The sequence below is a fragment of the Advenella sp. FME57 genome (assembly GCF_014897675.1).
GTDB lineage: Bacteria > Pseudomonadota > Gammaproteobacteria > Burkholderiales > Burkholderiaceae_B > Advenella.
The window spans coordinates 1-55382 of record NZ_JABUXU010000003.1; the positions used below are offsets into that span (position 1 = coordinate 1).

Annotated in this window: 57 protein-coding genes and 1 tRNA gene; 34 read left to right on the forward strand and 24 right to left on the reverse strand. The window is 53.6% G+C overall.

From position 1 onward, the window contains the following. Both INT32_RS04630 and gltX read right to left on the reverse strand, forming a co-directional pair. Positions 1-447: histone H1-like repetitive region-containing protein (locus INT32_RS04630; RefSeq protein WP_193087575.1), on the reverse strand; the 447-nt coding region annotated here is incomplete at its 3' end. Positions 448-1199: 752 nt separating this feature from the next. Beyond that, positions 1200-2615 carry a glutamate--tRNA ligase gene (gltX, locus tag INT32_RS04635; protein ID WP_193087576.1) on the reverse strand — a complete coding sequence of 472 codons (1416 nt, stop codon included), beginning with the start codon at positions 2613-2615 and terminating at the stop codon, positions 1200-1202. Positions 2616-2746: 131 nt separating this feature from the next. Here gltX and INT32_RS04640 point away from each other — a divergent pair, with 131 nt between their 5' ends. Further along, positions 2747-5215: a GNAT family N-acetyltransferase gene (locus INT32_RS04640; protein WP_193087577.1), complete on the forward strand. Its 2469-nt coding sequence runs from the start codon at positions 2747-2749 to the stop codon at positions 5213-5215. 273 nt (positions 5216-5488) lie between these two features. Here INT32_RS04640 and INT32_RS04645 read toward each other — a convergent pair whose 3' ends face one another. Both INT32_RS04645 and yjgA read right to left on the reverse strand, forming a co-directional pair. Continuing rightward, positions 5489-6184, reverse strand: coding sequence for an alpha/beta hydrolase (locus INT32_RS04645; RefSeq protein WP_370540172.1), 696 nt, complete (start codon positions 6182-6184; stop codon positions 5489-5491). Then, positions 6181-6720, reverse strand: coding sequence for a ribosome biogenesis factor YjgA (gene yjgA, locus INT32_RS04650; protein ID WP_193087579.1), 540 nt, complete (start codon positions 6718-6720; stop codon positions 6181-6183). The genes INT32_RS04645 and yjgA overlap by 4 nt, the downstream gene beginning before the upstream one ends. Before the next feature lie 64 nt (positions 6721-6784). Here yjgA and pmbA point away from each other — a divergent pair, with 64 nt between their 5' ends. From pmbA to erpA, 7 genes are all read left to right on the forward strand, one after another. Continuing rightward, positions 6785-8152, forward strand: coding sequence for a metalloprotease PmbA (gene pmbA / locus INT32_RS04655; protein WP_226816527.1), 1368 nt, complete (start codon positions 6785-6787; stop codon positions 8150-8152). A 120-nt stretch (positions 8153-8272) separates the two neighbouring features. Further along, positions 8273-9373, forward strand: a complete 1101-nt coding sequence (locus tag INT32_RS04660; protein WP_193087580.1) for a TRAP transporter substrate-binding protein — start codon at positions 8273-8275, stop codon at positions 9371-9373. A 581-nt stretch (positions 9374-9954) separates the two neighbouring features. Further along, positions 9955-10389: a 50S ribosomal protein L13 gene (rplM, locus tag INT32_RS04665; RefSeq protein WP_193087581.1), complete on the forward strand. Its 435-nt coding sequence runs from the start codon at positions 9955-9957 to the stop codon at positions 10387-10389. Positions 10390-10392: 3 nt separating this feature from the next. Then, complete coding sequence (rpsI, locus tag INT32_RS04670) at positions 10393-10785, forward strand: 30S ribosomal protein S9 (protein ID WP_193087582.1); 393 nt, start codon at positions 10393-10395, stop codon at positions 10783-10785. Positions 10786-10887: 102 nt separating this feature from the next. Beyond that, positions 10888-11943, forward strand: coding sequence for an N-acetyl-gamma-glutamyl-phosphate reductase (gene argC / locus INT32_RS04675; protein ID WP_193087583.1), 1056 nt, complete (start codon positions 10888-10890; stop codon positions 11941-11943). A 16-nt stretch (positions 11944-11959) separates the two neighbouring features. Further along, the gene (locus tag INT32_RS04680; RefSeq protein WP_193087584.1) at positions 11960-12670 is read left to right on the forward strand and encodes a DUF6776 family protein; all 711 of its coding nucleotides are present in this window, start codon (positions 11960-11962) and stop codon (positions 12668-12670) included. A 64-nt stretch (positions 12671-12734) separates the two neighbouring features. After that, positions 12735-13103 carry an iron-sulfur cluster insertion protein ErpA gene (gene erpA, locus INT32_RS04685; protein WP_100695285.1) on the forward strand — a complete coding sequence of 123 codons (369 nt, stop codon included), beginning with the start codon at positions 12735-12737 and terminating at the stop codon, positions 13101-13103. Positions 13104-13285: 182 nt separating this feature from the next. Here erpA and INT32_RS04690 read toward each other — a convergent pair whose 3' ends face one another. Further along, positions 13286-14401 carry an anhydro-N-acetylmuramic acid kinase gene (locus tag INT32_RS04690; RefSeq protein ID WP_193087585.1) on the reverse strand — a complete coding sequence of 372 codons (1116 nt, stop codon included), beginning with the start codon at positions 14399-14401 and terminating at the stop codon, positions 13286-13288. Positions 14402-14529: 128 nt separating this feature from the next. Here INT32_RS04690 and tyrS point away from each other — a divergent pair, with 128 nt between their 5' ends. The 7 genes from tyrS (at position 14530) to INT32_RS04725 (ending at position 20402) form a co-directional block, all read left to right on the forward strand. Beyond that, a complete protein-coding gene (tyrS, locus tag INT32_RS04695; protein ID WP_193087586.1) occupies positions 14530-15759 on the forward strand; it encodes a tyrosine--tRNA ligase in 1230 nt (409 codons plus the stop codon). Positions 15760-15912: 153 nt separating this feature from the next. Then, the gene (locus INT32_RS04700; RefSeq protein ID WP_193087587.1) at positions 15913-16542 is read left to right on the forward strand and encodes a YbhB/YbcL family Raf kinase inhibitor-like protein; all 630 of its coding nucleotides are present in this window, start codon (positions 15913-15915) and stop codon (positions 16540-16542) included. A gap of 36 nt (positions 16543-16578) precedes the next feature. Further along, the gene (gene glyA / locus INT32_RS04705) at positions 16579-17823 is read left to right on the forward strand and encodes a serine hydroxymethyltransferase (protein WP_193087588.1); all 1245 of its coding nucleotides are present in this window, start codon (positions 16579-16581) and stop codon (positions 17821-17823) included. Between the two features lie 55 nt (positions 17824-17878). Continuing rightward, positions 17879-18376 carry a transcriptional regulator NrdR gene (gene nrdR / locus INT32_RS04710; RefSeq protein ID WP_193087589.1) on the forward strand — a complete coding sequence of 166 codons (498 nt, stop codon included), beginning with the start codon at positions 17879-17881 and terminating at the stop codon, positions 18374-18376. A 71-nt stretch (positions 18377-18447) separates the two neighbouring features. Then, the gene (gene ribD, locus INT32_RS04715; protein WP_193087590.1) at positions 18448-19584 is read left to right on the forward strand and encodes a bifunctional diaminohydroxyphosphoribosylaminopyrimidine deaminase/5-amino-6-(5-phosphoribosylamino)uracil reductase RibD; all 1137 of its coding nucleotides are present in this window, start codon (positions 18448-18450) and stop codon (positions 19582-19584) included. A gap of 3 nt (positions 19585-19587) precedes the next feature. Further along, complete coding sequence (locus INT32_RS04720; RefSeq protein WP_193087591.1) at positions 19588-20193, forward strand: riboflavin synthase; 606 nt, start codon at positions 19588-19590, stop codon at positions 20191-20193. Positions 20194-20314: 121 nt separating this feature from the next. Next, positions 20315-20402 (forward strand) — tRNA-Ser (locus INT32_RS04725). Positions 20403-21110: 708 nt separating this feature from the next. Here the strand turns inward: INT32_RS04725 and INT32_RS04730 are convergent. After that, positions 21111-21728 carry an FMN-dependent NADH-azoreductase gene (locus tag INT32_RS04730; RefSeq protein ID WP_193087592.1) on the reverse strand — a complete coding sequence of 206 codons (618 nt, stop codon included), beginning with the start codon at positions 21726-21728 and terminating at the stop codon, positions 21111-21113. Positions 21729-21848: 120 nt separating this feature from the next. Here INT32_RS04730 and INT32_RS04735 point away from each other — a divergent pair, with 120 nt between their 5' ends. Next, complete coding sequence (locus INT32_RS04735; RefSeq protein WP_193087593.1) at positions 21849-22742, forward strand: LysR family transcriptional regulator; 894 nt, start codon at positions 21849-21851, stop codon at positions 22740-22742. A gap of 476 nt (positions 22743-23218) precedes the next feature. On the opposite strand, the gene INT32_RS04740 is transcribed toward INT32_RS04735, so the two are convergent. After that, the gene (locus INT32_RS04740; protein WP_193087594.1) at positions 23219-23833 is read right to left on the reverse strand and encodes a TetR/AcrR family transcriptional regulator; all 615 of its coding nucleotides are present in this window, start codon (positions 23831-23833) and stop codon (positions 23219-23221) included. A 26-nt stretch (positions 23834-23859) separates the two neighbouring features. Here INT32_RS04740 and INT32_RS04745 point away from each other — a divergent pair, with 26 nt between their 5' ends. From INT32_RS04745 to INT32_RS04760, 4 genes are read left to right on the forward strand one after another with little or no spacing between them, the layout of a single operon-like run. Continuing rightward, a complete protein-coding gene (locus INT32_RS04745; protein WP_226816529.1) occupies positions 23860-24915 on the forward strand; it encodes a DMT family transporter in 1056 nt (351 codons plus the stop codon). A 12-nt stretch (positions 24916-24927) separates the two neighbouring features. Continuing rightward, a complete protein-coding gene (locus INT32_RS04750; protein ID WP_193087595.1) occupies positions 24928-25632 on the forward strand; it encodes a glutathione S-transferase family protein in 705 nt (234 codons plus the stop codon). Between the two features lie 41 nt (positions 25633-25673). Then, entirely contained in the window at positions 25674-26480 is an 807-nt protein-coding gene (locus tag INT32_RS04755; protein ID WP_193087596.1) for an SDR family oxidoreductase, read from the forward strand. 19 nt (positions 26481-26499) lie between these two features. Beyond that, positions 26500-27186 (forward strand): haloacid dehalogenase type II, encoded by a 687-nt coding sequence (locus INT32_RS04760; protein ID WP_193087597.1) that lies wholly within the window; start codon positions 26500-26502, stop codon positions 27184-27186. Positions 27187-27457: 271 nt separating this feature from the next. Here the strand turns inward: INT32_RS04760 and INT32_RS04765 are convergent, their stop codons facing one another. Next, on the reverse strand, positions 27458-27796 hold the full coding sequence (locus INT32_RS04765) for a cytochrome c (protein ID WP_193087598.1): 339 nt from the start codon (positions 27794-27796) through the stop codon (positions 27458-27460). Between the two features lie 8 nt (positions 27797-27804). Next, positions 27805-29031, reverse strand: a complete 1227-nt coding sequence (locus INT32_RS04770) for a sulfite oxidase (RefSeq protein ID WP_193087599.1) — start codon at positions 29029-29031, stop codon at positions 27805-27807. Between the two features lie 224 nt (positions 29032-29255). Here INT32_RS04770 and INT32_RS04775 point away from each other — a divergent pair, with 224 nt between their 5' ends. The 3 genes from INT32_RS04775 (at position 29256) to INT32_RS04785 (ending at position 30831) form a co-directional block, all read left to right on the forward strand. Further along, on the forward strand, positions 29256-29465 hold the full coding sequence (locus INT32_RS04775; protein ID WP_193087600.1) for a hypothetical protein: 210 nt from the start codon (positions 29256-29258) through the stop codon (positions 29463-29465). A gap of 39 nt (positions 29466-29504) precedes the next feature. Then, complete coding sequence (locus INT32_RS04780) at positions 29505-29927, forward strand: hypothetical protein (protein WP_193087601.1); 423 nt, start codon at positions 29505-29507, stop codon at positions 29925-29927. Positions 29928-30360: 433 nt separating this feature from the next. Continuing rightward, positions 30361-30831 (forward strand): HIT family protein, encoded by a 471-nt coding sequence (locus tag INT32_RS04785; protein WP_193087602.1) that lies wholly within the window; start codon positions 30361-30363, stop codon positions 30829-30831. An 86-nt stretch (positions 30832-30917) separates the two neighbouring features. On the opposite strand, the gene INT32_RS04790 is transcribed toward INT32_RS04785, so the two are convergent. The 5 genes from INT32_RS04790 to INT32_RS04810 form a co-directional block, all read right to left on the reverse strand. Beyond that, positions 30918-32255 (reverse strand): hypothetical protein, encoded by a 1338-nt coding sequence (locus INT32_RS04790; protein ID WP_193087603.1) that lies wholly within the window; start codon positions 32253-32255, stop codon positions 30918-30920. Between the two features lie 512 nt (positions 32256-32767). Beyond that, the gene (locus tag INT32_RS04795) at positions 32768-34141 is read right to left on the reverse strand and encodes a PepSY domain-containing protein (protein ID WP_226816531.1); all 1374 of its coding nucleotides are present in this window, start codon (positions 34139-34141) and stop codon (positions 32768-32770) included. Between the two features lie 12 nt (positions 34142-34153). Then, on the reverse strand, positions 34154-34630 hold the full coding sequence (locus INT32_RS04800) for a copper chaperone PCu(A)C (protein ID WP_193087604.1): 477 nt from the start codon (positions 34628-34630) through the stop codon (positions 34154-34156). A 17-nt stretch (positions 34631-34647) separates the two neighbouring features. Next, complete coding sequence (locus INT32_RS04805) at positions 34648-35250, reverse strand: SCO family protein (protein ID WP_193087605.1); 603 nt, start codon at positions 35248-35250, stop codon at positions 34648-34650. 166 nt (positions 35251-35416) lie between these two features. Further along, complete coding sequence (locus INT32_RS04810; protein WP_370540173.1) at positions 35417-35845, reverse strand: DUF2946 family protein; 429 nt, start codon at positions 35843-35845, stop codon at positions 35417-35419. A 421-nt stretch (positions 35846-36266) separates the two neighbouring features. Between INT32_RS04810 and INT32_RS04815 the strand changes: the two genes are divergently transcribed. Then, on the forward strand, positions 36267-37655 hold the full coding sequence (locus INT32_RS04815) for an amidohydrolase (protein ID WP_193087607.1): 1389 nt from the start codon (positions 36267-36269) through the stop codon (positions 37653-37655). A gap of 202 nt (positions 37656-37857) precedes the next feature. Then, entirely contained in the window at positions 37858-38493 is a 636-nt protein-coding gene (locus INT32_RS04820) for a Vat family streptogramin A O-acetyltransferase (protein WP_193087608.1), read from the forward strand. 138 nt (positions 38494-38631) lie between these two features. Here INT32_RS04820 and INT32_RS04825 read toward each other — a convergent pair whose 3' ends face one another. The 3 genes from INT32_RS04825 to INT32_RS04835 form a co-directional block, all read right to left on the reverse strand. Beyond that, a complete protein-coding gene (locus INT32_RS04825; protein WP_193087609.1) occupies positions 38632-38844 on the reverse strand; it encodes a hypothetical protein in 213 nt (70 codons plus the stop codon). Between the two features lie 255 nt (positions 38845-39099). After that, entirely contained in the window at positions 39100-39855 is a 756-nt protein-coding gene (locus INT32_RS04830; RefSeq protein ID WP_193087610.1) for an SDR family oxidoreductase, read from the reverse strand. Between the two features lie 126 nt (positions 39856-39981). Next, the gene (locus INT32_RS04835; protein WP_193087611.1) at positions 39982-40899 is read right to left on the reverse strand and encodes a LysR family transcriptional regulator; all 918 of its coding nucleotides are present in this window, start codon (positions 40897-40899) and stop codon (positions 39982-39984) included. 131 nt (positions 40900-41030) lie between these two features. Here INT32_RS04835 and INT32_RS22330 point away from each other — a divergent pair, with 131 nt between their 5' ends. The 3 genes from INT32_RS22330 to INT32_RS04845 all read left to right on the forward strand — a co-directional run bounded on the left by INT32_RS22330 (position 41031) and on the right by INT32_RS04845 (position 43458). After that, entirely contained in the window at positions 41031-41246 is a 216-nt protein-coding gene (locus tag INT32_RS22330) for a hypothetical protein (protein WP_370540174.1), read from the forward strand. 12 nt (positions 41247-41258) lie between these two features. Beyond that, positions 41259-41822: an alpha/beta fold hydrolase gene (locus tag INT32_RS04840; protein ID WP_370540180.1), complete on the forward strand. Its 564-nt coding sequence runs from the start codon at positions 41259-41261 to the stop codon at positions 41820-41822. Positions 41823-42306: 484 nt separating this feature from the next. Beyond that, positions 42307-43458 carry an asparaginase gene (locus tag INT32_RS04845; RefSeq protein WP_226816533.1) on the forward strand — a complete coding sequence of 384 codons (1152 nt, stop codon included), beginning with the start codon at positions 42307-42309 and terminating at the stop codon, positions 43456-43458. A gap of 100 nt (positions 43459-43558) precedes the next feature. Here INT32_RS04845 and INT32_RS04850 read toward each other — a convergent pair whose 3' ends face one another. Together INT32_RS04850 and INT32_RS04855 are read right to left on the reverse strand one after the other, a co-directional pair. Continuing rightward, positions 43559-44407, reverse strand: coding sequence for an SMP-30/gluconolactonase/LRE family protein (locus INT32_RS04850; protein ID WP_193087612.1), 849 nt, complete (start codon positions 44405-44407; stop codon positions 43559-43561). Further along, positions 44407-45270, reverse strand: a complete 864-nt coding sequence (locus INT32_RS04855; protein ID WP_193087613.1) for an SDR family NAD(P)-dependent oxidoreductase — start codon at positions 45268-45270, stop codon at positions 44407-44409. The genes INT32_RS04850 and INT32_RS04855 overlap by 1 nt, the downstream gene beginning before the upstream one ends. A 180-nt stretch (positions 45271-45450) precedes the next feature. Here INT32_RS04855 and INT32_RS04860 point away from each other — a divergent pair, with 180 nt between their 5' ends. Continuing rightward, positions 45451-46311, forward strand: coding sequence for a LysR family transcriptional regulator (locus INT32_RS04860; RefSeq protein WP_226816575.1), 861 nt, complete (start codon positions 45451-45453; stop codon positions 46309-46311). 225 nt (positions 46312-46536) lie between these two features. Then, positions 46537-47217, forward strand: a complete 681-nt coding sequence (locus INT32_RS04865; protein WP_193087615.1) for a class I SAM-dependent methyltransferase — start codon at positions 46537-46539, stop codon at positions 47215-47217. 178 nt (positions 47218-47395) lie between these two features. Here INT32_RS04865 and INT32_RS04870 read toward each other — a convergent pair whose 3' ends face one another. Next, a complete protein-coding gene (locus tag INT32_RS04870; protein ID WP_193087616.1) occupies positions 47396-48001 on the reverse strand; it encodes a hypothetical protein in 606 nt (201 codons plus the stop codon). 59 nt (positions 48002-48060) lie between these two features. After that, a complete protein-coding gene (locus INT32_RS04875; RefSeq protein ID WP_193087617.1) occupies positions 48061-48219 on the reverse strand; it encodes a DUF1328 domain-containing protein in 159 nt (52 codons plus the stop codon). A 955-nt stretch (positions 48220-49174) separates the two neighbouring features. On the opposite strand from INT32_RS04875, the gene INT32_RS04880 reads away from it, so the two are divergent. After that, a complete protein-coding gene (locus tag INT32_RS04880) occupies positions 49175-51022 on the forward strand; it encodes a monovalent cation:proton antiporter-2 (CPA2) family protein (protein ID WP_193087618.1) in 1848 nt (615 codons plus the stop codon). A gap of 403 nt (positions 51023-51425) precedes the next feature. Next, entirely contained in the window at positions 51426-51599 is a 174-nt protein-coding gene (locus INT32_RS04885; RefSeq protein WP_171815123.1) for a hypothetical protein, read from the forward strand. Positions 51600-51831: 232 nt separating this feature from the next. On the opposite strand, the gene INT32_RS04890 is transcribed toward INT32_RS04885, so the two are convergent. Then, positions 51832-52146 (reverse strand): multidrug efflux SMR transporter, encoded by a 315-nt coding sequence (locus INT32_RS04890; RefSeq protein WP_193087619.1) that lies wholly within the window; start codon positions 52144-52146, stop codon positions 51832-51834. 295 nt (positions 52147-52441) lie between these two features. On the opposite strand from INT32_RS04890, the gene INT32_RS22095 reads away from it, so the two are divergent. Together INT32_RS22095 and INT32_RS04900 are read left to right on the forward strand one after the other, a co-directional pair. Beyond that, on the forward strand, positions 52442-52606 hold the full coding sequence (locus INT32_RS22095; protein ID WP_226816535.1) for a hypothetical protein: 165 nt from the start codon (positions 52442-52444) through the stop codon (positions 52604-52606). Beyond that, the gene (locus INT32_RS04900) at positions 52603-52890 is read left to right on the forward strand and encodes a hypothetical protein (protein WP_193087621.1); all 288 of its coding nucleotides are present in this window, start codon (positions 52603-52605) and stop codon (positions 52888-52890) included. Before INT32_RS22095 ends, INT32_RS04900 begins: the two co-directional genes overlap by 4 nt. Positions 52891-53090: 200 nt before the next feature. On the opposite strand, the gene INT32_RS04905 is transcribed toward INT32_RS04900, so the two are convergent. Both INT32_RS04905 and INT32_RS04910 read right to left on the reverse strand, forming a co-directional pair. Continuing rightward, positions 53091-53963 carry a hypothetical protein gene (locus INT32_RS04905; RefSeq protein ID WP_193087622.1) on the reverse strand — a complete coding sequence of 291 codons (873 nt, stop codon included), beginning with the start codon at positions 53961-53963 and terminating at the stop codon, positions 53091-53093. A 128-nt stretch (positions 53964-54091) separates the two neighbouring features. Continuing rightward, the gene (locus tag INT32_RS04910; RefSeq protein WP_193087623.1) at positions 54092-54616 is read right to left on the reverse strand and encodes an N-acetyltransferase; all 525 of its coding nucleotides are present in this window, start codon (positions 54614-54616) and stop codon (positions 54092-54094) included. Positions 54617-55382: the final 766 nt, after the last annotated feature.

Below are 55382 nucleotides of genomic sequence, written 5' to 3' on the forward strand. Positions count from 1 at the left end.
TTTGGCGACGGCTTTTTTAGCAACGGCTTTCTTGGCAGGTGCTTTTTTAGCTACGGCCTTTTTGGCAACGGCTTTCCTGGCTGGCGCTTTTTTAGCTACGGCCTTTTTGGCAACAGCTTTCTTGGCGGGCGCTTTTTTGGCAACTGCTTTTTTGGCAACGGCTTTCCTGGCTGGTGCTTTTTTAGCGACTGTCTTTTTAGCAACGGCTTTCTTGGCAGGTGCTTTTTTAGCTACGACCTTTTTGGCAACAGCTTTCTTGGCTGGTGCTTTTTTGGCAACTGCTTTTTTAGCGACTGCTTTTTTAGCAACGACTTTTTTAGCAACGACTTTTTTGGCAGGTGTTTTCTTCACAACTGCTTTCTTGGCAGGGGCCTTTTTGGCAACTGCTTTCTTGGCTGCAGGTTTGGCTGCAGCTTTCTTTACAGCTTTCTTGGCGGTAGTAGCCATGATATTGCTCCTTAGAAAGGGTCCTAATCACAAATTAAAAATACATCTACGTAGATATAATTCAAGACAAGCAACGAAAGAGCTTGGCTTAACTACCATTTGATATGTTCCCCACGCTGTGTGCGAAACATCTCAAATGGATCTGATGAAATGAATTCAAATTCCATCATAAGCGTAAGGGTAACGCATAACGTCGTATAACGAAAGAATTTCTTATTGATATTATTGGCTTAACTCAATTTATTTAGCTCTCGGGACGGTTGATCAGGTGTTTTGTATTCATCTGAAATTTTCATCTTGCACATGCGTGGTGATTTTTCAAATCGCAAATTTCGATTTCAACTGTGTTCTTGAATCGCAATTGAAAGTGCATGATCAGCTCGTATCGGATGGTGCATTGTCTTCATCCGATTTTTTAAAAATGCAGATAGTGTTTCGCAAAGCCAATGTTTACAACGCTTTGCGCCTCGCGCGTAAATTTCCAGAACGCATTGCGTGCGAACAGGCATTGTGGGCGCGGTATTCATGCTCGCTCAATTGTCCTGCTTCGACCCGGTTTGTGCGACTGTTTTCACGGTTGCCAGACATGGCCTTGGTCAAACAGCAAAAGCGTTTGATTGGTTACCGTGAGAGATTTTGTTAAAAACCAACATTTTCACAACAAGATGCGCGCACAAAAGAAAAAACGCTGCGAATGAAGCAGCGTTTTTTTCTTTCGGCATTACATCAACCTGCCGGATTTGCGGCGATCGTTAAACCTGGTCAAGCCGTTGCAGAACGAGATCGCGACCTAGAATGGCCAGAACCGCATCAATGGCAGGCGTCTGTTTTTGGCCCGTGACGGCAACGCGCAATGGGATACCAAGCTGTGGCATTTTCAAACCGTTGTCGGCCAGAAACTGTTTGACCAGTGCAGCCAGAGCAGGTGCATCCCATGAGTTGAGCGCGGCAGCTGCAGCGGCGAACTTCTTTAGCGTTGCGCGTGCGTCTTCGGTCAGCACGGTAGCGGCAAGTTGTGGGTCAGCCGGCTGATATGGGGCGCAAAAGAGCATCGCGTTATCGGCCAGCTGTTCAAGAGTCTCTGCCCGATCACGGAACAAATTCAAAATGGCTGCCAGATCCAGGCCTGCAGTGGTGCCACCGCGCGCGGCAATGCGCGGCGCAACATGGGCGACCAATGCGTCGTCGGCCAGTTCCCTGATGTAGTGCGCGTTTACCCAATTGAGTTTTTTAGGGTCCCATTGCGCGGCAGACTTGGACAGATTACGAGTGTCGAACCATTGCACGAACTGTTCGCGTGTGAACAGTTCCTGGTCGCCGTGACTCCATCCCAATCGGGCCAGATAGTTGATCATGGCTTCGGGCAAATAGCCCTGTGCATCATATTCCATGACGCTGACTGCGCCGTGGCGCTTGGACAGTTTCTGGCCATCGGGGCCAAGAATCATCGGCAGATGCCCATACTCGGGCACCGTTGCGCCCAGCGCTTTCAGAATATTGATCTGGCGGGGCGTGTTATTGACGTGGTCATCTCCGCGGATCACATGAGTGATTTGCATGTCGTGATCGTCTACCACCACACAGAAGTTGTAGGTCGGCGTGCCATCCGGGCGGGCGATGATCAGATCGTCTAGCTCGGCATTGTCGATTGAAATGGGGCCTTTGAGCATATCGTTCCAGGTCACCGCGCCTTCCTGCGGATTGCGGAACCTGACAACCGGCTTGCGTCCTTCCGGCACGGGTGGCAGAGTTTTGCCAGGCTCAGGTCGCCAGGTGCCGTCATATTTTGGCTTGCGCCCCTGCGCCTTGGCTGTCTCGCGCATATGCTCCACTTCTTGCGGGCTGCTGTAGCAGTAGTAGGCAGTACCTGCTTCCAGCATGGATGCCAGCACCTGCTTATAACGATCGATTCGCTGCATCTGGTAGAAGGGGCCTTCGTCTGCATCCAGTGACAGCCATTTCATGCCGTCCAGAATAGCCTGTACCGCTTCTGGTGTAGAGCGCTGCACGTCGGTATCTTCGACACGCAGAACGAATGTGCCGTTGTGATGGCGGGCAAAGGCCCAGGAAAACAGGGCGGTGCGTGCACCCCCCAGGTGAAGATAACCGGTAGGAGAGGGCGCGAACCGGGTGCGAACTGCTGTCGGGGCAGATTGGGACGTATTCATTGTGATTGCTCGGCAATTGGATAAATCAGAAGAGAGTCAGTTTAAAATGTTATGAATGACCAGAGCAAACGAATCAGCTGTTTATATAAAAAGATCTGGCCCGTTCAAATCATTCAACTCCAAGAGGATGTATGTTGCGTCACCGACTCGCGGCATTTTTTGAACCACGCTCGCTATGTGTCATCGCCGACACCGAGCTTGCCGTTTTCACACAGGTTCCCGCCTACCTGAAGGCAGCTACCGATCTGCTGCCGCTGCCTGAAGACTTGAGTTCGGCGCAGCAGCAACTGCAGCATTGGGAGATGACGCCTGGCCGTGATCTTGCTGTGGTATGTGTCCGGTCCGGACTGTTGGCTGCCGTTTTGCAGCAAATGGCGGTGGCGCCGCCGCGCGCCATTCTGTTGTTGCCTGGCCAGGTGGTTGACCAAGCCCCGCAGGACACCCGTGATTTGATCCAGGATTGGTGCACAGAGCATGGGGTCATGCTGCTGGGGCCGCGCGCCTTCGGCATTTATCGCCCGCATCTGAATCTGAACCTGAGTCTGGCGCAGATGCAGCCGCGCGCAGGCCGGATTGCCGTGATATCACAATCGCGAATGCTGTTGCGTTCGATTATCGACTGGGCCGAAGATGTCAACCTGGGATTGTCTGCTGCCGTATCGCTGGGAGAAGTGACCGATGTCGATCTGCCCGAACTGGTCGAGTATCTGGCAACTGATGCGCGCACCGACAGTATCGCGTTGTACCTGGACAAACTCACCTCGGGCAGGGAGCTGATCAGCGCTTTGCGCGCCGCATCCAGTGTGAAGCCGGTGATTGTATTGCGTGCCGGTCGTGCAGACCCGGAACTGTCCGGCAGCGACGTGGTGCTGGATGCCGCGCTCAGGCGCGCTGGCGCAATTCGCGTGAATTATTTTGTCGAGCTGTTTGCGGCAATCAAGGCCATGTCGTATGCCAGAAGGCCCCGCGGCGGCAAAATTGCCATGCTCGCCAATGGTCGCGCTTCGGCGCAATTGGTGCAGGATGCCATTCCCGCCGACAGTTCCATGTCCATGGCGCCTCTCACGCAGAGTACGGTCAAGTGCCTGAGTGAAATTTTTGGCGTCAGCACGCTAGTCGATAATCCGGTCATTCCGTATGTGCCCCTGACGCCCGAAGCGCTGATCGATGGCTTGCGGTGCCTGATAGCAGATAGCCAGGTCGATGCCGTCATGGTCATTCTGGCGCCAGACGAATTTTGCGATATGCAGCAAGTGGTCAAGGCGTTGGCCGCATTTGCACCTGGCGCACACAAGCCGATCGTGACCTGCCTGCTGGGAGAAGCCAAAATGCGCCCCCTGCGCCGGCTGCTTGATCAGGCGGGCATGCCTGCCTTTCGCACGCCCGAAACGGCGCTCAGTGCCGTTTTGTCGCTCACTTCGTACCACTATAACCAGCAACTGCTGCTGCAAACCCGTTATGTGCATTCTGGGCAGCGGCCGGCTGAACTTGAGCAGGCACGCGCGATTCTGGAGACGGCCAGCAGTGCGACTGCGAGCGAGCTTACCCGTGAACAATGCATTGGGCTGGTCGAATGCTTTCACCCGAACGTACGCTGGGAGCCTGACGAAGAAGATGAGCGATTCAGTACGCTGGATGATGTTCCCTCTGTCATGATCCGCGTTAGTCGCGATCCGATTTTCGGGCCGTGGATCTGGTTCGGAGAGGGCGGGCATATGGTTCGCTTTTCCGCCTCTGATCGGGGCGTGGATCTGCCGCCGCTGAACCTGAATCTGGCTGGCAAACTGATCGAGCGCAGTCGGGTCTGGCGCCAGGAACTGCAGTCTTATGTCGAGCCGCAAATTCTGCGCAGGTTGCAGGGGTTGCTGGAAACCATCAGCGAAATGGTCAGCGAGTTGCCCGCTATTGAGTCAATGGAGTTGGATCCGATCATCCTTGGCTATCGGGACCTGCATGTCCGCGAAATCCGCATCCGGGTGGCCAAGTCGCTGCCTGCGCAGATCCCGCAGAAAACCGGCTTCAGTCATATGGCGATTTATCCCTATCCAACGCACTTGGTGCAGGATCGTGTTTTTGCAGACGGCTCGCCCTGGGTGTTGCGACCCATCCGCCCCGAGGATGCCGATGCGTTGCAGGAGTTCATTCGCGGACTTTCCGAGAAATCACGCTATATGCGTTTTGTGTCCATGATGCGTGAACTCACGCCCAAGATGCTTACGCGCTACACGTATGTGGACTATCATCGTGAACTCGCCCTGGTGGCCACCACGCAAATTCCGAATCCTGCCAACCGCGGCTTACCACAAGAGATCATTATCGGGCTGGCGCATTACCTGCGCAATGCCGATGGTGTGGGTGCGGAATATGCCCTGGTCATCAGCGACCAATGGCAAAAACGCGGTCTCGGAAGCAGCCTGATGCAGGCGCTTATCATGGCTGCCCGCCAGCAGCAACTGAACTATCTCGAAGGCGTGGTGCTCTCGAGCAATCGACCCATGTTGCATCTGATGACTTCTCTGGGTTTCATCAACGAAGAAGATGCGGAAGATCCATCTATGCGCCGGGTCTGGTTGCCGCTGACCATGGCGGAACAGGCCTGACCCCAGCCTGGCCGCATGTTGTTGTGTAGATCTCGATTGCAGATACAAGCGGCAGTCTCGTCGGGCTGTGAACGGGAAGGCCATATATTGCCGGCGCTGGCAATTGACTGCATCAGTCATGACAATTGAAATGACACATGAGTCGGACAATGATGAACCAGAAATAGGGGTGCGCGCCGCTATGTATTACCAAATTGCCGTCAATAAAATTTATTGACGGCAATTTTTTTTCCTGCAGGAAAATGCGCGGCGGCCCGGGGCAGGCAAAAAATATTATTGCGTGATCTTTTGCAGAAATGCCGAGATATCGTTGATCTCATCCAGATTGACCGAGTGCGCCATGGGGTAGGTACGCCATTCGGTATTGCTGTAATTGTTTGCCAGCAGCCACTCGCGTGTTTGCTGGGCAAAGCTGATATCGACGACCGGGTCATAGGTGCCATGCGCGATGAAAATTGGCATGTCAAGATGTGCAGTGTTATGTTCAGCAACGCTTTTGTCCGCCATGGGCAGATAGCCCGACAGGCAGATCAGGCCAGCCAGTTTCTCTTGTGAGCGCAAGCCGGTTTGATAGGCCATCGCGCAGCCTTGGGAGAACCCGGCAAGAATAATGTTTTCAGTGGGCACGCCGCGTTCGTTTTCCCGTCTGATCAGCGCTTCAATGGCAGCCTGGGAAGTGCGCAGACCGGATTCGTCGACATCACGACTGACATTGCTCAGCGCGATGATGTCATACCACGCGCGCATCGGCATTTGGTTGTTAATGGTAACGGGACGCACCGGCGCATTCGGAAACACAAAACGGATGCGCCTGTCGGCGGGCAGGCGCAGTTCGGGAATGACCGGCACAAAATCATTGGCATCGGCGCCCAGCCCATGCATCCAGATGACAGAATGAGTGGGCGCAGCAGTCTTGTCGCTGCCGTGTTCGATTTGCACGCAGTCCAGTAATTGTTCCATTCGATTCATTCCTTGGTCAGCAAAAGCTTGATGGCCTGAAAAAGGGCCCGATAATGTTTGCGCTGTGTTTCGTGCCCGGCTGGAAGTGCTGCGTTCTGCTCGCGTTCGCGGCGTGCGCCGCGAATCAGGGCGCGCAGGGCCTGCGCATCGGCCTGGGGGTAGTCATTCAACAGGCGAGTCAGGGCTTCGTCTTCGTCAATCAAACGATCGCGCAGCGTTTCCATGCGGTGCATGTTTGCGGTCTGTTCACGCGAGCCGTGTTCCCATTCGTCCATTTTTTTTGCAATGGCGGCTGTATCGGCGGTGCGCAGCAGCTTGCCAACATAATGAATCTGCCTGCGCCGGCCTTCGCGCCCAGTGGTTTTTTGCGCCGTGCGAATGGCTTCAAGCGTTTTTTCGTCCAGATCCAGTTGCTTGACTTTTTCCATTGGCAACTCTACCACCTGCTTGCCCAATTCCAGTATGGCAAGCAATTCGCGCTTTACCTGGGATTTGCTGGGACGGTCATAAAGCGGTCCGTCATCGCTCTGATCTGCATTCTGCATACATCGCTGTCAATAAAATGGTTAATATGTCAGTATGATAACCGCCTAATGTGAAGCCGTCATAATGAATTCCCGATTGAATCCGAAAACCTCCATGCCCCATACCCAACCCGACTTTGAAGAACTTGTTCAACTGGCGCTGTCCCATGCCAAAAAACAGGGCGCCAGCGATGCCGCTGCCGAAGTGTCCGAATCAGGCGGTTTGTCTGTGTCGGTGCGCAAGGGCAATATTGAAACCGTTGAAAAAACACAGGACCGCTCGCTGGGCGTGACCGTCTACGCCGGCAACGCGCGTGGGTCGGCGTCGACCTCTGACCTGTCGGCCGCCGCGATCCGCGAAACGGTCCAGGCTGCCTGGAATATCGCCAAGTACACGGCAAACGATGAAGCTGCGGGTCTGCCCGACGAAGCGGATCTGGCTGTCGAGCAGCCCGATCTGGAGTTGCACCGCCCCTGGAGTATTTCATCGGAAGAGGCGGCCGAGCTGGCTATCGAAGCCGAAGCCGCTGCACTGGACTACAGCAAGCAGATTACCAATTCTGAAGGCGCTGGGGTCGATACCTATCAGGGTCGGTTCGTGCTGGCCAACTCGCGCGGGTTTATGGGAGGCTATCCTTACTCCCGCCACGGCATGTCGGTCACGGCTATTGCCGGTAAGGGCAACAATATGCACCGCGACTATTGGTATACCTCTGATCGCTACCCCGAGAGGCTGGCCAAAGGGACTGATATCGGGGTGTATGCCGCGCAGCGGGCCCTGTCGCGACTGTCGGCGCGGCGTATCGGCACCGGCAAATACCCGGTGCTGTTCGAAGCGCCGCTCGCGCTGGGCCTGCTTGGCGCACTGACGCAGGCCATCAGTGGCGGGGCGCTGTATCGCAAATCCACGTTTTTGCTCGATTCGCTGGGTAAGCAGGTCATGGCCGACCATCTGCAGATCAGTGAGAATCCATTCATCAAAGGTGCGCTGGGCAGTTCTGCCTTTGATGATGAAGGCGTCCAGACGCGTGCGCGCCAGTTGCTGACCGACGGCACACTCAATGGCTACCTGCTGTCAACCTATACGGCACGTAAACTGGGCATGCGCACCACCGGTAACGCCGGTGGCTCGCACAACCTGCTGCTGAGCTCTTCGCTGACCCGTCGCACCGATGATCTGCCGGCCATGCTCAAAAAAATGGGCACCGGCATCCTGGTGACCGAGCTGATCGGCCAGGGGGTGAACTATGTCACTGGCGACTATTCCCGGGGCGCTTTCGGCTACTGGGTGGAAAATGGCGAAATCCAGCATGCGATCACCGAATTTACGATTGCCGGCAATCTCAGGGATATATTCCTGAATATTGTCGGTGTCGGCAGCGATGTGATCACACGGGGTTCGAAAACCACAGGTTCGATCCTGATTGATTCAATGGCGATCGCCGGGCAGTAATCCGACCACAGGGAAAGTACTTAATCGGCTGTAACGCGCTATGTAAATGGGCATAGTGCGTGTATATTTAGCGGGTTAAATTTTTTTCCAAGAATAACGAAATACTTCGGAGTAGCCATTATGCAACGTCGTTCCTTCCTCAAAAAAGCAGGCTTGGGCGCTGTGGCCAGCACGGGCGTTATTGCCGTCCCGGTCATTGCCCAGGAAAATCCCGCGGTCAAATGGCGCATGGCGTCCAGCTTTCCTCGCAGCCTGGTCGCGCTGTTCGGTTCCGCTGACCGTTTTACAAAATACGTCAAAGAAGCCACAGACGGCAATTTGCAGATTGATTTGTTTCCAGCAGGCGAAATTGTGCCGGCCTTGCAGGTGTTGGACGCCGTGTCCAATGGCACTATCCAGGCCGGGCACACTTGTGGCTATTACTATTTAGGCAAAAATCCGTCATTTTGTTTCGATACGGCGGTCCCCTTTGGCCTGAATGCCCGTCAGTTGAATGCCTGGATGCTCGAGGGCAACGGCAAAAAACTGATGCGCGATCTGTTTGGCAAGGCCAATATCGTCAACTACCCCCTGGGCAATACCGGCACGCAAATGGGCGGCTGGTTCCGCAAGGAAATTAAGTCTCTGGATGACCTCAAGGGACTGAAAATGCGTACTGCCGGCCTGGCGGGCGAAGTGCTGGCCAAGCTGGGTGTCGTTCCCCAACAAATTGCCGGTGGCGATATCTATCCGTCGCTGGAAAAAGGCACGCTGGATGCCGTTGAATTTGTCGGTCCGCTGGACGATGAAAAACTCGGCTTTAACAAAGTGGCCAAATATTACTACTATCCGGGGTTCTGGGAAGGTGGCGCGCAGGTCTCGGCCTATTTCAACAAAGATGCCTTTGAAAAGCTTCCCAAGCACTATCAGGCGATTCTGGAGTCTACCGTGATTCGGGCTCACACCGAAATGATGGCCATGTACGATTCCATGAACCCGGGCGCATTGCGTCGCCTGATCGCCAATGGCGCCGTGCTCAAGGAGTTCCCGAAAGAAATGATGGACGCTTCTTTCAAGGCCACGGCTGAAATTTACAAGAAATATTCGGATAAGGACGAGACCTTCAAGGCCATCCTGACCGACTACATGGCCTATCGTGACGATTTGATCCCCTGGTTTAACGTCGTCGAAGGCTCCTATACTCGCTACGTCGCGCATGCCATATCGCAGGCGCGCAAGTAAGTTGGTGTCATCGCCCTGCGGCTGTTGCAGGGAGTAAGCAGCAAATCGAGCCATGTTCTCGCTATAAGAGGGCATGGCTTTATTTATGATGCCGGTTCTGTCTTACTTGCCTTGGGTTGCTTGCGCTGGTTGCTCACAAAGGCTATTTTCGGGCTACTTCCAGGGATTGCTTCCAGATACTTTGCTCGGCATCACTTGCGCTGGGGTATTAGGGCGGATTGGCGCAGGGCAGACAAGGGCAAAACGGGCGTCCCTTGGCGACTGTCGCAGCCAGGAGACAAATCCCGAAAAAAACCGGCACGACAGGGCGTCGTTACCTCTATTTCATTGTTTTATTTGAAAAAAAGTTTTTTGCATGTTAATATCACGGGCTTATCTGTGTTTTTGCACTGTCGCAGGGTAATTTACAGTCATTGTATCTTTTGGTGCGTTGCTGCTTATTTCCCTTGTTTATAACGTTCAGGCGAATCAGGTAACCCGTCGGATTACGATCGCCGGCGCCACCTTTATCCGTTTTACGGGTGTTAAACCGTGTGCCCCCGGTAGTGATCCGCTTCAAACTCAAAATTTAGGAATACATCATGAAGACCTTTGTGGCCAAGCCCCATGAAGTCAAACGTGACTGGTATGTTATTGATGCAAAAGGCAAAGTCCTTGGTCGTGTAGCCAGCGAAGTTGCACGCCGTTTGCGCGGTAAACATAAACCGGAATTTACCCCTCACGTTGACACCGGCGATTACATCGTCATTATTAACGCAGCTGATATCGTTGTAACAGGCGCCAAATCGGAAGACAAAAAATACTTCCGTCACTCTGGCTATCCTGGCGGCATCTACGAAACAAACTTTCGGAAAATGCAAGAGCGTTTCCCCGGTCGTGCGATTGAAAAAGCCGTTAAGGGCATGCTGCCAAAAGGCCCCCTGGGTTACGCCATGATCAAGAAGCTCAAGGTGTACGCGGGTGCCGAGCATCCTCATACTGCCCAGCAGCCTAAAACGCTGGAATTCAAAGGATAAATCATGATCGGTAATTGGAATTATGGAACGGGCCGTCGTAAAACGTCAGTTGCCCGTGTGTTTCTGAAAAAAGGTACAGGTAATATTGTTGTCAACGGTAAACCTGTTGACCAGTATTTTGCTCGTGAAACAGGTCGCATGGTTGTTCGCCAGCCCCTGGTGCTCACAGAGATGGTTGAATCTTTTGATTTTCACATCAACGTACACGGTGGCGGCGAAAGCGGCCAGGCTGGTGCGGTGCGTCACGGTATTACCCGTGCGCTCATGGACTATGATGCTACACTCAAGCCCGCGCTGTCAAAAGCCGGCTTTGTAACACGTGACGCCCGTGAAGTTGAACGTAAGAAAGTGGGTTTCCACAAGGCGCGTCGTCGGAAGCAGTTCAGCAAACGCTAATTTGTTTCGCTACATGTCGAAAAGGCCGCTTTTGCGGCCTTTTTCTTTTGGATTCTTTATAATAGTTTTTCTGCGCTTAATCATTCAATGGATACAAACACAATGGCTTCTTCCTCTTCAACTGTCAAAGTTGGTATTGTTGGTGGTACAGGTTACACCGGAGTAGAGCTGTTGCGTCTGCTGTCCGCTCATCCGAATGTCCGGTTGCACGCCATCACCTCGCGCAAAGAGGAAGGCATGCCGGTTTCGGCCATGTTTCCCAATCTGCGTGGTCATGTTGATCTGGCTTTTTCAACGCCTGAAAACGCTGCGTTGACCGAATGTGATGTGGTGTTTTTTGCGACGCCCCACGGTGTGGCCATGGCGCAGGCGCGTGAACTTATGGATGCCGGCGTCAAGGTCATTGATCTGGCTGCAGATTTTCGCCTGCAAGATACGGCTGTATTTGAAAAATGGTACAAAATGCCGCACAGCTGTCCTGATATTCTGAAGCAGAGTGCTTACGGGCTGGTTGAATTGAATCGGGACAATATTACCGGTGCGCAAGTCATTGGCAATCCGGGTTGCTATCCCACTACGGTCATTCTGGGTCTGGCGCCGCTGCTGGAGAAAAAACTGGTGCATACCGGCAATATTATTGCCGATTGCAAATCAGGTGTCTCGGGCGCCGGGCGCAAGGCTGAAGTGAGCACCCTGTTTTCCGAAGCGGGCGACAACTTCAAGGCATACGGCGTAGCCGGACACAGACATCACCCGGAAATTACCGAGCAACTCACTGCGCTGGCAGGCGAAGCGGTCAAACTTACCTTCGTTCCTCATCTGGTTCCCATGATTCGCGGTATGCTGTCCACCATTTATGTCACCATCAAGGATGACGCACTGGATACGGATTTCCAGGCGCTGTACGAGTCTCGCTACGCCAACGAGCGGTTCGTGGACGTGATGCCGGCAGGCAGCCAGCCCGAAACCAGATCGGTACGGGCTTCAAACACCTTGCGAATTGCCGTGAGTCGCCCAGATAATGGCAATCAGCTCATTATCATTGTGGTTCAGGACAATCTGGTCAAGGGTGCCGCTGGTCAGGCCGTACAGAACATGAATCTGCTTTTCGGGCTGCCTGAACAGGCAGGTCTGGGCGGCGTAGCCATTCTTCCCTGATCTGACGGATATGTCCATGATCGCGCGCGGCTTTCTGTTTCTGGTTGGTGTCTCTTTGGGGGGCAGTGCTGCGTATTATTACACGCATAATATGATGCAGCGTGAAATGTTCAGTCAGAGGACCCAGTTGTCCGAGCAATTGTCTCATGCGCTGATGCAGGAGAAAATCAAGCTGACGGAGCTGCAAAGTCGCCTGGATATTTCCGAGACGCAGATGACCATGGATCGGGCGACGATCGCGGAGTACGAAAGTCAGGTCAAAAAATTGCAGGATGACCTGTCGCGCACCTCCGCGCAGCTGTCCTTTTATGATGAGCTGGTGCCGGCCGGCCCTCAGGGCGCGATCAGTGTGCGCGGCTTCGATGCGGTCGTGGAAGGACGCCGTGTCCGCTTCAAGGTGCTGGTGTCCCGGCAGGCCCAGGCCGGTACGGTATTTAAGGGTGAGCTCAAATTTACGGCGACCGGCACCTTAAAGGGTGAGGCGGCCACTGTAGATCTGATTCCGGACACAGTTGAGCACGCCAGTACGGGTTCGGACAGCATTCCAGCCGTTACCGACTTGAAAATACAAGCCCCGGCCCCAATATTAAAGCTGGATTTTGAAACTATTCAGCGAATCCAGGGTCTATTGATGTTTCCAGAGGGCTTTGTGCCCAAAAAAATCACCATGCGCGTACTTGAGGGAAAGACGGTGCGTGCGTCGCGCACCGCCGAACTGTCTCCCTGATATTGCGCCATATGGTAAAATGAATTTCTGCTAACGGTGGCTGTATCCCACCAGGAGTCTAAAAATGAGTACTGTTCTCGAATCTGTCGATCTGCAAGCCCCTCCCACCCCGTTGCTTTTTACCGAAGCGGCAGCCACAAAGGTCAAGGACCTGCTTATCGAAGAAGGCAACCCCGAGCTCAAACTGCGCGTGTTCGTGCAGGGCGGCGGCTGTTCCGGCTTCCAGTATGGCTTCACGTTTGACGAAGTGATAAACGAAGACGATACCACGATCGACAAAAGCGGCGTGCAACTGCTGGTTGATCCAATGAGCTTTCAGTATCTGGTTGGTGCCGAGATCGATTACAAGGAAGATATCGAGGGCTCACAATTTGTGATCCGTAACCCGAACGCGACCACAACCTGCGGCTGCGGCTCTTCGTTTTCGGTTTAAACGCGAATATACGATTGCGCGGTGTTCGCAAGAGGAATGCCTAAAAAATATCCCTTAAAGGCATGGCCAAGAGGAATATCCAAAAGGTGTCTCCTTGCACTGCGCCCGTCAGACAAATCCGGCTCCCTTTTTTTTGGGGCGCCGGATTTTTTATTGGCCTGTCGCCTGGGGTTGGCTCGCGTCTAAGCCGGGTACAGGCAGCCCAGTATGGTTTTTCTGCGGGCGCCGGTCACCGATGGCGTGCCGGCAGAGTGACCGGACAAAAAGGCATGGGCCAGCCAGGCAAAGGCCAGCGCCTCCATAGACTGCGAGGCAATGCCATGGGCATCGCTGGTACTCAGTTGCACGCCGGGCAGGCGGGACTGCAGATCCTCAAGCAGGGCCCGGTTACCGGTTCCGCCTCCGCACACAATCAGTGTCTGGCTGTCGGCGGCATGGCGGCCAATGGCCTGGGCTACGGTTTCTGCCGTAAAGGCCCGCAATGTCGCCTGCACATCCTGCGGCGCAATTGCCTCAAACCCGGCAAGCCGCGTTTGTAGCCAGGTGTGGTTGAAAAGATCGCGCCCTGTGGATTTGGGTGGTGGCAATGCCAGCCAGGGTTCGCCTTCAATGAGGGCGTCAAGAAGGGGTTGGTGCACGGTGCCGCCGGCCGACCACGCGCCGTCCTTGTCGTATGATTCGCCGGTATGGGCCAAACACCACATATCCAGCAACACATTGGCCGGTCCGGTATCAAAGCCGGTCACATCCTGGCTCGAACGCAAGATGCTGATATTTGCAATACCGCCCAGGTTCAGGACCGTTACTGTCTGCTCGCTGGCAAACATCGCCTCGTGAAAGGCCGGCACCAGGGGCGCGCCCTGACCGCCGGCAGCGACATCGCGGCTGCGAAAATCGGCCACGACTGCAATACCGGTGTTTTCTGCCAGACGGGCCGGGGCATTGAGCTGAATGGTGAAACCCAGTTCGGGGCGATGCCTGACGGTTTGTCCGTGAGCGCCAATTGCAGCGATCCGGCTGGCGGGCAGATTCGCCTGCGCCAGCAAATCGTCCACCACCTGGGCATACAAGTCGGCCAATTGGCAACTGGCAAGGCCGGCACGTTCCAGCTCGTTGTTGCCGGCACGATTTAAGTCCAGCAATTGCGCTCTGAGTGCAGTCGGCATGGGTCGCGAGGCAGATGCCACGATTTGCGGACGGTCAGTGCCGGAAAAGGCGGCCAGCACGCCGTCGGCGCCATCGGTGCTGGTGCCGGACATCAAGCCGATCAAATAGCGGGGTTCCTGTGCTTGAGTCATGAGCATCTGCCTGGCCGAAAAGGGTATAATTTAACATTGAAATATGCGCAAAAGGGCGTTTATCGGCTTGGTTTTGTTGCCAATGTCCTTCTTTTACCCATCTGCCCGCGCCCAGGAATCAGAAATTTATGTCAACACCCGAATCACCCCTTAGTCCGGAAGTGGAAAACGACCTGCAAACAGCGCTGCGTGGCTGCGACGAGTTGCTGGTTCAGTCTGAATTTGCCGTCAAGCTGCAAAACAGTCGTAACACAGGTACGCCGCTGCGTATCAAGCTAGGCCTGGATCCCACCGCTCCCGATATTCACTTGGGGCACACCGTGGTGCTCAATAAAATGCGCCAGCTTCAGGATATGGGGCACAACGTTATCTTTCTGATTGGCGACTTCACCTCCATGATCGGCGATCCCAGCGGGCGCAATGCGACCCGTCCGCCTCTCACGCGCGAGCAGATCGAAGTCAACGCCAAAACCTATTATGAGCAGGCCAGCAAGGTGCTGGACCCGTCGCGTACCGAAGTGCGCTACAACTCCGAGTGGTGCGATCCGCTGGGTGCGCGCGGCATGATTCAGCTGGCTTCCCGCTACACGGTTGCCCGGATGATGGAACGCGATGACTTCACCAAGCGCTTCAAGGGCGGTATTCCCATTTCCGTCCATGAATTTCTGTACCCGCTTATGCAGGGCTATGACTCGGTCGCGCTCAAGGCAGATCTGGAGCTGGGCGGAACAGACCAGAAGTTCAATCTGTTGGTGGGGCGTGAGTTGCAAAAGGAATATGGCCAGCCAGCCCAATGTATTCTGACAATGCCTTTGCTCGAAGGCCTGGACGGTGTCGAAAAAATGTCCAAGTCCAAGCATAATTACATCGGTATTACGGAAACGCCCGACTCCATGTTCGGCAAGCTTATGTCCATCTCCGATACATTAATGTGGCGTTATTATGAATTACTTTCATTTAAGTCGCTGCAGGACATTGCTACACTTGCCCAACAGGTCAAAGAGGGCAGAAACCCGCGCGATGTGAAGGTGGAACTGGCGCAGGAAATCATTACGCGTTTTCACTCCGCAGCGCAGGCCAGCAATGCGCTGGCCAACTTCGAGGCGCGTTTTCGCGATGGCGTCATTCCGGAAGAAATGCCCGAAATCAATCTCGGCCCGGGCCCGCTTGGTATTCTGCGGATCCTGAAGGAGGCCGGTCTGGCCAGTTCCGGCACCGAGGCCGGGCGCAATGTACAGCAGGGTGGGGTGCGGGTCGACTCCCAGCGTGTGGAAGACAAGAATCTGCAGCTGGAGGCCGGCACCTATGTGGTCCAGGTAGGCAAACGCAAGTTTGCCCGGGTCACCGTCAGCGCCTGACGCGAAGCCATGTCTGCCCGCCCTGTGAGCGTGGCAGATTGCGGTTTTTTTTCAGGCAACAAAGGAACAGCAGGCAAAATCGTACTCTTGCCTGGTGTTCATCCGCGCCACAAGCGCATTTTGATCTGTTTTTATTGTATTGAAGGGGATGTCATGAAAATCAGCAGCCAGTCATTTGAACACGAAAAAGCAATCGGGCCGGTTAACGCCTTTGCCAAGCCGGATGCGCAGGCGCACATGATTCTGTCGGACAACAAAAACCCACATCTGGCCTGGACCGATGCGCCGGAAGGCACGCGTTCATTCGTTGTCCTGTGCGTAGACAAAGACGTACCCAGCAAGCCCGATGACGTCAATCAGGACGACCGTGAAGTGCCGGCCAGCCTGCCCCGCGTTGATTTCTATCATTGGGCGCTGGTCGATATTCCAGCGAGCATCACCGAGATCGCCGAAGGTGAATTTTCCAATGGTGTGACGCCCAAGGGAAAAAGCGGCCCGCTGGCTGCCAAGGACATGCGCCAGGGCATTAACGACTTTACCAACTGGTTTGCCGGCGATCACGATATGAAAGGCGATTACTTTGGCTATGACGGTCCATGCCCGCCTTTCAATGATGCACTGGTGCACCGCTATTATTTTACGGTCTATGCGCTGGATATCGATACATTGCCATTGACCGGCAGCTTTACCTGCGCCGACGTGGCCGAGGCCATCGCGCCCCATGTGCTGGATCAGGCCACGATCATGGGGCTATATTCGCTGAACCCCAAAGTTTCCTTTTGAATTTTATCCAATTACCCGCTTTATATAGGACACGTTATGTTTGACCGCTCGCTAACTCTTGACAAGGTAGATCCGGAACTCTGGAGTGCCATCGAACAAGAAAATACCCGTCAGGAACAGCACATCGAACTGATTGCTTCTGAAAACTACACCAGCCCGGCAGTTATGCAGGCGCAGGGCACGCAACTGACCAACAAGTACGCGGAAGGCTATCCTGGCAAGCGCTACTACGGTGGCTGCGAATTTGTCGATATCGCTGAAGAGCTGGCCATCGGGCGCCTGAAGGAGTTGTTTAGCGCTGAAGCGGCCAACGTGCAGCCGAACTCCGGTTCACAGGCCAATCAGGGCGTGTACATGGCGGTGCTCAAGCCTGGCGACACCGTGTTGGGCATGAGCCTGGCAGAGGGCGGACACCTTACACATGGCGCATCGGTCAATGCATCGGGCAAGCTGTACAACTTCATCCCTTACGGGCTGGACGAAAACGAAGTGCTCAACTACGATCAGGTTGAGCAACTGGCCAAAGAACACAAGCCCAAAATGATTGTGGCTGGCGCTTCTGCGTACTCCCTGACAATCGATTTTGAGCGCATGGCCAAAATTGCCCATGACAATGGCGCATACCTGATGGTCGACATTGCTCACTACGCAGGCCTGGTTGCCGGTGGGCAGTATCCGAACCCGGTTCCTTATGCCGATTTTGTCACGTCAACTACGCACAAATCCTTGCGTGGCCCGCGCGGCGGCGTAATCATGATGAAGGCAGAGCACGAAAAAATCATCAACTCCGCCATCTTCCCAGGCATTCAGGGTGGCCCGCTCATGCATGTCATCGCCGGCAAGGCCGTGGCATTCAAGGAGGCGCTCAGCCCGGAATTTGCCGACTATGCAAAGCAGGTCGTGGCCAATGCCAAGGTGCTGGCCGACACACTTGTCAAGCGTGGCTTGCGTATTGTTTCCGGCAAGACCGAAAGCCACGTGATGCTGGTGGATCTACGCGCCAAGGGCATTACCGGCAAAGTCGCCGAAGCACGCCTGGGAGATGCGCATATCACCGTCAACAAGAACGCGATTCCGAACGATCCGGAAAAACCGTTCGTGACCAGCGGCATTCGCTTGGGTACGCCGGCCATGACCACCCGTGGTTTTACCGAAGCCGAGGCTGAACTGACTGCAAATCTGATTGCCGATGTGCTGGACAACCCAGACGATGAGGCAAACATTGCTGCTGTTCGTGCTAAAGTAAATGAACTTACAGCGCGCTTTCCGGTTTACAAATAAACCGCGCGTTATCTCAACGCAATAACGTTATTGCACGGCACAGGACTTTAGCAAAATGAAATGCCCGTTTTGTTCACACCACGATACACAGGTTATGGACTCGCGGGTATCCGAAGAAGGCGACACCATTCGTCGCCGTCGCCGCTGTCTTTCCTGTGACCGGCGCTTTACCACATACGAACGTATCGAACTGGCCATGCCTGCCATAGTCAAGCGCAATGGCACCCGGGTCGAGTTTGATCCGGCCAAGCTGCAGGCCAGCCTGCGTCTGGCATTGCGCAAACGCCCGGTCAGTACCGAATTGCTGGAGCGGGCGGTCGCTCGCATCCAGGAATCACTGCTCAATTATCCGGAAAAAGAAGTCTCCACCGATCACATCGGTGAACTGGTCATGAGCGAGCTCAAGCAGCTGGATCAGGTTGCCTACGTACGGTTTGCCTCGGTCTACAAAAGCTTCCAGGACATCGAAGAGTTCGTCAACGCCATCAAGGAAATGCAAAAGCCGGTCAAGCCGCACAATGGTGGTCGCTCGGACGCCGTCGATAATGCCTGAGTGCTTGCGGCATGGCGCAGTGCGCACCGGCTCATGGGCACACTGACCCTTTATCATCGGAACATTGGTTTATGAATGATCAGGATTATATGGATCGGGCGCTGGCGCTGGCACGCAGCGTCATGTTCAGTACCAGCCCCAATCCGCGGGTGGGCTGCGTGATCGTCAACCAGGGCCAGATCCTGGGTGAGGGCGCAACCCAGCCGCCTGGCGGGCCGCACGCCGAGGTGTGCGCCATCCGCAATGCGCAGGCCAAGGGGCATGCGCTGGCGGGATCAACCTTTTACGTCACGCTGGAGCCCTGCAGCCACTATGGCCGCACGCCACCGTGCGTGGACGCGCTGCTTGCGGCAAAACCTGCGCGGGTTGTGATTGCCGCCAGAGATCCGAATCCGCTGGTCAGCGGGGCGGGCATTGGCAAACTGCAGGGCGCCGGCATCACAGTTGAAATTGGCCTGGGACTTGAGCAGGCACTGGAAATCAACCCCGGTTTCGTATCGCGCATGAGCATACAGCGCCCCTGGGTCCGCATGAAAATTGCCAGCACGCTCGATGGCAAGGTCGCCCTGAACAATGGCCGTTCACAATGGATCACCGGCGGCCAGGCGCGCGCCGATGGTCACCACTGGCGCGCCCGTGCCTGCGTTATCCTGACCGGCTCGGGTACGGTGCGCGACGATGATCCGCAGCTTACCGTGCGCGATGTAGCCACGCCCCGCCAACCCATTCGGGCCGTCATTGACAGCCAGTTTGCCATTGACGAAGACGCGAGGTTATTTGACGGCAATCCGGTGTGGGTTTTCGTGACCGAGTACAACGCTGCCAAGGCCGAACGCCTGGCCGCGCGCAACGTACGCGTGATTACGGTAAACGAAAAAAACAAGCATGTGGACTTGAAGGCCGTCATGGCCTGGCTGGGGCAGCAGGACATTAACGAGGTGCATGTGGAAGCCGGACCCGGTCTTAACGGCGCACTGCTGCAGGCCGGGTGCGTGGATGAACTGCTGGTCTACCTGGCCCCCACAATTCTGGGCGATGCCCGCTCGGCGGTTGCGCATACGCCGTTTAATGTGCTGGCCGACGCCTATCGCTTTGCGTTCTTCGATACCGCTGCCTGCGGCAAGGACATGCGCCTGCGAGCCAGGCTGCCCACGCGGTGGAATCAATTACAATTGCAATCGGGCGGCACAAAGCCCGATATGGAGTAAAGAATGTTCACAGGAATTATCAGCGGCGTTGGCCGCATCAGCCAGATCAAACCGGCCGGCAATAGCGCCGATGACGGCGTGCATCTGACTATCGAGGCAAACGACTTTGATCTGTCCGGGATCGGCCTGGGCGACTCGATTGCCGTGCAGGGCGCCTGTATGACTGTCGTGTCGTTGAGCGAAGGCGCTTTCCAGATCGATGTCTCGCGAGAGAGCCTGGACAAAACGACCGGGCTGGACAAGACCGGCGAAGTGAATCTGGAACGCTCACTCAAGCTGGGCGACTCCCTGGACGGCCACCTGGTCTCTGGGCACGTAGATGGCATGGGGCAGGTCACGCGCTTTGAACAAGTGGGCGAGTCGCACGAGTTATGCATTCAAGTACCGACAGCGCTGTCAAAATACCTGGCTTATAAAGGCTCGGTCACAGTCAATGGCGTGAGCCTGACGGTCAATTCGGTCACGGACAACGCCGATGGCTGCGAGATCAGCATCAATATCATCCCGCATACGCTACAGGTGACAACACTCAAGCACCTAAAAAAAGGGCTAAAAGTGAATCTGGAAATCGATATGATTGCGCGTTATGTCGAAAGGATGCTAAAATAGCAGGCTAAATTGAGAACGGGTCATTGTAATAAACGCAATGGTCGCAGTGAGTTCTTGATGACAGGGTCGGTGGCCGAGTGGTTTTTAAGGCGCCCACCTGCAGTAGCAGTTCTAAATAATAGGGTCGGTGGCCGAGTGGCTGAAGGCGCACGCTTGGAAAGCGTGTATACGGTAACGTATCGGGGGTTCGAATCCCCCCCAACCCGCCAGACTTGTATACGTTAAGTAATGTATAAATACGAAATACCCCGTAAATTCAATGATTTGCGGGGTTTTTTATTGCCTGTTTGGTTATGCAGGGGTGTATGCGTATGCTTGAAGATGCTCCCAATTGGGGGTATTGAACGAGCCTGGCCAGTCAAAACCTCCAATATGTCGTTAATGGTCCGAGCTTTGCGACCATTGTGCAGCAGATATCGACCAAGATCCCTGCCTGATTCTGAATTCAAGCGCAGTTGTGATTGGCGCGCAATTACGTATAAAGAATATGAATAGTGGATTACATTCATATTTGAGCGCCGCAGCTTTCTGATAAAGCTGCTCGAAAATAGGCGGTTCCATCTGTATAGTTTAATCAGGCGATGATGGTGGTGTCTGACTCTGCTGAAAATGATGTCCTGCCGAACGCGGTCATGGGCGAGCACAGGGCGAATGTTATGTGGTATTCGATTGTCGAATTTCACAGTTAGTGAAAATGGCATCTCATGATTAGTGAAAATATCCGGATTCTGCATTTGAAGGGAGATATAGGCAAGCATACAAGCTTGCCTATATTTTTTGCCTGTGAAACCAGAAATACTTCCAAACACACCCACGCGAGACACACAGGTGTGTGTTCGCGCCAAAGCCCCGCACGATAGTTGCAGCCAGCTATCCTTGAGACAAATCCATGCGGCTGGCGGTGGGAATTCACAACGCTACTTTGCCGCTGCCTGAACAAGGTCGAGAGTTAATTTCTCCATGAATGATGCCATCGTAAGTTCGCCTAAGTCCACTGCCTTGGCGCCGCCGCCAGCGATGAAAGTGACATCAGTAATGCCAATGACTTTAAGAATTAAACGAAGATAGTGCGTAGCAATGTCGCGATCCTGAAGAAACGCCCCTTCAGTATAAACGCCGCCTGAGGCAATAAGCACTGTTGCCTTTTTATCTGTGACCAGACCATGACCATCAAATCCAAGCGTCTTGCCTTTGCGAACAATTGTATCGATCCATGCCTTCAGTGAGGCCGGAACGTTATAGTTATAAACGGGTGTCGCTATCACAAGATGATCGGCTGCCTGCAATTCATCAATCAGTTTATCGGAGAGCTGTAGCCGTTCTTTCATCTCTGAAGTGTGCTGATCGGCAGGGGTGAAATATGCTTCAAGCCAATGTTCCGTGATGAACTGTAAATCGGTTTTTACCAGATCCCTCTCAATGATTTCACCAGACGGATTTGCGGTTTTCCAGCGCTCCAAAAATGACTGAGTCATGTTACGCGAGATTGAACCTTCTCCTCTGGGACTCGTTTCTACAACTAAAAGTGTGCTCATGCCTGTTTCCCTTGATGTGTGTTACGACACTATATCTCGCAGGGTTTATCACCGGAAGTGATAAAAATATGATAGTTTTAATCATATTTACCGATGGATATACGATGAAAGGGCGGCATTTTGATCGGAAACCTTACACTTGATCAGCTACGCGTACTGGTGGCAATTGTAGAGACAGGGAGTTTCTCTGCAGCTAGTAGAGCGCTATCGCGAGCGCAGTCGTCTATCAGCCAGGCCATTGCATCATTAGAGGCAACCCAGGGTATTTTACTGTTTGATCGAAGTGGTCATCGCCCACGTCTGACTGAGGCAGGCCGTGTACTCGTTGAGCATGCCAGGTTGGTTTTGGCGAGTGCAGGGCGGTTTGCGGCGGTAGCCAAAGGAGCTCGCTCCGGACTTGAGCCTGAGCTGACGATTGCCATTGATCCTTTAGTTCCAACAGCATCATTGATTGAAAGTTTGCGTCTGCTGCGTAAACAATTTCCTGACCTGCCGGTAAGCTTTTCAACAGAAGGGCTGGGTGGTTCACTACGACGATTACGGAATGGAACGGCGGCCACGGGAATTTGTCTGCTGCTTCCCACGGTGCCAGAGGATGTCGTGGCATATCCTTTACTTCGTATAAAAATGTTGCCCGTCGTGGCAACGGGACATCCCTTGGCATTCCTTAAGCGCCCTGTCATGCAAAGTGACTTTGAGGCCCATGTGCAGCTTGTACTTTCAGACCCTGTAGAGCCCCAAAGTGTGGATTATGGTATTTCAAGTGCCAGGCGGTGGCGCTTTATCGACATTGGCCGTCGTATGGATTTTCTGATGGCAGGGTTTGGCTGGTGTCGTATGCCCGAACATATGGTAGCAAGCGAAATTGCCGCGGGACATCTCGCATTAATGCAAATTGTTGATGACCCGACGCCAGAAGAAGGGCTTACGATCTATGCCGCCCATAAGCGCAGCGATGCGCTCGGACCAGCTGGACAGTGGCTGATGACAGAACTGAAGCAACGTTTCGCCTGATAACAATGCTGCTTACCGGCGTTTTAGAGGATTAAGGTACAACGGGTATAACCCCGTGTCTGAAGCGGGGAGGACTCGGCTTTTATACGGCCATGGTCAAATTGTGCTAATTGATGTGTCATATCGTCCACATCAAATTCTGATAGGCTTGGCTCGCGCGCAGCCCGAGTGATGTTCTGTCCAACTGCAAAGAGCTTGCCAAGAAATCTGCACGCAGAAGAGAAAAACCGAATACACGACAGACGCGCGACCGGTACGGCACAATGTGAACGAGGAGTCACACGAAGTGATTCGTAAAGGACGGGACCGAGAGGCGGTTACGGTTGGCAGTGCCAAGTGCATCTACTGCGGCGCTATATGGTTGCGCCTGTCGCTAGCCAAAAATCATGACGCATCATAGGCTTTGGGGGTCTCTCCTTCGTCTCGTAGTGCCTGCCGGGCAGGCCCTACGATTGCAGGCCAATAGTAGAGTTCAATCATCGTTTCGTTTCTCTTGTGGAACTTACGTAAGGGTTAAGAAGCGCTAGCACTGGACGGACCATTCCTTCGAGCAATTCTCGTTCTGGTCTTGTTCTGGCTACGACGCGCAGTCCGACATGAACGCCCAGTAGTAGCCGTCCCAGGTCAGTGGCCGATTGGGTTGTTGTTATCGTTCCGTCTTGCTGGCCGGCTTGGACGCATCGACGAAAGAATGCCTCGATATGTCCGAGAACTTCGGTGACAATTTCCCGGAATTCCGGATCGTGGGGCGCAAGTTCTAATGCGGAATTCACAAGCATGCATCCTTTTCGCTGCCTATCGGCCAGGGATCGTTGAATGATTTCCGAGAAAAAAGCGCTAATTGCTTGTGGTGGAGGTAGCTTGCCCTCAAGCCGGCGCACGCGATCTGCGAAGCTGGTTTCGATGTAATGATTGAGCGCTCTGCGGTATAAGGCTCGTTTGCCGCCGAAAGCGTTATACAAGCTTGCGCCGGTTAACCCCATTTTTTCCGCCAGCTCTCTGGTTGAGGTTGCTTCGTACCCACGTTCCCAAAAACAGTCGATAGCAGCAGCTAGAACTTCAGTTTCATCAAATTCTCTTGGTCGGCCCATAAATTGGTTGCCTATAAATGTGACGCATGTCAGCTATTAATCTAATACTTGACCATTTTAGATCGATCGATTTAGAATGGTCAAGTCTTCAGTTAATGATTTCCCGCCTGTCTAAGAACGCCTCTAACTTCGACGCTCACTTTTTAAATGTTTTGGCAAATGCGAACATGTCCCCCAATTTGACACCGCCTGTACGATGGATCCGTGGCTTGGCCTTTGCTGCTATCTCAGTTTTAATATTTTCCGGATGGTTCGTGGTTACGCGATTTACGGTCACGCATCAGTTGCGCATTTGGGATGTCACAGCGCTGCGCTTTGGGGCTGGGGCGATTCTGCTAGCTCCGGTGCTATTTAAGCAACGACTGTCGGTAGGGGCGTGGCTGGAAGGCCTGCTCTATTCTGTGCTTTGGGGTGCCCCCTTTGTGTTGCTCGTCGCTACGGGTCTGAAGCTCACCACGGCTGCGCAGGCGTCATCAATTGTTCCGGCGCTGATGCCCGTAATGGCTGGTTTGATTAGCTGGCATGTGACAAAACAGCGACCCGCTAGTTCGACGATCTGGAGCTACCTGGCTATATTGATGGGTTTGGTTGCGCTGGTGGCCAGTCGCCTGGAGACGGACGGTGCTATTGATACGCTGGGCTATGGTGCGCTGGTGCTGGCAGCACTCACTTGGGCTGTTTACTCGGTACGCTTTCGTACTAGCGAGCTGTCAGCGCTCCAGTCGGCGGCGCTGATCTGCTTCTGGTCGGCGGTGATCTTCATCCCAGTGTATGTCGGATGGAACCTGTCAAGACTGAACCAAGCGTCCACTAATGAAATCGTGTTCCAGTTTGTTTACCAAGGCGTGTTCATGAGCGGTGTGGCGCTCTTTGCCTATAACCGGGCGGTAGCAGTGCTCGGCTCCGGCGCTGCATCGGCCATGATGGCGTTGGTTCCTGTTTTGGCAACGCTTTTAGCGGTGCCTGTATTGGGTGAAGTGCCGTCCTTGCTTGGGGTTGCGGCAATCTTCATCATTTCGCTGGGCGTTGTTATTGCTGCCAGACGTCCATTCCCTGTTGCCATTCTTAAACGTGCCGAGTAGGAGGCATTACAAATGATTCGTTTCTATTATCATCCGACACCTAATCCAGCCAAAATTTCACTCTTTCTCGAAGAATCTGGGTTGGATTACGAGGTCGTGCCAGTGGATACAAGCAAGGGTCAGCAGCACGATCCTGAGTTTCGCAGAATCAACCCGAACGGCAAGGTCCCTGCGATTGTAGATCTGGATGGGCCGGGCGGTCGACAGGCGACGGTCTTCGATTCTACGGCAATTCTGATATACCTTGCAGAGAAGACGGGGCGATTTCTCGGCCAGGTCCAGGATCGTCCGCAGCTCTTATCATGGCTGCTTTTTCTCGCCAGTGGCCTGGGGCCATTTTCGGGGCAGGCGGTGCACTTTCAGCATGCAGCTCCTGGGGGACTGGACTATGCCGTCAATCGGTACCGCCGCGAAGCCGAGCGTCATTACAAGATTTTGGACGACCATTTGGTTGATCGGGAATTTATCGTTGGCAACGAATACACCATCGCCGATATCTCTGCTTGGGGATGGCTGGATAGAGCGTCCAGGGTGATGAAAGGCACCGAGGATCCGTTGGCCCTTTACCCGAACATCAAACGTTGGTTTCAAGGCGTCGATGCAAGGCCGGCCGTTGCACGCGCGCGGATGGTCGCCTCCGATGTTGCGTTTAAGAAGGTGAATGATGAAGAGACTCAGCGTGCGCTGTTCCCTTCGAATTTCCTACCAGCGGCCTGAACAGTCGTCCATATAAATCGTACTTTGAGGTATAGATAAGCATGAACGTACAGGGAAAGAAAGTTTTGATTACCGGAGGATCGAGCGGTATTGGGCTGGCTACGGCCACCGAGCTTGTCCAAAAAGGCGCCAAGGTCTTTATCGTCGGGCGTCGTGATAAGGTTGTTACGCAGGCGATTGAGCTGCTGCGGGCTGCGGGCGGGCAGGCCGATGGTATTGACGCGGATGTTGGAACCAAGCAGGGGCGGGCCCGAGCCTTGGCGGCTGCCCGAGTCTCGATGAGCGGGGTAGATATTTTAATTAACAGCGCAGGTGGCGTGCGCGCGGGCAGGCTGGAAGACACGCCGGAATGCGATATTGCAAAGATGGTGGAAGTCAATTTATTGGCACCCATTTTGTTGGCGCGTGCGGCAATGCCGGATTTGCGTGCGTCGTGCGACAGCATGATTGTGAATGTGTCCTCGGGCATTGCGCTCGTTGGGGTACCCTTCTATACGACTTACGCGGCGGTCAAAGCGGGGATCTCGCATTTTGGGGAGGCGCTACGTCGGGAGTTGAAAGGTGAGGGCGTGCATGTGCTGACGGTCTACCCCGGCGCTACCGATACGCCGATGATGACGTCGTCGCGAGCGGGTCCCGATCTAGGTTTCGTTCGTGAACCGGCTAGCGCAGTGGCCCAGGCCATTGTCCAGGGTATAGAAGCCAACGCAATGCAGGTAATTCGTGGCGGCGAGGTGCGTGAGGCGATGATTGCACAGAACCGCACAGATCCCCTTGTACTGGACGACAAGTTCACATCGCTCAAGCCTAAGCTTGCCGAAGCGGTAAAGGACCATTTTTCACTCTGACTTTGTAAAGGAGCGTTCCATGGCGGATACCAAAGCTATTGTATTTGATCTTTACGGCACGCTGTACGACGTTCACTCGGTGGCTGGCCAGTGCAATGCATCGTATCCCGGGCAAGGCACGCAAATTAGCGAGATGTGGCGCCAGAAGCAGCTCGAATATACTTGGTTGCGCAGTTTGATGGGACAGTACATTTCGTTCGAGCAGGCGACTCATGATGCGCTCGTCTACACCTGCAATCATTTGAAGCTACATCTCGACGAGACGACTTGTAAGGTGCTGTGCGATGCTTATCTGAACTTGTCGCCGTATCCAGAGGTGCCTGACACACTGCAGCGCTTGAAAGACATGGGGCTGCCGCTGGCTATTCTGTCCAATGGGTCGGCTTTCTCGATTGACAGTGTCGTGAAAAATTCTGGCTTGAAAGAATATTTCTCTCATCTGCTTAGTGTTGAGCGCATTGAAGTATTCAAGCCCGATCCACGCGTTTATACGCTCGCGTGCGAAGTTTTGAGCCTACCGCCGTCCCAGATTCTCTTTGTCTCGTCAAATGCTTGGGATGCCTCGGGTGCACGGCACTTTGGATTTGACGTTTGCTGGGTTAATCGTCGCGACAGCACGTTTGATGAATTGGGCACTTCGCCCTCATATGTGGTTGGTGGGTTGGATGGGGTGCCAGAAATTGTCCGCGAATTTGGCGATTTTTAGGCGGTAACTTCAGACGTAAAAATATAGAAATTACATTATCATATTGGCTAGAATGGTAGTCATACTTCAGTATTGGAATTGTCTAGTATTTGTAATGGTTTTGCATGAAATCTGAATGGCCTTCCCAATCCGTCAGATTTATATATAAAAAACCCCGTTAACTCAACGAGTTACGGGGTTTTTTATAGCCTGTTTTGTCTTTATGGCCTTATAGGCAAGCTTGCAGACAACTCACTCAGATCGATGACCTATTGAGCAAGTCATGAGTTGTCTATTTCCCACCGCCTGTCGCATGTACGACATAGGCCACGATTGCATCCATGGATGTCTCATCCAGGGAGTCGGCATAGGAAGGCATAACGGCCATGCCTTCCTGCAATACCTTCTTAATGCGTGCCGCATCGGGTTTCAGTTCATCAAGATCGGGGCCGATGGTTCCGGCTGAACCCGCGTCTTTCAGGGTGTGGCACACGGCACAGGCGGGCGCGGCATCAGAGATGAATAGGGCTTTTCCCTTCTCCAGCTGAGCATCGGAGTCAGCTGCAAAACTGGCGCCTGCAACGCCCATCCATAAGACAGCCGCTGCGGCTGACAATACAACATGCTTCATTTTTTTCCTTAGGCGACTTTGACCGCCACCATGTGGTCGCGCCAACTGTTGTTGATATAACCGCGATTATTTTCACGGCGTGCCTCGGGCTGAGTATCGCCAGCCTCGTTGGTAGCGCGGCAGGCCAGCTCGTGCGTACCAGCGGCCAGGTCGGCGCTAAAGACGAATTCACGCCAGGCGTACTTGCCCAGGTCAGGCCCGACGAACTCGGCCTTCATCCAATCTTTGCCGCCGTTTACGGAAACTTCGATGGACTTGGCCGCGGTCATCCCGCCCATGGCAATGCCGCTGATCTGGACACGCCCGGCAGCAACGGTTTGCTCCGGGTCGGACGGGGAGTTGATCCAGGACTTGACCGGCAATTCCCAAATGGAATCTTGGCTGGGACTGGGTTTCTCGCCTACCGGCGTCCACCGATAGCTGGTTTGCTGTATTTTGGCCGGCGATTGCTCTTTGGTGAATGCCAGGTGCTTGATGTACTTGATGGAGTTCACGCCGGTATAGCCGGGTACGATGATGCGCAAGGGGCCGCCATGCGCCAGCGGCAGGGCCTCGCCATTGAGCTCCCATGCCAGGATAGCGTCTTCAAGGGCTGAAATTGGCACCGAGCGTTCGATCCGGATGGTGTTGGGATCCAAGCCTTGCGGAATGGCTTCGCCGCCCGTGCTGGTCATGTAGACCATGCCTTCGGCCATGCCCCCAACTGCTTCCAACAGCGCTTTGACCGGCACGCCGGTAAAAATGACGCAGCCAGCGGCGCCCACGGTCCATTGCGTGCCGCTGGGTTTATGTGGAAACCAGGCCCGGCCGTTGCCTGAACACTGCAGGACCATGGGCACAGCCGCCAAGCCCAGGGCTTTGAGCTCAGCCACGGTGAAGCTGCGTGGCTTGGCAACGCCGCTAACCTCAAGCGTCCAGCTGTCAGGCTCTTTCATCATGCTGGCATCGGTTGGCGGCGCTACGTTGTTGCGGACGAACAGGCGATTAGTTGGCGTGATGACGCTGTTTCCAAAGGCCGTTCGCCGGGTTTCTATCGTGTTCGCGCTATGGACGATCATGCTGTCGGCATCTTTCCAATTGGCATACCCGGGCAAAGGTTTGGCGGCCGAGCCGCCCGCGCCGGGGTCCGCTTTGCCGATATCGGCGCGGGCCACGCCAGCCAGTCCCGCCATCGCGGCGATGCTGCCCGTTGATATCAGCATCTGACGACGGCCTGCATTAGTCAGCTTTTCCATTATTGTCTCCCTGATCGGTTTGGTCTATTCTTTATATCTATAAGTCATATATTTATATCTCACATCATATCATAATGAAATAGAGACCGGGCAACCATAAAGTGATGCGCCAAGGCAATGGTGGCATGGCACCTGCCAGGTACTTCAGTGCATTACTGAGCATCCCAGGGTTCTCAAGCGCTTGCGTCAAAGTAGTTGTCTGTGCTTTTGAAGGTGACACGGTCATGTTTGAGCGTGAATTTGCGCCACTATGTGAGGAGAACGGGAGTCTCATTACAGCATTAACAAAAAGATGGCGTTTTTTAAGGGAAAACTCAAAAGATTACGTAAAGGCGCGTTCGAACGATTCCTTGGTTTCTGTTTTGCCACGAATATTTTCAATTGGGCACGAACGTTTACAGGTGTTGCATGGTGACGATGGTATAAAAATTTAAGAGCAGGCTTGATGCCTGGGATTTTAAAAAGGACTACTTATGAATCATAAACTTACAACACTGACGGGCTTGATTTTATGTGCAGGACTGGCCGCATGTTCAACGTCAAATGAAAACGGCAAGGATTTGTCGCAACAAACGGTCGAATATAGCTGCGGCCAAGGCAACACCCAGCCCGTAAGCGTCCAGTACACCTTCCAGGGTGAGGAGCCGCTAGCCGCCAAAGTCGTCTATGCCAACCAGGCCATGGAACTCACACGTGCCACAACCAACAACGCCGACATGGTAGGCAATACATTTCGCGGCAATGGATACACATGGACCACCGACAAATTCACGCGTGAAGATGTAGGTTCGGTCAACGGGAAAATGCTCACCCAGGACGCGCGGCAGGGGGGCATTGGTCAGACTTCCACCGTTGGCAACGTTCTTGTCAAGGATTGCAAGGTCGGAGGCGTCTAATTAGCGTCATTACTTATCGTCATCCGATGTTTTGGGCTACCTGCATCGGATTGCCACCGAACGGAATTACTCTAAGAATTATCACGAGTTACAACGAAGTTTCCCAGCCCTGCGACGGTGGGGTAGCTTGGCGTTGCCGCCGAAACTGCGATGGGCTTATTCTTGCCCATCGCTTGCACGCCTTGCGAATTTAGCAGTGAATCTACCTGGTAGCGGGAGTGCAACCCGCAATGGCTGGTTGGAGGAAAGATAGAGCCGCTGCTGCGGGTAAGTGTGTTCGAGGATTGGATATCGCAAGTTCTCAAGTCATCCCGATGATTGTCCGGCACCCAGCTTTGGAGAGAGTCAGTTTCTTTCGCCAGTTCTTCGATCACGGGCGCTTGGTAGTGCTAAAGTCTCGATTGCTTCTCAAATCGTGATGAAACCTAAACTTATGCCGCCTCACTTAAACTCCGAAGAAGAAACCCCTACGAACTCATGCCTTTTTTGCGCAATTGCCAACAGGAATATTCCTGCGCATATCGTGTACGAAGATCATGAGTTCATGGCTTTCCTGGATATCAGTCCCATACGGCCGGGTCATGTGCAACTTATCCCACGTATGCATTATGCTTATTTTGATGATCTTCCCTCGGATCTTGCTGCCCGCATGATGCAGCTTGGACAGCGGCTTGCCAAGGCCATGAAGTCTATTCACAAGGTAGAACGCGCCGGCTTTGTTTTCACCGGCAGCGATATTGCACATGTACATGCGCATCTTGTGCCTTTAATCGGCCATGCAGACATCACTTCAACGGCATATATTGAGCAAACGGATCTTCGTTTTGTCGACGCGCCGCGGGCTTCCAGGGATGAGCTGATCAGGCAGGCCGAGCTACTGAAGAACGCCTTGGTGGTTCAATAGCATCGTTTTTTTCGGTATGTAAAAAAATCACATGAGCGTGTGGCGCAAGAGCGCGCCTGAACGCGGCGTGGCTGCGGTACTTCGCCTTAGTGTCGAACTTCCAGAACAACAGCTTTTTTGCTCAATTCATCCAGTATTTCATGAATCTTTACCTTGTTTTCTTTATCCAAATTCGCATCCCATTCATCCAGTAAAAAATATTTAATATTTGGATACGTGGTAATTTCCTGCAGCGCCGTTAGCATGCGTTGTCCGGTGGACAAAGGCCCCGTTTCAGCGTTCCATACCAGCTCATTCATGGAAGCAGGAAGGTAGAACGCATCGTTTGCGAAGTGTTTCTTCAAATATAAAAGCAAAGTGGATTTGCCAGAACCGTTTTCTCCTCTTAATGTGAACCGTCCGCAATTTACTTCCGTTAACTGTTTTGCCACTGCTGCATAGCCTGAAATTTCGGCTCCATTGAGCTTAATGGACCTGACTGGCGCATCTGCAATGTGGCCGTCATTTTCTAAATCCCGCACGATATCAAAAAGAAATTGATAGCTGGCCTTAACTGAAGACCAATCCAGTAGTTGATAAATCAAAGTGCCCAGTGAATTGAGTATATGAAATACTCTGGTCAGATTCACTATAATTGCGGCTGCCACCGCAGGGTCCAGCGTGCCGCTAACCAATGTCGAATACACCAAGTACGCTGTTGGCAGCAAAGTAAAGACACCTAATAGTAGATTACCGGTTTGTTGAAGGCTTGTTTGCTTTAACGATTGTTCGTAATATCTATTGCCGGCCTGCGTTACGCGATTGCTCCAGCTATCAAAGTTTTGCACATTCCCTAGGATTGCATTACTCCAGATTTTTGCCAAGCCCGAGCCATAGTCAGAAAAGGTTTCTTCAACTTTTTTTGTTTCACGAGCAATTGGTTTGTGCAGGAATACATTAGAAACGATACTGATGATAACACTCAATAAATAGCCAAAGATCAGCTCGTTGGGCAGAATGATGCCGATGACGATCAGACTTAAGCCACTGTTTAACAGGAAGGTTAGAGACCCTTGTATAAAAGCAATAAATCCACTCAGAATGGGAAATGAGTTGCGGGAAATGACCGATTCGATCGAGTTTCTAAGGTTGATATCGGTATAGATACCCGGCCGGGCAAAGCACTTTTTCCGTACCATTTCAATAAAATGTTGATGAACATGGTTTGACCACTTTTGCATCTGAACAAGGGACAGGCAGCCGGGCAGAAATGGCGTGATCATGCAAAAAAGGTACCAAAACAAGCTTGCGGAAAAAGGCTCGCCGGTTTGATATGCAGTTATTAACTGTGTAAGGAAAAAAGCTGATAATGCAATGAGAGACTGATGTATAACGACCAAGCCTAACGACAAGGCGGCATGTCTATTGAAAAGAATGTTTTTCATAGCATTTCTTAATTCAATCGTTTGATTTTCGATAATTTTTCTTCAGAATTCTGAAGCAGAAAATTGACTCGAGGGCTGATCAGCTCTGTGGAATGACCGTTAGATATTATTGTTTTAACTGAATCAATTGATTTGAGTGCCTGATCTATCAACATACCTGTAGGTGGGAAGATGAGTGTGCGTTGGAAAAGTTACACTTATTATCATAATCAATCCAGGCCTCATATCAAATGAGATTTATTCTCATTTGTGTCAATAAATGTTAAGTTGATTTAATCGCACAACAATAGCGTTGAAAATGACTATCGAACCGTTATTTTCAGCGGCTTCAACCACGGGGTTGCACTTTTTTCCTCGTACTCAAGTTCTGCGGTTAGCGTAGGGCTGCAGCTGCAGACTCTCTTTGGACTCCTGTCATAAAAGCAGGCCGAATGATCCCGGCCAGCTACGTGTCTCCATTAAAGCCCCGGGGCAGCATCTGAGCGATGTTTACCTGCCCCTGGCGCGCACCTTCAAGCGCCGCTACGCAACATAACGGCAGACCGGCTGTTGCCCCGTTTCCAGCGGATGATGTCGAGTACGATGAATGCCAGCAGGCTGACGCCCATCAGGGGCAAGGCATAACCCAACAGGGCAGCGATTACCACTGAAATTGCCTTTAGCGAGGTCGGCAAATGCATCCATGCAGCAACAAGCGTTCTTGCCGGATTGGACCCGGAAGCGACAGGTCTGCGCAGCCACCACATGCGATATCCCAATGCGATCATCACACAAAGCCCGATCCCGAAAGCGATCAGCAACAGCTGGTTGGGCAGGCCGAACAGAATCCCCATATGCGCATCCACACCCCATCGGGTCAGCTTGGCGACCAAAGGAAAGGTGTTAAATTCGGTCCGGTCGACGATACTGAAGTCTTGCGGGTTGACGGCAACGGCATCAACCTGCGTGGGCCAGCGACGATCCACTTCTGTGACCGTCCAGGCTTTACCGGCCTCCTTGGGCGCACGAATTTCTATCATGCTAGAGCGGATCCCGGCTTGTCTGGCGGCAGCAACAACCCGTGGCCAGTCTTGTGTCGACTGTGCTGTGCCCGCCATGGCGGCATGGTGTTCGGCATGAGGATCGGTATGCATGGCGTGTGCGTCCTGGGCTAACGTGGTGTTGACTTGTGGCGTGAGCCACCCCATGTTGGCACGCAATTGGTTGATATTGTCTCCCGCCCAGCGCGACCAGGTCAGGCCGGTCACCGACACAAAGATCAGGCCCACAAACAGCATCAGGCCCAGCGTTGTATGCCAATGGCGATTTTTCAGGAAAGCACTTCCTTTTCTTGGACTCTTGCGGGTGCAGAACCAAAGCAGCAGCCCTCCCAGCGCAGCGACCCACAGCCAGGAGGCAGCCAGCTCGCTGTAGTTCCTGCCCAGATCGCCCAGCAGCAAGGTGCGATGCGCCTTGTCCAGCCATAAGCGAATGGGCAGCACGCCGCTGGTGCCATAGACCATCATGTCACCCTTTATCTGAAGGGTATAGGGATCGACAAAAATGGCTCTGGACTCCGACGCCCCGTAACTGGCGTCGGCAAACTGCACGCGTGTCGTATTGGTGGCCTCGGGCGCGGGCCTGACCGCATAGATATTCGCCTGCCGGCCAACATGGTCCTGTGCAGCTTCAATTTGTTCAGAAAGCGGCCTGGCGGTTCCCTGTGGATTGATATAAAGTGTGTCCGCATAAATGGCATTTTCAAGTTGTGGCGTCAATACATAAAGGGTTCCGGTCAATGCCGCTACGAATATGAAAGGTGCTATAAACAGGCCAACATAAAAATGAATCCTGCGCAGAAAGTTGATCGCCGCCCCCTTGGCGGGTATAGGTGTTAAATGTGACATAAGGATTTGCTCTTATTGGTGATTGTTGCTGGCACCGTCATGCAAGGATCGGGCAGTGGCCTGGATCTGCATGTGCGTACGATTGCCGTCGTTGTCTTCGAAGGTCAGCGTCATGGGGATCATGTTTCCCTCGCTGATCTGCTTTTTTAGGCCGATCAGCATGATGTGATAGCCACCAGACTTGAGGGCGACCGGTTCAGCTGCGGCCAGTGCAAGTTCCGGAATCTGACGCATTTTCATGATGTCGTTTTCCATCGTCATCGTGTGCAGTTCAACATGCTCTGCGACAGGCGAAGCGGCGCTAACCAGCTTGCTGTCTGATTGTGCGGTCAAAAGCATGAAGGCGCCGGTAGTGGTCTGTTGTGGGACGGTGGCGCGTACCCAGGGATCGTCCACCTTTACCTGCGTATAAATTATTTGCGCATAAGAGGCCGATGCGACCATAAACGTTGACAGAAGGGCAGCCATTGTATTGATAAATATCGACATAACATTCTCCGGAATAATTAATCAAGGGCCAATATCTTGCGAATATCCTGCACATACTCCTTATCGGTCTGGGTATGTGACAGGGCGATCCGAAGGCGACCGGCGGTGTCATACAGGTAGCTCAGTGCGGTGTGATCCATGGTGTAAGACGATCCGGTGGGGATTTTTTGATAGTAGACCTTGAATTCTTCGGCGGTCTGCCGGGTCTCTTGCAACGAGCCGTACAGGCCAAGGAACGTGGGGTCGAAGGCGTTCACATAATTGCCAAGCAATTGCGCACTGTCCCTTTCCGGATCCACGGTAATGAACAATACCTGCAGGCGCTGACCGTCCTTGCCCAGCATTTTTTTGACGTTTGCAGCGCGCAATAGCGCGGTTGGGCAAATATCCGGACACTGGGTAAATCCGAAAAATACCAGGACCACCTTATCTCTGAAATCGGACAGCGTATGGCGAGCGCCATCGGTGCCGTCCAGTGAAAAGTCCCGGCCAAATTCGGCGCCGGTCAGGTCGCGCCCATGAATGTTGGTTAATGTCGCGGGGCGAGAGCAGCCGTACAGAATGAGACAGCCGATCAGGACCGTGGTGATAATGCGCAGAAATCTATTGATTGGCGGCATGAGGCCTCCTTCGCGGGAATAGATATGAAGAGCGCGATGAGACCGGCGCACGGACGGCTGCAACAAGGGCAGCCTGCGTGCGAACAGGAATAATAGGCATGAAAAAACCTCGGGAGATGAGAATCACGGGTTGGTGATCGCAGTCATCGCGGTCACCAGTGAAATATCAGCCGAGGTGGGAAGGGGGCGCGCGTGGGCCCAGAGGCGGGCCGAGCGCAGGCAGCGGTGGCAAGGCCCGGTTGTGCTCGACAAATGGTGCCAAACGCTGTTGCCATACGGTGACTGGCACTGCCGGTGAACCCAGGATAGGCAATATGCCCTGGGATATGACCAGGCCAAACGGACATTCCTGGCCGGCGTGGTCCTGGTGAGGGGATTCGTTGGGTTGCTTGGGAATGCTCAGCAGTAGTGTTTCATTGCCGCCATCCGCATTGCAAAGCGTCAGAACGACGGTTCGACCTTTGTCGCCCGACAATACAGGCATATAGCCGCTGGGGATCACCGATCTGCACACGAACGCAAGCATTGCCAGGCACAATAAGAGTTGCCAGACCGAGATGCCTTTGCAGAGGAGATGCTTGCGCACTGCGTACATTATTTTGCGATATCAAAGCATTCGACAAGAATACGGATGCGGGTGTATGAACCGTGGATCATCGCATATTAAGACAAAAAATGGGCGATGTGAAAAGTATTTTTGAAAAAAATGGTGCATCCCGAATGAGCCGGTATCGTGGTTAACTATGTCATATTTCATTTTTTGATAACGGCGCTAAGTTGCAACGTTAAGCAAACTGTATATCAGCCAATAGGTGTCGCACGGGTAGATGTCCTGGAATTTTCAGGACATCACCAATCGCATGCGAAGCGCAACTGTGTCGTCAGCGATCTGTGATAACTGCACAAATAATACGATGATAATAAAACGTTCCGCTCGTTGGGTCCTGGGTGATAATATTCGCACTGACACAATCAAAAAAACATTTTTTTAGTCGCAAATAGAAAGAGGAGAACTCATGAATATACCAGCAACGAAAAAGTGCAAAAAGCTTCGCCTGAGCATTGCCGCCGCATTGTGCCTTGGCACGCCGCTGTTGCCTGGTACGGCCGCCGCCGTGGCCGCCGGCTCGGATGCCCAGAAAGTGGCGCCACCGTCGGCTCTGAGCGCGAAAATAGACAGCAAGGCCAGCGACATTGAAAACAAGTTGATTGCGTGGCGCCGTGATATTCATGAACATCCGGAACTGGGTAATCAGGAAAAACGCACGGCCAAGCTGGTCGCAGACCATTTGCGCAGCCTGGGCATGGATGTCAAAACAGGCGTAGCCGTCACCGGTGTGGTGGGTGTGTTAAAAGGAGGCAAGCCGGGACCGGTGGTTGCCCTGCGCGCCGATATGGATGCCTTGCCTGTGAAGGAGCAGGTTGACGTACCGTTTGCCTCCAAGGCCACCGGCACTTTCCTGGGCAAACCGGTCGAGGTCATGCATGCCTGCGGCCACGATACGCATACGGCCATGCTGATGGCCACTGCCGAAGTATTGGCCAGCATGAAGGATGAGTTGCCGGGCACGGTCAAGTTTATTTTTCAGCCGGCTGAAGAAACCCCCGCAGATTTTGAACCCGATGGCACCAATACCTGGGGCGCCAAACAAATGATTGCCGAAGGCGTGATGGACAATCCCAAAGTGGACGCTGTCTTTGGTCTGCATGTGTCCAGTTCATATGAAGCCGGCAAATTATATTGGCGCAGCGGTCCCGCGATGGCGGCCGCCGATCAGTTCTGGGTTGATGTCAAGGGCAGGCAGACCCACGGAGCGCGGCCCTGGCAGGGCGTGGATCCGATTGTAGTGGGTTCGCAAATTGTCATGGGACTGCAAACCATTATCAGTCGTCAGTCCAATATCGCACTGGAACCGGCAGTCATTACGGTGGGAACGTTTCATGCCGGCAATCGGATGAATATTGTTCCAGAGGACGCTGCCATGACGGGTACGATCCGCACGTATGATGAAGGAATGAAAAAGGACATTCATCAGCGCATTAAGCATACCGCTGAGTCGATTGCCACCAGCGCCAATGCGAGTGCCAAGGTCAAGGTGGTGGAGCTATACAACGCCGTGGTCAATCCTCCCGACTTTACCGAAAAAATGGGACCCACTCTGCGACGGGTAGCTGGCGAGGGCAATTATGACCTGCAGCCAAAATCCAGTGCATCGGAAGATTTCTCGTTTTATCAGCAGAAAGCACCGGGCATGTTTTTCTATCTGGGGGTCACGCCCAAAGGGACGGAACTGAGCAAGGCCGCCCCCAACCACTCACCGCATTTCTATGTAGATGAGTCAGCCATGATTACCGGCGTGCGCGCCATGTCGAATCTGGCCGTGGATTTTCTGAGCATGAAGTGACCTGGGGCGTTGCCCAGGAGCACAAGTGCCAGATTGGGTAGGAGAAAAGGGCAAGAGAAAAGAGCGGGGCGCCTTCTCGAGCAGTGTTCACAAGACGAGCTGAACGTCCAAGGTAAATGCTACCATTCGGAGAAGGCGGGCTTTAAGGTCAATTGTCGGATCGAATGGCCCCTATTTATTATCGTTCAATGATGAGGTAACGATGCACGGACCAGACCCGAAAAACAAACACCCAATGGATGGCTTTGCTCAGGTTTGTTTTATCAAGAATACGGTGAAAAATCCAAATATTATCGTTGGCGACTACACCTACTATGATGATCCGGAGGACTCGGAAAATTTCGAACGCAATGTCCTGTACCACTATCCGTTCATCGGAGATAAGCTGATTATTGGCAAGTTCTGTGCGATCGCACGTGGTGCAAGATTCATCATGAATGGCGCAAATCATAAGCTGTCGGGCATCTCTACGTATCCGTTCCAGATCTTTGGCAAGGGCTGGGAAAGCGTCATGCCGGCACTGGGCGAGCTCCCTTACAAGGGGGATACGGTTATTGGTAACGATGTCTGGATAGGTTATGAGGCGCTGATCATGCCTGGCGTGAAGATCGGCAATGGCGCCATCGTGTCTTCGCGCGCGGTTGTTGTGGCCGATGTACCTGCCTATACAATTGTCGGAGGCAATCCGGCCAAACCGATCCGGCAACGTTATCGGCCCGACGATATTGCGGTGCTGGAGGCCGTCGCCTGGTGGGACTGGCCTGCGGAAAAAATAACACGCAATTTATCGATCATTGCATCGGGCGACATAGAGGCCTTGCGCGCAGGCGCGGTGTAGATCTGGCAACAGACATTTGCCGGACGTAGATTGCCGGAAAAGTAAAGCCTGTCAATGAAAAACACCCCCAAAAATTGGATCAGCGTCCAACTTTATGGGCAGTAGTTTGCAAGCGGATTTCTAAATGCACATCACTGCTTAGCAACGGCCTTGTTTGTCATGTCCAGGAGAACAGGCGCGGCTGCGATGATAGGAACGGTGGCTTTTGTACTTTTTATGATGATTGTACTTGCGCTCGTATTTCGGTCCCTTGTATCGATAACCATCGCGATATCCCGAGTGGCGGTCATGTGCTACGCAGCCCGAGAGAAAGATCATCAGCATCCCGACAACGACAAGCATTTTTTTCATTTGTGATCCCCTGTTGGATTTACTTTGACCACATGATAATAGATGACAAGTGTCATTGTCTGTTGCCGCTTGTAAGGTAAGTTTCAGCTGGGTACAGCAATTGAATCGATTCCATGGCTGGTTTTCTTGGTCGCTAAAAACTTCAAGATGCGTTTAGGCTGCACCACGTCGCACCGTGCCGGCTCGAGTCTCGCCGCGCCGCGTTACGGCGAATCGGGCAGGATTGCGGCGCGGGCCTGAGCTGAACTGCTTTGCTCAAGTGAGTCTGACCGACATGCCGCCGTCAACAATCATCGGGCTGCCGGTCATAAAGCTCGATCTGTCCGAAAGCAGAAACTGGGCTGCCTGAGCTATTTCCTTGGCGCTTGCCATCCGCTTCATGGGATGCAGACTTGCGATGAACGCAAGGGCATCCGGGTTGCCTTCTCCGGCTGCGGGGGTGATCGTGCCACCCGGTAGCAGCGCATTGACACGGATGTCATCTGCGGCATGGTCCGAAGCCAGCGACTGCATCAGCCCGATCAGACCGGCCTTGGATGCAGCATAGGCCCCCATTCCTGGCATGCCACCATTGCTGAAGCCGACAAACGATGACGTGAAGACAATCGAGCCGCCTCCGTTTTTGCTCATGGCAGGTATCTGCGACTTAGCCGCCAGGAAGGCAGCGGTCAGATTGACCGCGATGACATCGTTCCAGTTGCGCATTGTCATGGCCGGCACCGGCCCCATGTCCCCGATGATGCCGGCATTGTTGAACGCGCCATCGAGCCGACCGAATTCGTTGATGGCAAGATCTGCCAGCGCATCGGCATAGCCTTCATCCTTGACGTCGCCAGCCAGATAAACGGCTTTGCCGGTGCCTGCAATTGCCTTTGTCAGAGCGTCCAGTTCTGCACCCCGGCGCGCGCCCAGCACCACATTGGCGCCTTCGGCCACAAACAGGGCGGCTGCTGCTGCACCGATTCCGCTACTTGCTCCGGTGATGATGATTGATTTGTTTTTCAGTTCCATGATGTTCTGCTCCTGTGCTAGTTTGGAACCTGAACTATCTCACGGCAATGCAATGACATGCTATCCGTTTCTTGCACGGAAATTGGTCTGGCATTTCTTGGCCGTGCTGGCGTGCGCACGACAGGTTCAGCGTGGGCTGATTTGATTGCGCAGTATGGCGGGCGCATCGGCCAACAACGTGTCGATGGCGACACGTGTTTTGGCAGGCAGGAACCGGGTCTGCGGCCACACTATATATATTTCAGTTGGCAATAATTGCAGTTTGGGCAAAACCGCGTTCAATTGCCGGGTACGTATGAACTGCAGCAGTTGCCAGTCGGGCAGCCAGGCCAAACCCACGCCGGCGATGGCGGCGTCGGTCAGGGAATGCAAATCGTCCAGTCTTAAGCGAATATCTACCGTGGGGCCTTGCGTGTTGGCAAAAAGCGTCTGCCAGACCAGATCCTGTCCGGCGCGATGATACGCAATGGCGTGATGCCCGTTGAGCGCGGCCACGCTGTCGGGTACGCCGTGGCGGGCCAGATACGCGGGCGAGGCGCACAGTACCTGATGTTGTCGTCCAAGTGGTCGCGCAACCAGGCTGCCGCTGTCGGCCAGGGGACCGATCCGCACGGCAAGATCCAGTCCATCTTCAATCAGATCGGCAACCCGATCACTGTAGATTATCTCGATTCGCAGTTCGGGGTAACGCTCAATCAACGGAGTCAATGTCGGCGTGATGCAGTGTCGGCCAATCAGTTTCGGTGCGCTGACGCGCAACACGCCTTGCGGCTGTAACCGCCCGCTATTGAGTTCGGCATCAGCCGCATCCAGCTCGGCCAGCGCGCGCAGGCAGCGCTCGTAATAGACTTGTCCTTCGGTTGTCAGTTTTTGCTTGCGGCTGGTGCGTTGAAACAGCAATACGCCCAGACGCTGTTCCAGTCTGGCGATGGTTTTGCCTACCGCCGAACGGGTGAGGTTCATGCGCTCGGCAGCCAGCGAGAAGCTGCCGGCTTCGACGGCGCGAACAAAAGTGGTAATGCCGTTCAGACGATCGTTGTTCATGGTCAAGATGGTTTCCTCTCGGGCTACACAGCAGAGAATAAAGGGCGCCCAGCCCGATTCGATAATCTTATACGATTTCTGTGTCGCGCGTAATCCGCAAAATTTACCTCTCTTACCAATAAGGAATCACCATGAACACACTTTCTTTTATTACTGTGGGTGACGGCACCCGCCTTGCGTACCGCTTTGACGGCCAGGCAGATAAGCCAGTATTGATGCTGTCCAATTCTATCGGCACCACGATGGCGATGTGGGATCAACAAATTTCCAGTCTGTCAGAAAGTTTTTATATTTTGCGTTATGACGCGCGCGGGCACGGCGCGTCCGATGCACCGGCCGGTGCCTAGTCGCTGGACCGTCTGGGCCGCGATGTAGTCGAACTGCTGGATGCGTTGCATCTGGGTCGCGTCCACTTTCTGGGGCTGTCACTTGGCGGCTTTGTCGGACAATGGCTGGGGATATACGCGCCGCAACGACTGGAAAAATTGATTCTGGCCAATACGTCTTCTTATCTGGGGCCATCGCCGCAATGGGATGCACGCATCCGACAGTTGCAGAGCTCACCAGATATGGTAGCGGTCGCGCAAGGCTTTCTGGAAAGTTGGTTTTCTGTAGAATTTATAAAGACGCAGCCAGAGACAGTTGAAATATTTCGTGCAATGCTGCTGACCACGCCGCCGCATGGACTGGCCGGCAGTTTTGCCGCAGTGCGTGATACCGATCTGCGCCGTACGGCACCCCTGATCAATTTACCGGTGTTGATTATCGCCGGACAATACGACACGGTGACGGCCTTATCACACAGTGAGGCCCTGGCTGCCTTGTTACCGCAGGCTCAACTCAAGGTGTTTCCTGTGGTGCATCTTTCCAATATTGAGCGACCATCTGAATTTATGCAGTGGGTCAGAGAATTCTTGCGATAGTGATCACGGGGGATGGGTTTGCCAGTCCGCTTTGACGTATCAAGGCATGGCGTTTTCTGGCCGATCGTGGTTTATATGCTGTCTGAAATAAAGCATGGAGAATGACGCGTCCATATAAATAAATAAAACGATTGGCCTCAAAAGCAATAGGGTATTTTGCCGGCATTGCAACTCATTAAGAAGCAGCGGGGAACGTTTCGGTTTATATTTGAAGCCGAACGCACAACTGCAGCAGGACAGCATACCCGGAGAGGGCAAGGGGAAACAGCGGACCACAACAGGAGCAAGGTGATGGCCGCTTCGGTAACGCTTTGACAATCTTCCCTATATGCGCATATTGCATTCGTGACGGTCTGTCAGGAAACCGTCGTATCTGCTGGTTTTTTTCAACGATGCCCGAACGCGATGCGATGGTCCGTCACTTTTGATGTTGTCGATATTTCATACAGTAGTTCGTACAGCAACTATAGGCAAGGAGACACCTATGAATACTCATCCCCGCAACTGGCGGCCATCGGCCCTCATCTCTTGCAAAGCGGCATTGGCAACCGCAGCCATTGTTTTTACCACGTTGCTCGCACCGCTGCCGGTAAACGCGGCCGAGCCCGCAGGCAGCGCGGGCGCTTCCTCGTCGGAGTCAGTTGGCGATAAGCCCCGTATCATTATTCTTGCAACCGGGGGCACCATTTCCGGCGCTGCCGATGCACGGTCGGCCATTGGCTATAATTCGGGCGAAGTATCGGGCCAGCAGTTGGTCCAGGGCGTTCCTGGCATTGAAAAACTGGCAACAGTCAAGTCTGAGCAGATTTCCAATATCGGCTCTCAGGACATGAACGATAAAGTATGGTTTTCGCTAGCCAATCGCATCACGCAGATTTTTGAAGGCAATGAAGCCGACGGCGTGGTCATTACCCACGGCACCGATACGATGGAGGAAACTGCCTTCTTCCTGCACAATGTACTGAATTCGGCAAAACCGGTGGTGCTGGTCGGTTCCATGCGTCCGGGCGGCGCGCTCAGTGCGGATGGGCCGCGCAATCTGTATGAAGCGGTCCAGGTTGCAGCAAGTGCTCAGTCCAAGGCGCGCGGCGTAATGGTCGTGATGAATGATACGATTCACGCACCACGCTGGGTCACCAAAACGAACGTCACCTCGGTCCAGTCATTTCAATCGCTGAATGCAGGTCCGCTTGGCTATGTGGATCCCGCCTCGGTGCGTTTCCTTGGTCCTGCTGGCCAGGCGGCTCAAGCGCCGTATGCCTTGCCCAAGGACGGTCAGTTGCCGCGCGTGCAAATTATTTATGCGCATAGCAATATGGACGCCTCGCAAATTGATCATGCAATAGAGAATAACGCCAAGGGGATTGTGATTGCTGGCGTGGGCGATGGTAATGTGTCCAAACAGGCCATGGAGGCCATGTTGCGGGCAGTGCAAAAGGGCATTGTGGTTGTTCGTGCAACGCGCGTGCCTTCCGGGTTTGTGAATCGCAATGTGGAAGTGGACGATGATAAAAGCGGTTTTGTCGTGGCCTATGACCTGAACCCGCAAAAGGCCCGGGTATTGACCCAGCTTTTGCTCGCCAACGGGGTGAAGGCAGCGGACAAAGTGCAGCAGGCATTTGCTGCTACATACTGACAATAGCGTGCAGGCATATGGTACGACAAGGCGGTACTGTATGCCTGCACGCGATGCGCGTTTATATTACGTTCACCGTTGTGTCGTCCACAAAATTCTGTCAACTTAGTACAGCCTGCTGATAGTCGATTTTCAACAGAGACCCTGAAGCGGGCGCCTGTTCCAACTGTTTCATCGATAAACCAAGTCGAGCCGATGTGACAAACAGCTGCCGATGGCTATCGTCAAAGGCGCAGCTTGTGGGACGCGGCACCGGAAGTGTAATCATCTGAACAATGTCTGCAGCTGGCGATATGCGTGCAATGGCCGCACCGTCAAAGAGCACACTGAGCAAGAACCCTTCGTGGTCAATGGTCAGCCCGTCCGGTTTGCCCTGATCTGGATCAATGGCAACAAACACGCGGCGATCGTTAATTTGGCCTGACGCCGGATCCAGCTGATATGCGTAGATGATTCCGGTGCGGGAGTCGGTGACATAGAGTGTCTTGCTGTCGCCACTAAAGGCGAGTCCGTTGATCAATGTAAAACCTGAATCGATGATGTGCCATACACCATCAGGGTCCAGGCGGTAAAGATATCCGGACCCTTCTTGCAGCGCTTCATCCATCAGGCCCACCCACAATCGTCCGAATGAATCGAGGCGAGCATCGTTTAGGCGGTAGCCTGCCTGAGCATGGGGCGCCGTTGCGATTGTCTGCAACTGGCCGCTTCGGTTTTTTGTCACAACATCGCAGCCGATACCGAAGATCATTTCATTAGTGGCAGTTTCAGTGACAAACCCGATAGGCCCGACCATGATTTGTTTGATATTCTGGCCTGTTGCGGGGGCGAATGTATTGAAAGAAGAACCAAACGTATCGACCCATAGAAGACGCGCTCGGGATCGACTCCAAAAGGGAGATTCTCCAAGTATTGCCTGGCTGTCGTGAGCAATAGAGACGGCATGCATCAACGTGGCTCCCCATTTACAATAGCAATCTTTGACCAATTGGCAGCAACTTCATTCATCGTTGTCGCGTGGATGGCTCGCAAATTCCGGGGATAATCCACGTGTGCAGCCTCCTGAGCCCGCGTGGCATGAAATTGACCGTTCGCTGCCCGCAGTATCCAGCCTGTGTCAGCGCAATGGGGGGACGCAAGGTAGGCCAGACCTGGCGCCACCTCACTGGGGCGCAGTTCATCGGGAGCTGTATTTATTCCCCACATGCGTGTCTTGGCTACCGGAGAAATCGCATTTACCAGAATGCCGTGTTGCTTTCCTTCGCAGGCAAGGACATTGACAAGCCCGACCGCAGCCATCTTGGCTGCCGCGTATGACGTCAGTCCGTTTTGTGCATAGTGCGGGAAAAGCGCCCGGCAAGAGGTTGTAATAACGATGCGCCCATAGTTGGCGGCTTTGAAGATTGGCCATGAGGCCTGAGCGAGCCAGAGCGGCGCCTTGACGGTGACAGCAATCATGCGATCAAAGGAATGTTCCTGTAAGGCTTCGATGTTTTCGTAGCCCACCCATCCTGCATTGTGGACCAGGGCATCCAGCCGCTGGTCAATCTTCAGGGCGCGGGTGATCAGGTCGTGGCAGGCGTCGCGCGAACTGATGGTGCCACAGATTGCCTCAGCCTTTAGTCCTTCCAGGCGAAGTTGTTCGGCTGCCCGTTCGGCCACCTGCGGGTCTTGTCCATCCCCATTGATGTCGGCTCCCAGATCCTGGATCAGGACCTTCGCGCCCAGTTGCCCGATACATCTGGCATAGGCGAGACCGAGTCCCCGACCCGATCCGGTAATCAGTGCCACCTGACCTTCAAAGTTCATCATTCCATCCTTCGCTTTTAACGGTAACTGAGGACACAGTATGGATTTGGATTTTCGATATGACAAATATTTAATATAGGCTTTTACGATATAATATTTATATCGTGAAGCACTTGTGTGTTCCAAGGCCTTCAGAGAGGAAACATGGTCACTGCCAGCAGAATCCGTATTAGTCTGCGAACAATGGAGCAATTTGTTGCGGTCGCAGAAGAGCTCCATTTTCATCGCGCTGCGCAACGACTGAATATGTCGCAGCCTCCCCTTACCGGTGCAATCCGTAAGCTGGAAGAGGATCTTGATGTCATGCTGATTGAACGCAGCAATCGCGTACTTGGTCTGACGCCTGCAGGCAAAGCGTTTCTTGAGCACGCCCGTGAAACACTCTGCCAGGCAGACCTGGCGATCACGACGACGCAGGATGTGGCCGCCGGGCGAACGGGCATTGTGCGTCTGGGCTATGTGGGCAGCTCGCTTTATGGGCGTCTGCCTGATGTCATTCGCCGGTTTCGGGCGCAGCATCCGAACGTTCGACTTGAATTGCGCGAGGCGACCACAGCCTCGCAGGTCACGGCGTTAAGAGAGGGCGCACTGGATGTGAGCGTATTGATTCCACCTCTGGTGAATGCCGACGATATAGCGTTGACACCGTTCGACATTGACCGTCTGTGTCTGGCGATACCGAAAGATCATCCGCTGGGCCAGCGATCTGATCTGACATTGGCCGAATTGGCAGATGAGCCATTCGTTCTTTGGCCCATGAATGAAGGGCGGGGCTTTCATCTGAAAGTGGTTCGGCTGTGTGCGAATGCGGGCTTTGTACCGAGAGTTGCACAGGAAGCCTACGGAATGCATGCCGTGCTCTCGCTGGTGGCCGTCGGTAGTGGTGTTTCTGTGGTTCCTGAAAGCATGAGTGGCTTTCGACAGGATCAAATCAGTTATTGTCCGCTATCGACCAGTGAAGCTCAGTTCACTCTTGCCCTAGGCTACCGTGTATTATCGCCGGTAGCAGAAGGCTTTGTTGTTTCGTGCCGACAAGAAAAATAAAGGCGATACAGGCCAGCATGAGCTGTCGGGCGTTGCGGATATATTGTTTGTACTGCGCAGCTATGGCGCTGTACACTGCAACGATTGATACCACTTTCGGTATAAATAAATTTCATCCGGCAAGAAGACCGGATCCGCATTATTGAACACTGCACATTGCCCGTTTAATGTCGGCAAATCTGATGCTTTAAGTACGGGCGCAGTTAGACAAAAAGGTGATGACAGATGGACGCATTTTCCAAGCCCGATCTCGTTGCAAATTATGCTGACAGAACAGAAAAAATGGTGCCCGGCTTGCGCGACCTTCACACGATGGCTGCGGTTTTGCTGGCAGAGCGTGTGCCGGTTGATGCGCACATTCTTGTGCTGGGTGCCGGCGGAGGTATGGAGATCAGGGCATTTGCGCAACTGCATCCGGACTGGTGCTTTGATGGCGTGGATCCGTCCGAACAGATGCTTGATCTGGCTCGGCAGACCCTTGGGCCACTGGCTTCTCGCGTTACTTTCCATCAAGGCTATATCGAGAGCATTGAACAAGCAGGCTTTGACGCAGCGACATGCTTTTTGACGCTTCATTTTTTGCCGCAAGCGCAGCGACTTAAAACCTTGCAGGCACTATTTTGCAGGCTCAAGCCCGGGGCGCCGCTGGTGGTTGCCCATCACAGTCTGCCGGGTTCTGCGTCCGATAAAGACCGCTGGCTGGATCGCAACGCGGCATTCGCTAAGGCATCAGGTCTGGCAATGCCATCCGGTGGCGCCAGGCAAAGCGCCAGCAGGGACCTGCTGCCGATTCTTTCGGCGGCTCAGGACACGGCATTGTTGCGCGAAGCCGGGTTTGTAGATGTGGACGTATTTTATGCCGGGTTCACTTTCAGGGGCTGGGTCGGTTATAAACCGGTGACGTGATGTCGACTGCGCCATTGATGGAGCATTGGCACGCGTCTATCCCTTGCAGCCAGCGAACACGGCTCAAACGAGCGTCCAAAAGCGCTCAATTGGCGGAACGCCAGTCTCTGGCATGGGGGCTGTTGCTTCGGCCTTATATTTTCAGTAAAGCGGGGCAGGTTTTCTGCCCCCTATCCGGTTACAGATAGCTGTCGCGTTGTTGTTTGGCCCGAGAAGCGCCGATTTCCGTTTCAACCTGCTTGACTTCTTCTGGCGGCGGCAGCACCGCAGGCATGCCAAGGCTATCGATCCACAACTCCCGGCACCAGCCCCTTGTGTGAAACAGATGGTGATCTTCCTGTTGCTCTACCTGGTCGAACACTTCCTTAAAGAAACGCTTGTTGGTCGCGCTCATATTTTCAAGGGCTTTGCCGAACAGTTCCCAGTTGGTGTGATCTTTCGTTTCTGCCAGCACCACGCATTCACATGCCACTAACTGCGCCGCTTCCGGGGTATCGTTTTTCTTGGCCATTTTCATCGCTTTGACGAATGATTCTCCCAGGTGCTTGACCACCTCTCGGCCGGGGCTCATTGTATTTGGATCGAGGTCCAGGTGTTTGGCCACCGATATTGCCAACTCCTGGTGTTTGAGCGTTTCGTCCAGATAACCTTCCCTTTCTTTTTTCAAGTCATCATTCAGCGCACAGGTCAATGCCGTTCGATACACCTGTTCGCCGCCCAGTTCCGTTTCGATCATCTGTAGTACCAACTCGTTCAATTGTTTTTTGTTTACTGTCTGTGCCATGCTGTACTCCTTGCTAATTAGTATGTGTTATTTGCAGTAGCGGTATTTTGCACTATGAGTTATTTGCGACGCCCGAAGAAAAATGAGCCAATGGCAAGGATCAGGAACACGACGAACAAAATCTGCGCGATTGAAGAGGCGCCGGCAGCAATGCCACTAAACCCGAACACGGCTGCAATAATGGCGATAATAAAAAAGACGATTGCGTAATGAAGCATGATGTTTCTCCCTTCCGTTGCAATGCGGTTTTAATAAACACAATTTATCGTATCAACAAAAATGAGCGCCAAACACGCTAGGTTACATTTCCTTAACAAGGGTATGCATGTGACATATCCAGGAAATTTGTGCAGATGCGAGTACGTTGACTGCCATAGCCAGAGGTTGGCCTAAGAATCGTGTCATTTGATCGGGGTTGGAGATACGCATAGTTGAGCGTTCATGCTTAATTACAATCTTGTCGCGCTCAAAACCGGCGGTGGCACGCGTTTTTTACTGCCGTCACGGTCAAATTTCCGGTAGACGCGAAGGTGCGGTTAATGGGTTAGCGCCAAATCATCAAGTGGCAAAAGGGGCTTTGGTGCGCATTCCCATAGCGATCTTGTCGGAAAATAGCCGCATCGCCATCCTTATGCGTCCGGCCAGGTCTGTTGCAAAGTATGCATCCATGGCGGCCCGTTTGCCTGTAATGGTCGATAGCCAGAAATCGTATTTAAATCAAAGCGCTGGCTGCTTTTTTTCTTCTTTCGAATGGGGCTTATTGCAGCTGTGATTGCTGGCGTGGCAGGGCGTCGCCAACGGCGGGATCACTTGCATTTGTTTTGCCTGTAGCAAAAAAACCGGCGCTGCATATGGCGCATTGTCGGTGATACGAATTACACTAGCGCGGTGGTTTACTGGATATTCATCCTGTAGATGTGGGTTGCATCCGCTGGTTCGCTGTGCCCGAACAGGCCGTTGGCCTGACCATTTGATTTTATATCGTCCGTTATTTGTGCCTGATCATTTGTCGCTTGCGGCCGATGCTTCACCCGTCGGCTGCGCAATCGATCTTGCTTGCAGCGCATACAGACCAATTGATCCTCACAACAGAGCATGTGTGGTTACGTCATTGGACCGCCAAGCGCACGCTGCCTGTCCGTTTCTGAATATAGTAAAAAAGATGAGAATAGTATGAGTGCCGAAGCCCATTCAGTCAGTTTGTTGTCGCCAGTTGTGTTGCTTGCTGCCGCGGTGATTGCCGTTCCCATATTCAAGCGCATCGGCCTGGGGTCGGTATTGGGCTATCTGATTGCCGGCCTGGTGATCGGCCCTTTCGGACTGGCTTTTTTTACGGATTCGGCGTCGATTCTGCAGATTGCTGAGCTGGGTATTGTCATGTACCTGTTTGTTATTGGGCTGGAGATGCGGCCATCCCACCTGTGGGGGTTGCGCCGTGAAATATTCGGCCTGGGTACCTTGCAGATTGTCGCCAGCGCTTTGGGCTTGACCGGCGTAGGCCTGTTTTTTGGCTTCACTTGGCAGATCGCCTTTATCTCGGCAGCAGGATTCGTGCTGACCTCCACTGCCATTGTCATGCAGTTGCTGGGTGATCGGGGCGATATTGCCCAGCCCAAGGGTCAGAAAATCGTTGCGATACTGTTATTCGAGGATTTGCTGATCGTGCCGTTATTGGCGATTGTGGCATTTATGGCACCCAACCATATTGTTGAAAGCACCTCTGTCCGGGTGCAAAATATCGGTATCGGGCTGTTTGCGATCGCGGCGTTGATCGGCGCCGGGTACTGGCTGCTCAATCCGCTGTTCAGAGTGCTGGCGGCTGCCCGCGCCAGAGAGGTGATGACAGCGGCGGCTTTGCTGGTCGTCCTGGGCGCAGCCCTGTTGATGCAGGTGAGTGGGTTGTCCATGGCGATGGGGGCATTCCTGGCCGGTGTGCTCTTGTCCGAGTCTACCTTCCGCCATCAGATCGAGGCGGATATCGAACCATTCAGGGGCATTCTGCTGGGCCTGTTTTTCCTGGGCGTGGGGATGTCGCTGGATTTGTCTGTCGTTGTGCAAAATTGGCCATTGGTGCTCGGCGGTGTGCTGGCGCTGATGTTCGTCAAGGCGCTGATGATCTATATTGTGGCGCGTATCACTCGCAGCCCGCATCGCGAGGCGCTGGATCGAGCATTGCTGATGGCCCAGGGCGGCGAATTTGCTTTCGTGCTGTTTGCCGCGGCCGCCGGCGCGCAAGTCATAGACAGCTCGGTCAAATCCAGCCTGTCGGCCATCGTAGTATTGTCCATGGTGCTTACGCCGGTTCTGGGAATTGTGTTTAACCGGTACACCAAATCAGGCAAACTTGAGTCTCTGGACGATGTGAGTATCGCAGACGGGCTGACCGGCAATGTACTGATGATCGGTTTCGGTCGCTTCGGCCAGGTTACCAGCCAATTGCTGCTGGCCCGGGGTGTCGATGTCACGATCATTGATACCGACATAGACATGATCCAGAACGCCGAGAAGTTCGGCTTCAAAATTTATTATGGCGATGGCTCTCGCCTGGATATATTGCATGCTTCGGGAGCGGCACAGGCACAGGCCATTGTCGTTTGCGTGGACAATAAAGAGACGACCAACAGAATTGTTGAGCTGGTAGCCAGTGCGTTTCCGTTAGCCAAGTTGCTGGTGCGCACGTATGATCGCGAGCATTCGCTGCATCTGGTCAAAAAGAATGTGGATTATATGATGCGGGAAACGTTCGAGTCAGCGATGGTATTTGGTGGCGCTATCTTGCAGCAACTGGGGGTCGATGAGGATCAGATCAGCCAAATCAGCCGTGAAATACGCGAGCGTGACAATGAGCGTTTTGAAACGGAGGTAGCCGCCGACGATATCTACGCAGGTGCCGATTTGCAGTATTCGCATGCCCATCCGCGTCCTACCGCGCCGTTGCTTGCGCCCGGCAAAAGTGGCCAGATCCTGAACGACGAAGGGCTGCATGAGGTAACGTCGGCACCAGGGCAGGGTGCGTCATAAACCGGCCAGGACAAGCCCGGCAATCACGGACCGCCGGCAGCACGGAGTTTGGGCTGGCTGGCCAGACCGCTTGTGCAAACGCCTGCGCCGATGCTTGCGTCGAAAGCGCTTTGACCCAGCATGGCGGTGGCGGCAGCGTTATACCCGTTGTGCTGCAAAGGCAATGTCAATGACCATACCAACTGGCAATAGCAGCGTGTAATACCGTCGTTTGTTGCGGATTTGCTGGAGTAACAAGAGAAAAGAGAGATCGATTGGAGTAGAGACAGATTGGGCAGCACTAAAGGCTGGCGGTAAGGCGGGCAGCAGACATTATGTGGGTCCGAGGCCGGTGCAGGTCTGCCGCCGCTGGTTTCTGCGGTATATTTGGCAGGATTTTATATTTTCAAACGGAGCAGTCAGCATGGGCGTAGTCAAATTCAACGAATTTACGCTGAAGATCCGCAATGGCGCTACATTTCAGATCCGCGCCAATACCGGGAGCGAAGCCATCAAAAAGCTGGTTAAAGCGCAAGGCTGCACACCCGACAATATCACGGTGATTGATGTGCGGGAAGTAATCGTTAATCGTAAATAGACAAGGTATACCGTTTTGGGCCATGTAGCGGGCGTGAATGCGGCCCTCGGCGCATACCGCGCGGCCTGACTTCTTATGGCTTTAATGTCGTTCGGGGTCTGGCATGATCCCGATTTTTGGGTAGACGATGGCACAGTCACGGCGATCAAAGAGGCTTGTCGGTTGAGTATTGCCGGCTGACAGACCGGGGCCGCCGGCAGCCCGGCGAACCACGAAAAACATAGTTAAAAAATTACGATGAGAGCTTCATCAGGACCAACCCGCCGACAATAAGCGTGGCTGCAAGAATGCGCATTGCGCTCATGGGTTCGTGCAGAAAGACGATGCCGACCACGAAGGCGCCCACTGCGCCAATGCCGGTCCAGACCGTATAGGCGGTACCCAAGGGAAGCGTGCGCATGGACCAGGACAGCAGCCCGAAACTGAGTACCATTGTGACCAGCGTTACTGATGTGGCGCCAAGGCGCGTGAACCCTTCTGACTGCTTCATGGAAAACGCCCAGACAATTTCCAGCAATCCGGCAATAACTAATAAAAACCAGGCCATTTGGGCCTCCTTTAACAAGAACCGGGCCGTCCCGGATAAGGTCCCCAAATGGGTGAGGTCGTGGCCTCGAAAAAATTATATCGTTTTGTGCAGCAGCCGGCAACCGGGCGACTCGACTGCAGCAGCCAGATGCCAATCAGTTGCTTGTCGCTGAAATAAAGCATGTCAGCCAGATAAGGCAGATCAGTCAGATAAAGCGGGCCAGCACGTAAAGCAGACCAGTCAATAAGCAGATCCGCCAGGCCGGTAGCGGCTAGAGCGAGCCTGCCTGCCATTTGCCCAGGCATAGCCAGTAATGCTGAAAACCTTCACCGAAGGCTGCCCGCAACCGATTGAAAACAGTTTTTTCGAGTATAGGGTGGCTTTGCAAGCGATTGAAAAAACTGGCCGCCTCGGCGGCTTCGCGAACTGTATCCTCGCTATTACACTTGAGATAATTCAAATGTGGAGCTACCTATGAAAAGCATATTTACTTTGCTGCTAGCCGGCCTGTTGGCTTTTCCGGTCATGGCGCTGGCCGATGATGATGACGATGATTATCGTGACCGCTATTACCAGCGGGAATATAAAGAGAAATACCGGGATGGTCCCTGCAAGGTAGAGCGCGAATACAAGAAAAATGGCGACTACGAAGAGAAAAGAAAATGCCGGGGGGGGCGCTACCGGGATAATTATTATTCCGAGGCGCCCGTCGTGCCGGGTGGTGATTTAGGCGGTATTGTTCGCTTGCTGCAAAACCTGTAGGACAGGGGTTGCTGATGACAGGGCTCGTTGCGCCAGACAGCGATTGCCGTATTCCGCTCTATAGCGATTGTGATGCCTGCGCGATACGGTCGGTTAGCCGGCGCAGGATCTGAGGATATGGCCGTCGTTGGCATGCTAGCGCTGGGTTGTTGGCCAGCACACTGCACCTGAACACCGTGCTTGCACGACCAGAGCAAGCCTTAAGCATATTGCGGCTCGGTCCAATGGCCGCTTTGTAATTGCTCGGGTCGGTGTGCAGCGCAAACAATCGCGTTGTCGGGCCAGAATTCACGCATTACCCGCGTTCCCGCAAACACTCCGTACCCACTGCCGCAACGAACGTCGGCTGCGGCAACAATACTTTCACCGGCCATGATCGAACCTTTCGCCGTGATGTTGCCTCCGGCCTGAATGCCCCAATCCGCCTTGATATGCATGCCGCTGCTTATCTCGCCCTTGGCAATGATGCCTTCTGCTGCAGTCAGGTTATTTTCAACTGAAATATCGCCACCGGCGCGCACACTTTTTTTGCAGCCCAGCGCGTCGGCGCAGATAATATCCTGCCCGGCAACAATGATGCCGCCAACCTCAATGAGGTTTGCACAGTCTAGTGACCAACCGGCCCGGACATCTCCATCGCACTGAAACTTGCCGGCGACATCGATACCCCATCCTACACGAACGGACCCTTCCACTACAATCGCGCCGCCACAGCTCAGGTTTCCCTCGACGAATAGATCCCCTTCGATGTGAATATCGCCGCCGACCCGCACGCTGCCACGAACATGCAAGGCGCCTGCTATACGCAATACCGTGTCGCTATGCAAATTTCCCGCAATATCCAGGTCCCTCGCAGCAACGACAGCGTCACTGTCCAGGCTATCGATCGCAAGCTTGTCCCTGACCGAACCGAACTGATCGACAAGCCAGAGCGCATCGGTGACGCGCCCTTCGGCAAGAAGCGTATCGATCAGATATTGGTAGTCGGCGCCCTGCGGGGTATGCTTTAAAAACCAGCGAAAGCCGCTGGAGCAGGGGTGCTTTGACCGTATGGTTTTCTTGCTCAGATCCATTTTTACTCCCATGGATAAATTACTGCAATGAGTCAGTGTGCGCACAGTCGGTTAGCGGCATAGTCATCACACGGTTTCCGGACAGGCTGCGTTGGATATCGCCACCTGTCACGGAAGATTTTTTCTGCTTAAGGCGCGCATAGCTGCAGCCGGACATCCAGGTCGTGGAAGCGGTTGTCGCGCTCTGAAATTTTCAGTGGTTCAATGGTTTCCGGGGTAATCTTGACCACCTCGAATCGCATGCGTCGGCCCAGAGACTTCCATAGGGCATAGGCCGCTCTCGATTGACGAGCGCCACTGACCAGAACGAAGCCATCGGACAGCACTTTGGTGTACAGGGCCGAGGCTATACCGCGTCCCTGATAGGGCGCGGTATAGCGCGAATGCACGCTGCGCACGGTGCCGTGCAGCCGGCGCGATCCTTCGGGAAGAATGTCGAAAACGGAATAACCCACCAGAAGTCCGGTACCGGTGTCAATGGCGTACACGCGCTGTTCGCGGGCGATCTTGCGAACGCGAAACTCCATGTGGGGAAATTGCACATCCATGAGCGGCAGATTGCCCAGCGCATGCCGACCCCGTGTCATCCGTGCCTGCAGATTGGCCATCTCCTGCTCGATTTGCTTATTGCTTACGCTGACGTCGAATCTCATGACATCACTCCTGACTCGGGCGAATGTACCGCTGGTGTAAGAGCCGAGCGGCCGGCCTCAACGACAAGTTGCGCTGATTTGCCAGTCAGCGTGCCTGTGTGTTCAGCGAAAGATTGCGGATAGTCAGCGGTGCGAAGGACATCGTGCTGCTCCGGTCGGGCAAAGTGATTGTGCAATTCCATTTCCACTCCCATGGCCGATTACCCGCAAGATGTTGCGATATATACGGCAGAGAATCGTATTTACAGGACCCTGGCCAGACAGATGTGCTTCTGGGCACCTGTGCTGCAGGTGCATTCATGGGTTTGTCTGGTTTGGGGACGTTTCCGGCTTGTTAGCCGCTACGCCGTGCGAGAGGAATCTGGGACAAGAGTGATGGCCGTGATTTCCTGACGCACGGCCAAGGAAAGTACGGCGAACCACCTCAGGAATTGGGGGGTCAGACGAAAGACGGGAGGAACGTTTGCACAAATGCGGCCCGGCAGCATGCCTCGGGTGTAAACCCGATGCATACCAGACAGCGTGAAGGCAAGAGCGTTCATGGATGAGTATTGATTTTTATGATGTCAAGACTATAACACAAATGATATATTTATCAAAAGATTCAAAGGCCTACGCTATATATTCGTATCAAGGAGCAGCAGTTTTAGCACTATGGGCGACGTAACTTCAAGCGGGCAGGCCCGGCCCCGGCCGATAGGTGAGCCCCTTCTATAGCATTGCGGGTCAGACTGTGACGATAGCCGGTATGGTCCCTGTCAGCGCA

Bases quoted from the DNA above. Each gene is read 5' to 3' on its own strand.
- gltX (WP_193087576.1), bottom strand. From the start codon at position 2,615: ATGAATACGTCCCAATCTGCCCCGACAGCAGTTCGCACCCGGTTCGCG.
- INT32_RS04640 (WP_193087577.1), top strand. From the start codon at position 2,747: ATGTTGCGTCACCGACTCGCGGCATTTTTTGAACCACGCTCGCTATGT.
- INT32_RS04645 (WP_370540172.1), bottom strand. From the start codon at position 6,184: ATGAATCGAATGGAACAATTACTGGACTGCGTGCAAATCGAACACGGC.
- yjgA (WP_193087579.1), bottom strand. From the start codon at position 6,720: ATGCAGAATGCAGATCAGAGCGATGACGGACCGCTTTATGACCGTCCC.
- pmbA (WP_226816527.1), top strand. From the start codon at position 6,785: ATGAATTCCCGATTGAATCCGAAAACCTCCATGCCCCATACCCAACCC.
- INT32_RS04660 (WP_193087580.1), top strand. From the start codon at position 8,273: ATGCAACGTCGTTCCTTCCTCAAAAAAGCAGGCTTGGGCGCTGTGGCC.
- rplM (WP_193087581.1), top strand. From the start codon at position 9,955: ATGAAGACCTTTGTGGCCAAGCCCCATGAAGTCAAACGTGACTGGTAT.
- rpsI (WP_193087582.1), top strand. From the start codon at position 10,393: ATGATCGGTAATTGGAATTATGGAACGGGCCGTCGTAAAACGTCAGTT.
- argC (WP_193087583.1), top strand. From the start codon at position 10,888: ATGGCTTCTTCCTCTTCAACTGTCAAAGTTGGTATTGTTGGTGGTACA.
- INT32_RS04680 (WP_193087584.1), top strand. From the start codon at position 11,960: ATGATCGCGCGCGGCTTTCTGTTTCTGGTTGGTGTCTCTTTGGGGGGC.
- erpA (WP_100695285.1), top strand. From the start codon at position 12,735: ATGAGTACTGTTCTCGAATCTGTCGATCTGCAAGCCCCTCCCACCCCG.
- INT32_RS04690 (WP_193087585.1), bottom strand. From the start codon at position 14,401: ATGACTCAAGCACAGGAACCCCGCTATTTGATCGGCTTGATGTCCGGC.
- tyrS (WP_193087586.1), top strand. From the start codon at position 14,530: ATGTCAACACCCGAATCACCCCTTAGTCCGGAAGTGGAAAACGACCTG.
- INT32_RS04700 (WP_193087587.1), top strand. From the start codon at position 15,913: ATGAAAATCAGCAGCCAGTCATTTGAACACGAAAAAGCAATCGGGCCG.
- glyA (WP_193087588.1), top strand. From the start codon at position 16,579: ATGTTTGACCGCTCGCTAACTCTTGACAAGGTAGATCCGGAACTCTGG.
- nrdR (WP_193087589.1), top strand. From the start codon at position 17,879: ATGAAATGCCCGTTTTGTTCACACCACGATACACAGGTTATGGACTCG.
- ribD (WP_193087590.1), top strand. From the start codon at position 18,448: ATGAATGATCAGGATTATATGGATCGGGCGCTGGCGCTGGCACGCAGC.
- INT32_RS04720 (WP_193087591.1), top strand. From the start codon at position 19,588: ATGTTCACAGGAATTATCAGCGGCGTTGGCCGCATCAGCCAGATCAAA.
- INT32_RS04730 (WP_193087592.1), bottom strand. From the start codon at position 21,728: ATGAGCACACTTTTAGTTGTAGAAACGAGTCCCAGAGGAGAAGGTTCA.
- INT32_RS04740 (WP_193087594.1), bottom strand. From the start codon at position 23,833: ATGGGCCGACCAAGAGAATTTGATGAAACTGAAGTTCTAGCTGCTGCT.
- INT32_RS04745 (WP_226816529.1), top strand. From the start codon at position 23,860: ATGTCAGCTATTAATCTAATACTTGACCATTTTAGATCGATCGATTTA.
- INT32_RS04750 (WP_193087595.1), top strand. From the start codon at position 24,928: ATGATTCGTTTCTATTATCATCCGACACCTAATCCAGCCAAAATTTCA.
- INT32_RS04755 (WP_193087596.1), top strand. From the start codon at position 25,674: ATGAACGTACAGGGAAAGAAAGTTTTGATTACCGGAGGATCGAGCGGT.
- INT32_RS04760 (WP_193087597.1), top strand. From the start codon at position 26,500: ATGGCGGATACCAAAGCTATTGTATTTGATCTTTACGGCACGCTGTAC.
- INT32_RS04765 (WP_193087598.1), bottom strand. From the start codon at position 27,796: ATGAAGCATGTTGTATTGTCAGCCGCAGCGGCTGTCTTATGGATGGGC.
- INT32_RS04770 (WP_193087599.1), bottom strand. From the start codon at position 29,031: ATGGAAAAGCTGACTAATGCAGGCCGTCGTCAGATGCTGATATCAACG.
- INT32_RS04775 (WP_193087600.1), top strand. From the start codon at position 29,256: ATGTTTGAGCGTGAATTTGCGCCACTATGTGAGGAGAACGGGAGTCTC.
- INT32_RS04780 (WP_193087601.1), top strand. From the start codon at position 29,505: ATGAATCATAAACTTACAACACTGACGGGCTTGATTTTATGTGCAGGA.
- INT32_RS04785 (WP_193087602.1), top strand. From the start codon at position 30,361: ATGCCGCCTCACTTAAACTCCGAAGAAGAAACCCCTACGAACTCATGC.
- INT32_RS04790 (WP_193087603.1), bottom strand. From the start codon at position 32,255: ATGAAAAACATTCTTTTCAATAGACATGCCGCCTTGTCGTTAGGCTTG.
- INT32_RS04795 (WP_226816531.1), bottom strand. From the start codon at position 34,141: ATGTCACATTTAACACCTATACCCGCCAAGGGGGCGGCGATCAACTTT.
- INT32_RS04800 (WP_193087604.1), bottom strand. From the start codon at position 34,630: ATGTCGATATTTATCAATACAATGGCTGCCCTTCTGTCAACGTTTATG.
- INT32_RS04805 (WP_193087605.1), bottom strand. From the start codon at position 35,250: ATGCCGCCAATCAATAGATTTCTGCGCATTATCACCACGGTCCTGATC.
- INT32_RS04810 (WP_370540173.1), bottom strand. From the start codon at position 35,845: ATGTACGCAGTGCGCAAGCATCTCCTCTGCAAAGGCATCTCGGTCTGG.
- INT32_RS04815 (WP_193087607.1), top strand. From the start codon at position 36,267: ATGAATATACCAGCAACGAAAAAGTGCAAAAAGCTTCGCCTGAGCATT.
- INT32_RS04820 (WP_193087608.1), top strand. From the start codon at position 37,858: ATGCACGGACCAGACCCGAAAAACAAACACCCAATGGATGGCTTTGCT.
- INT32_RS04825 (WP_193087609.1), bottom strand. From the start codon at position 38,844: ATGAAAAAAATGCTTGTCGTTGTCGGGATGCTGATGATCTTTCTCTCG.
- INT32_RS04830 (WP_193087610.1), bottom strand. From the start codon at position 39,855: ATGGAACTGAAAAACAAATCAATCATCATCACCGGAGCAAGTAGCGGA.
- INT32_RS04835 (WP_193087611.1), bottom strand. From the start codon at position 40,899: ATGAACAACGATCGTCTGAACGGCATTACCACTTTTGTTCGCGCCGTC.
- INT32_RS22330 (WP_370540174.1), top strand. From the start codon at position 41,031: ATGAACACACTTTCTTTTATTACTGTGGGTGACGGCACCCGCCTTGCG.
- INT32_RS04845 (WP_226816533.1), top strand. From the start codon at position 42,307: ATGAATACTCATCCCCGCAACTGGCGGCCATCGGCCCTCATCTCTTGC.
- INT32_RS04850 (WP_193087612.1), bottom strand. From the start codon at position 44,407: ATGCATGCCGTCTCTATTGCTCACGACAGCCAGGCAATACTTGGAGAA.
- INT32_RS04855 (WP_193087613.1), bottom strand. From the start codon at position 45,270: ATGATGAACTTTGAAGGTCAGGTGGCACTGATTACCGGATCGGGTCGG.
- INT32_RS04860 (WP_226816575.1), top strand. From the start codon at position 45,451: ATGGAGCAATTTGTTGCGGTCGCAGAAGAGCTCCATTTTCATCGCGCT.
- INT32_RS04865 (WP_193087615.1), top strand. From the start codon at position 46,537: ATGGACGCATTTTCCAAGCCCGATCTCGTTGCAAATTATGCTGACAGA.
- INT32_RS04870 (WP_193087616.1), bottom strand. From the start codon at position 48,001: ATGGCACAGACAGTAAACAAAAAACAATTGAACGAGTTGGTACTACAG.
- INT32_RS04875 (WP_193087617.1), bottom strand. From the start codon at position 48,219: ATGCTTCATTACGCAATCGTCTTTTTTATTATCGCCATTATTGCAGCC.
- INT32_RS04880 (WP_193087618.1), top strand. From the start codon at position 49,175: ATGAGTGCCGAAGCCCATTCAGTCAGTTTGTTGTCGCCAGTTGTGTTG.
- INT32_RS04885 (WP_171815123.1), top strand. From the start codon at position 51,426: ATGGGCGTAGTCAAATTCAACGAATTTACGCTGAAGATCCGCAATGGC.
- INT32_RS04890 (WP_193087619.1), bottom strand. From the start codon at position 52,146: ATGGCCTGGTTTTTATTAGTTATTGCCGGATTGCTGGAAATTGTCTGG.
- INT32_RS22095 (WP_226816535.1), top strand. From the start codon at position 52,442: ATGCTGAAAACCTTCACCGAAGGCTGCCCGCAACCGATTGAAAACAGT.
- INT32_RS04900 (WP_193087621.1), top strand. From the start codon at position 52,603: ATGAAAAGCATATTTACTTTGCTGCTAGCCGGCCTGTTGGCTTTTCCG.
- INT32_RS04905 (WP_193087622.1), bottom strand. From the start codon at position 53,963: ATGGATCTGAGCAAGAAAACCATACGGTCAAAGCACCCCTGCTCCAGC.
- INT32_RS04910 (WP_193087623.1), bottom strand. From the start codon at position 54,616: ATGAGATTCGACGTCAGCGTAAGCAATAAGCAAATCGAGCAGGAGATG.